This window comes from Parendozoicomonas verongulae, assembly GCF_009711465.1.
Classification (GTDB): domain Bacteria; phylum Pseudomonadota; class Gammaproteobacteria; order Pseudomonadales; family Endozoicomonadaceae; genus Sansalvadorimonas; species Sansalvadorimonas verongulae.
Map to the genome: position 1 here is coordinate 1 of NZ_SMME01000851.1, position 49,620 is coordinate 49,620.

Genomic DNA, 49,620 nt, shown 5'->3' on the forward strand with positions numbered 1-49,620 from the left:
CATCAGGGTAGTCTCAACGCCGTCTTTCAGAGTCAGATCCACACTGGCGCAGCCTTGGCAGCCACCACCAAACTGGAGAATAGCAAAGCCTTCTTCATCAATTTCCACCAGTTGGACCATGCCACCATGGGAGGCCAGGCCGGGGTTAATCTCGGTGGCCAGATAATAGTTGATCTTCTGATCCAGGGGGCTGTCTTCATTCACTTTGGGCATCTTGGCGTTAGGAGCCTTGATGGTCAGTTGACCGCCCATTTTATCGGCTGCATAGTCAACAACCGCTTCTTCCAGAAATGGCACGCTGTCGTTTTCAATAAACGCACGGAAGTGAGACAGAGACATACAGACATCTCCCTCTTTCTCCTCCCCTGGCTTGCAGTAGGCCAGACAGGTTTCCGCATGGGGAGTACCGGGACTGGAGACAAACATTCGTACACCAATACCTTCAACACCCTGTCTTTCCAACAGTTCTTTCAGATAAGTCTGGGCGCCTTCAGTAAAATCGATTGCAGGTTCCGGAGTGCTCAAGATTACTCTTCCTATGTTGGTTACAGTGGTGATTCTACGCCTAACTGTTTCCGTGTAAAAGCCCAAGTATTCCACTCAGGTATAGGGATGAACCTCTAGGGATTTTGTCAGGGAGTAAGACAAAGCCGCAGACCGAGACGGCTTTAAAATGCTGGCAGGCTTTGATCCCGCTCGATTTTTTCCTGCCATCGACCACTGAACTCTTTCAGGAACGCTTCGTAGCCATTGGTTTCATCTTTGGTCAAGCCACCGCTAAGACCAGGATATTGATTGGCAATGTTTTCCAGAAAGTGATGTTTATTGGTAATACTTGCCCCCAGATTTTCCTTCAGAAAACGGGCATTTCCACCTTCCCAAATCAGAGGAAAGTCATTACGGAGCATCTCTTCCGGATCATCGCTTGTGCAAAGACCTTCACCGACAATACTGATATTTCCCACTGGATGGAGCGTTTGGGCTACTTCATAACTGGTTTTCATCCGCCCCATAGCTATGTGCTCCATAGTGGTTGCCCCTCCACCCCGTGTAAAGTATTTGTGGGCGCGCATCCCCCCTTTGGCAATATTGGCAGGGTGCTGGAAAGGAAGAGGACAAATTTTGAGCCAAGGGGGAATGCCAGTATCGGACGCATCCTTTTCATTCTTGTGCCACTCTCCCAGAACCTCACAAGCCCTTTTAAACAAGGACGGCATTCCGTCAGAATCTCGCCCGCACAAAACACGTACATGCATCCCTGATGGCCTTACCTCTCCTCGTTTTTCAATACACTGGGCCATATAGATGTGTGCTGCGATAAAGTTCATCACATTAGGCTCTGGAGGCATGCTCCCCAGCATAAGCTGGTGTACATGATCGTCAGTGTTGATATGGCTTACAATATTGACCTTTCCTTCTCCTTCTTCTGTCGTTTCTCCAAGGCATTGGGCTATGCCGGGCACTTCACGGATGAGCTTTTCTTGATTCTTGGATAGCGAGTCGAGAGGGATATTAACGGCTTCACCGGGCAGGTAATCAGCCAACTCATCACTGAGAAACAATTCATTAACAGGCAAACCTGCATTACCGGTATATCTCACATTGTGAAATCCCTCTCCTAAAAGTTCTTTGACGGCTCCGGAAAAATCCTTCTCTTCACCAGCTATCACCAGTGTCAGTATCTTGCGCTGTTTTTCCCCAAGGGACTTGAGTGGATCAACAAAGTGAATGGCTTCAGGGGTGAGCAGATCTGTGAGTTTTTGCTCTACGATCACTGGCTCCCAGTCAGGATACCTGGCCTTCATGAAATGGTTATAGGTCGAGACCGCTTTTAATATGGCACCAAGACCTAAAGGCTGTGTGGTGATGACCTTTTTCGGAGGGGTTTTCATACTCATCAAAGTGAAGACGGTTCCCAGAAAAATCGGCAAATAAACGATGAGTTCGCCGATACGACGCTTTTTTAACATTGACTGCTGTTTTTCAACATTCCCTTCACGCACGGCTTTGTTCCAGGGGCCGACCATGGCATTGGTCATACGTTTGCCCATGTAGTTTTCCATCACATTTTTTCGGTAGATGGACTGCCGGTCACCGGAAACTCTTCCCCCATCGTCCTCCAGCTCCTTAACAACCTGTTTGGCGACTGCAATATGTCCACCTCCACCGGAGGACTCCAACACCAGAACCCCTTTCTGCACACCGTTTTGGGGCGGCTGGTTGCCCTGAGCGATTTCCCGACCCACAGCAACGTCCGGATCATCCTTATACACCCAGCCGCCAATACGATTAAGCATATCGTCAAGACGGTTAACGGTTTCAATATCTGGTATGAAGTCAGAGTTTTTCAGGTGAGCCGTACGCTTCATAAGTGCGTTATTCAGATCGACTTCGGACTCCCCTGCCGTCGAGGAGATATCCATATCCCCCAGCTCTGCCATTAAAGGATGATTATTACGAGCATCTTTTACAGGAAGGTACTTTACGGCGGCCTTCTTCAATCCTTCAACAGTCTTGAGGTCTTCCGGGCGAACCAGCAGGCTTGTTCCATGCATGGGTACTCGCCCTAAAATGCTGTCCATGGTAATCCCCTTATCCTAAATAGTGAGCTTTATAGTTTTAATTTAGAAGATATCTTCATAACGCCAATGGAGTGGGGAAAATAGATAATGAAAAGAAAACACCCCAAGACCTCTTGAAACGGATTCTGTTAAACTGCAGCCACACAATAGTGGCTGCAGTTTGATGTGCTCTTATGCCATGCAGCCTATAACGATGTATAACAGGATTTACCTCTCCATGACTCGAGCGCAGCGCCTGAACGATATTACCGACGCACTGAAACAACGGATCCTCATTCTCGATGGCGCCATGGGCACCATGATCCAGGCTCATAAACTGGAAGAGAAAGATTATCGTGGAGAGCGCTTTGCTGTCTGGCCTTCAGATCTCAAAGGCAACAACGACTTGTTGGTGTTAACCCAGCCAGAAATCATCGCAGATATCCACAAGGCTTATTTTGAAGCTGGTGCCGATATCGTGGAAACCAACACCTTTAATGCCACCCGTATATCCATGGCTGATTACGGTCTGGAAGATCTGGTGCCTGAAATTAATCGAGAAGCTGCGCGGTTAGCAGTAAAAGCAGCAGAAGAGGTGGCTGCCGCTACGGGCATTCCCCGTTATGTGGCTGGAGTCGTTGGTCCTACAAGTCGTACCGCCTCCATTTCTCCGGACGTGAACGATCCGGGCTTTCGCAATGTCTCCTTCGATGAACTGGCAGATAACTATAAGGAAGCCACACTGGGGCTGGTTGACGGTGGTGTTGACTTTATCCTGATCGAAACGATCTTCGATACCCTCAATGCCAAAGCTGCTATCTATGGTGTGCAGGAGGCCTACGAGGAACTGGGCTATGAGCTGCCCATTATGATTTCCGGCACCATTACGGATGCCTCAGGACGAACGCTTTCAGGGCAAACCACCGAAGCCTTTTATAACTCCCTCAATCACGCCAAACCTTTAAGCTTTGGTCTGAACTGTGCACTGGGAGCGAGAGAATTGCGACCTTATGTGGAAGAGCTTGCCCGAGTCTCTGAATGTTTTGTATCCGCTCACCCTAATGCTGGCCTGCCCAATGAGTTTGGTGAATATGATGAGACCCCCGAAGATATGGCGGCGATTGTGGGAGAGTTTGCCCGCTCAGGTCTGGTGAATATCATAGGTGGTTGCTGTGGCACCTCACCAGATCATATTCGCGCGATTGCTGAGGCTGTAAAAGAGTTAAAACCCCGTAAGCCTGCTCATCCTGAAGTGGCTTGCCGCCTGAGTGGACTGGAGCCATTTACTATTGGCGAAGACTCCCTGTTTGTAAACGTGGGCGAGCGCTGTAACGTCACCGGTTCAGCCCGATTTAAACGTCTGATTAAAGAGAATGATTACGATACCGCCCTTGATGTTGCACGGGAGCAGGTTCAAAACGGTGCGCAGATCATTGATATCAATATGGATGAAGGCATGCTGGACGCTATGACGGCTATGCCACGCTTCCTCAATCTCATCGCCTCAGAACCGGATATTTCCCGTGTTCCTGTCATGATCGACTCCTCTAAATGGGAGGTGATTGAAGCCGGCCTGAAGTGTATTCAGGGCAAAGGCATCGTGAACTCTATCAGTCTGAAAGAAGGTGAAGAAACATTCCGCCACCACGCCTGCCTGTGCAAACGCTATGGCGCAGCAGTTGTCGTTATGGCCTTTGATGAGACCGGACAGGCTGATACCTTTGAGCGCAAGATTGAAATCTGTAAACGCTCCTACGATATTCTTGTGAAGGACATAGGCTTCCTGCCTCAGGACATTATTTTCGACCCTAATATTTTTGCCGTGGCAACGGGCATAGAAGAACACAATAACTATGCCGTGGATTTTATTGAGGCCTGCGCATGGATTCGGAACAACCTGCCCCACACCATGATTTCCGGCGGGGTGAGTAACGTCTCTTTTTCCTTCCGGGGGAACAACCCGGTGCGGGAAGCGATCCATGCGGTATTCCTTTACCACGCCATAAAAGCCGGCCTGAGCATGGGTATTGTTAATGCAGGGCAGTTAGCGATATATGAGGACATCCCCACGGAGCTTCGGGACGCCGTAGAGGATGTTATTCTCAACCGTACGCCGGATGGTACAGAAAATCTGCTGGCTATTGCTGACAAATACCGGGGAGATGGGCAGGAAAAAGAAACGAAGGAAGATAACGCCTGGCGCGAACTGTCCGTGACCAAACGTATTGAACATGCGCTGGTGAAAGGCATTAACACCTTTATTGTTAAAGACACTGAGGAGGCCCGTCAGCAGGCCAACCGTCCAATCGAAGTGATCGAAGGCCCACTGATGGACGGTATGAATGTGGTGGGCGACCTGTTTGGCGCCGGCAAAATGTTCTTACCTCAGGTGGTCAAAAGCGCACGAGTGATGAAGCAGGCAGTGGCTCATCTGGTTCCCTTTATCGAAGCGGAAAAAGAAGGCGTGATACAGGCCAAGGGTAAAATCCTGATGGCAACGGTGAAAGGCGATGTCCACGATATCGGCAAAAACATCGTAGGCGTAGTGCTGCAGTGCAATAACTACGAAGTCGTGGATCTTGGTGTGATGGTGCCAACAGAGAAGATTCTGCAAACAGCTAAAGAGGAGAACGTGGATATTATTGGGCTTTCCGGCCTGATTACCCCGTCTCTGGATGAAATGGTCCATGTCGCCCGGGAAATGCAGCGTCAGAACTTCAACATCCCGCTTATGATTGGTGGTGCAACAACGTCCAAAGCTCATACTGCGGTCAAGATTGACCAGCAGTACCAGAACGATCAAGTGGTGTATGTGACTGATGCCTCACGAAGTGTGAGTGTAGCCACCAATCTCATCAGTGGGGAGAAGAAGGCGTCTTTTGTTGCCGATGTCAAAGCCGAGTACCAAAAAGTCCGGGATCGTCACAGCAAACGCCGCCCCCATACTCAGAGGATGAAGTTTTCTGAGCTGGATCAAAGTGTTACCCCCATTAACTGGAATGACTATCATCCCCCCAGCCCCAGCTTTATCGGTACACGGGTATTTGAAGATATAAGCCTTGCCGAGCTGCGAGACTTTATCGACTGGACACCGTTCTTTATCTCCTGGGATCTGCACGGTAAATATCCCAAGATCTTCGAGGATGATGTAATCGGCGAAGAAGCGACCCAACTGTTTAATGATGCCCAGACTATGCTGGACCGGTTTGTCGAGCGGCAAGAAGTGAAGGCAAAAGCCGTAATTGGTTTCTGGCCAGCCAATCAAGTGAATCGAGATGATATTCTTTTGCAAACCGGTGAAGAGTCAGTCGTTCTGCACCACCTTCGTCAGCAAACCAGGAAAGTGGATGGCAAGCCTAACTACTGCCTGTCCGACTTTATCGCTCCTGAAGGCTCCGGTATTGATGACTACATTGGTGGGTTTGTGGTCACGGCAGGGATTGGAGCGGAAGAGCTGGCCAAATCCTATGAGGAGGCTCATGATGACTATCAAAGCATTATGGTTAAAGCTCTGGCAGACCGCCTGGCTGAGGCGTTGGCAGAATACATGCACATGAAGGTCAGAACCGAATACTGGGGTTACGATACCAATGAACACCTCTCTAACGAAGAGTTGATTAAAGAGCGTTATACCGGTATTCGCCCAGCACCCGGATATCCGGCTTGTCCGGATCACACGGAAAAAGAGGTATTGTTCACGTTACTGAATGCCGAGAAGACTATCAGAGTCTCCCTGACGGAACACTTTGCGATGCTGCCCGCTGCTGCGGTGAGTGGCTGGTACTTCTCTCATCCGGAATCACGCTACTTTTCTGTAGGCAAAATTCAGAAAGACCAAGTGGAAAGCTATGCAGAGCGTAAAGGCTGGAGCCTTGATAAAGCAGAACGTTGGTTGATGCCTGTACTGGATTACAGTCCTGAGTAAATAGTTCCATGTTAGAATACCGGCAGAAGGCATAGCCTCTGCCGGCTTTAAGGTTTCTCTATAGTGCGTCCTTCTTATGTGCCCGCATCGCAATTGAACGATTCAGATGCCCCTGCCAATCGCATGCGTAGGATTTTACTTCTCAGCTTTCCCATAATGGGTGGCATGTTGTCCCAGAGCCTGTTGAACCTGGTGGATACCGCTATGGTGGGACACTTGGGCAGTGAGGCGCTTGCGGCTACTGGCACAGCTAACTACGCGATATTTGTCTGTTTTGCCCTGGTCAGTGGTTTATCGGTTGGTGTGCAATCCCGTGTGGCACGATTGAATGGTCAGGGTGCTTTAGCCCGTTTGCTGGAACCCTTGGATAGTGGTGTTCGCATTACACTGTTTGCCGGTATCCCACTCACCGCCCTTTTGTTCTTTTGCGTACCGTTGGGCATAAGCGCTTTTCCGTTAAAGGCTGGTATCGCTGAACAGGCTGTTAGCTACTTTCAGATACGCATTCTCAGTTTGCCTGCCGGTATGTTGATGCTCTGCTTCCGTGGTTTCTGGAATGGTTGTCATACCCCTTGGTCGTATCTAAAGATTCTGGTGGTTACACACAGTGTGAACGCAGCACTGAGTTATGTGCTGATATTTGGCAAACTTGGTTTGCCTGCCTTGCACCTTCAAGGAGCCGCTATTGGAACACTGGTGGCAATGTATTGCGGAGCACTGGTAAATGCCATCGGTGCCCTTCGTTTTGGCCGCAAGCACAAACTCCCTGCTCCGGTGTTTCGACAACAGAATCTCAAGGCCTTCTATCATCAGGCTTGGCCAGACTCGGTGCAGCAAACCTTTTTTGCCCTGGGGTCTTTAACCTTCTTCTGGCTGGTTGCGGGCTTAGGGGCGGAATCCATGGCTATCAGCCATGTACTGGTGAATATCTCGCTGTTGTTAATTCTTCCCGGTACCGGGATGGGATTGGCCTCCACTACCCTGATCAATCATGCCCTTGGATCAGGGCAGCATTACCGCGCCTGGCGCTGGGGAATGGATGTTGCTTGTACAGCACTGGCGTTGATGACATTTCTCAGCCTGCCCCTGTTATTGATTCCTGAGGCAGTATTGGGATTATTTCTCTCTCAGGATGCACTACTGGTAGAAGCGGGCAAGATTCCTCTGCAGCTCACGGCCATCAGCATTATTGCCGACTCTGCTGCCCTTGTTCTGACCCAGGCGCTTTTAGGAACGGGATGCAATCGAGCAGTGATGAAAATCCGTTTCTCAACACTGTGGCTGTTTGGCCTTCCCTTGACGGCTGTTGTTATCCATATTTTCCAGTTCGGACTGATCGAAGTCTGGGTTATTCAGACCGTTCAGAGGTTTATAGCTTCACTGCTTTGTCTCTATGTATGGCACCAATGCGAATGGTACAAAAGCGTTTAACGCATTCAGTTATGTGGTAATAAGGCCTGCAATCCCGATGATTAAGACCATTCCTGGTGCCCCATAGCGAAACAATATCATCCAGTAATGGGATTTGATGGAATCTTCTGCTGAACCCAGCTGCTCCATAACCGCCGTTTTCGGAAGAACCCATCCCACAAACACCAGAACAAGAAAGCCGGTTAATGGCAGCAGTATGTTTGTGGCAACACCCGTCCAGAGATCAAACAGACCATGACCTGCGACATGAATATCTTTCCATTCATTAAATGAGAACACTGGTATCAGACCTAATAGCCAGATAACGCAGCCCACTGCAAAAGAGGCCTTGCTTCGGGAAAGAGAAAAATAACGGGCTGTTGAAGCCACAAGAGGCTCGGCAAGATTAATGGACGATGTCCAGGTGGCAATGATAAACAGACAGAAAAAGACAGGAAGAACAATATCTCCCATTGGCATAGCATTCAGTGCCCCCGGCAGGGTGATAAACATCAGCCCTGGGCCGCTGGAGGGATCAACGCCATTACTGAACACCACCGAGAAAATGGCTATACCCGTTAATATGGAAACCAGTAAATCCAGAAGGACAACAACAGAAATGGCCTTGGGGATCGACTGTTTACCTGGCATATAGGCACCATAAGCCATTAAGCAGCAGGCGCCTACCGCAAGGGTGAAAAAGGCATGACCCATCGCTTCCACCAGAACCTGCCCACTGATTTGTTCCCATGAGGGTGAAAAGAGATAGTTTAACGCCTGCTGGAAACCGGGCAGATGGGATGCATAAAACACTAGAAGGATTAACAGGCCATAAAGCAATGGCATAAGCAGATAATTGAGTTTCTCCAATCCCTTGGCAACAGGACGACCATTTACTGTTAATGTCATGATGAGAAAGACAGTGTTAAATACGATAAGAAGCAGAGGATTCCCCAGAAAGGTATCAAAGAACTGTCCAAGCCCCTGACTGTTCAAGCCATTCAGACTTCCCTTTAAGGATTCAATAAAGTAATACCCACCCCACCCGGATACCACAGAGTAAAAGGAAAGCACCATGGCCGCAGCTAACATGCCAACTCCGGCTACCCATGACCAGCGCCGACTTCCGCCATAGGTGGAAGCCAGCTGCCGGAGGCTTGTAGCGGGTGTTGCACGCCCGGCTCGCCCAATTAGAATTTCAGCAGCCATGGCCGGCACACCGAGAAGAAAAACAAACAGCAGGTAAAACAACAGGAAAACACTTCCACCGTGCTCACCCGCCATATAGGGGAATCGCCAGATATTCCCAAGACCAACAGCAGCCCCCGCTACGGCGAGTATGAAGCCAAGGCGAGAAACCATCTGCTGAGCAGAAGACATAAATGCTCCTCAAAAATATTTCCTGTCAGATTAGACCTGTTGTAGGAATTTACCCGCTTTTTTGAACGTGCGTTTAAGAAAGCACCCATCAGGGTGCTTTCAAGGAACAATGGTCTTCAGGCTAGGCCATTCTATTGATGCCATCGAGTGCAGCGACACGATAGGCTTCTGCCATGGTAGGGTAGTTGAAGGTTGTATTCAGGAAGTAGTTCAGTGTGTTTTGTTCACCCGGCTGCTCCATAATCGCCTGTCCGATATGTACGATCTCTGAGGCTTGGTCACCAAAGCAGTGAATGCCAAGAATTTCCAGTGTTTCCCTATGGAAAAGGATTTTCAGCATGCCTGCAGTTTCGCCAGTAATCTGGGCCCGCGCCAGCCGTGAGAAAAAGGCTTTACCGACTTCATAAGGAACAGATTCAGCGGTAAGTTCTTCTTCGGTTTTTCCGAGGGAGCTGATTTCTGGAATGGTGTAAATCCCTGTTGGCACCGAACTCAGAGTGTTTACTGGGCTGTCGTTGCGAATGTTGGTCACTGCAAAACGTCCCTGGTCATAAGAGGCACTGGCCAGGCTGGGCCAGCCAATCACATCACCCGCAGCATAAATGCCTTCGACCTCAGTCTGATACATTTCATCCACTTTCAGCTGACCACGACTGTCTGCTTCCAAACCAATATTTTGAAGACCCAGTTCAGACGTATTACCGGTGCGGCCGTTGGCCCAGAGTAGAGCATTCGCCTTAATGACCTTTCCGGAACGCAGGTGCAGGGTCACGCCATCGTCTGTCCCTTCGATCTTCTGGTAAACCTCGTTGTTGCGAATAATTACGTTATTATTGCGCAGGTGATAGCTCAGAGCATCAGAGACTTCTTTATCAAGGAAAGACAACAGCCGGTCGCGGGTATCCACCAGATCCACCAGAACCCCAAGGCTGGAAAAGATGGAAGCGTACTCGCTACCGATAACACCGGCACCATAAATAATGATGCGCCGTGGTGTATGGGTGAGGCCGAGGATTGTGTCGCTGTCGTAAATGCGGGGATGGCTGAAGTCTACATCGGCAGGGCGATAAGGACGAGAACCTGTGGCAATGAGTATCTGCTTAGCAGCTATTCGCTCTACATTCCCGTTGTTTTCCACCACCTCGACGGTGTTTTCATCCAGAAAACTGCCGGTACCAAAATAGAGGGAAATACGATTGCGGGAGTAATACTGGGTACGGGAGCGAACTTGCTGATTGATAACGTCGTATGCGTTTTTCAATACATTTGGGAAGCTGAACCACCGTGGCTCGCCGATCTCCCTGAACATCGGGTTATTGTTGAAGTTGTAAATCTGTTTAACTGAGTGACGCAGTGCCTTAGAGGGGATTGTTCCAAGGTGGGTGCAATTACCACCCACAACGCGTTTCTGTTCTACCACCGCAACTCGTTTGCCGAGTTTAACGGCATTCATGGCAGCGCCTTCCCCTGCTGGGCCACTGCCAAGAATAATAAGATCGTAATTTGTTGTTATTCCCATAAAACTCCCTTTAAGCCGGGATCACCGGCTCTGCTTTTTCATCAGTTGTTTTTAGGCTTGGGGAGCAGTAGCATCGTAAAACAGATCGTTTGGCGTTTCTGCCAGTGCATCCTTATCATCCCCACCGCCACAAATCGGGCAGCTCTCTTTCAAACCAAGATTACCGAGACCACCACAAGAACCTTTAATCGGCTTATTGGCAAAGATAACGCCAACAGACATTCCGGCAATGATCAGCATCAATAGGCCGAACGTAAGAATCATAACTGTCATAATAAAAACCTGAATCTCTTATTTATCAAGGATATAGCTGGAGAAATTGCCAGTAGTTCGGGTTTCAAAACCCTCATCCGTATGGTAGATGAAGTAGGCATCAATCCCCTGCTCTTCCGCCAGTTTAATACCGGCCTTTTCACCCAGAACCATAAACATGGTGGCATAGGCATCGGCTATACCGGTGTCGTCGTTGACAACAGCCACGGAGGCCAGACGGTGCTTCTCAGGGTATCCGGTGCGGGCATCAATCAGGTGGGAGAAATGTACACCATCCACTTCGTAGTAATTCAGATAGTCACCTGACGTTGCAATGCCTTTGTTGTTCAGAGTAATAACTGTCTGGATGCGGTTTTCCAAGACCGGCTCACGAACAGCGATTCTCCATGGCTCATTACCTGGCTTCTTACCTCTGAGGCGAACTTCACCACCCACTTCCACCATATAACGGGTAATACCATGAGCTTCCAGTGCGTGGGCAACCTCATCCACCCCATAGCCTTTAGCGATGGAGGAGAGATCAATAAACACCGGCATCGTCTTGGTTATTGTACGGTCTTTAGCGTTAAGAATCAGCGTCTTATAGCCTGTTTTCTTTAAAGCTTCAGCAATGGCTGCAGGATCAGGAGCGACACTCACCTGACCACTCTCGAGCCACTTTGCAAAGGCGGGCTCTGCTTTTTCATCAATCTGGGCTGGAGCCTGACCGGAAAAGCTCTTACCACTGCCAAAGCCCCACAGATTCACAAGGCTGCCTGCAGTAATATCGTATGCACCGCCAGAGAGTTCCGACACCTTCATCGCCTGCTCTGCCAACCGGAACAGTTCGGGACTCACTGCGATAGGTTCATTGACTGGAGCTTTGTTCAGCAACATAAGCTCAGAGTCCGGAATATAGGTGGACATTTGCTGGTTCACCTTAACCAGGGCTTGCTTCATGGACGCAAGAACTTCTTCTTCATTACTCTCATCAGTCACATACTTGACCGACCAGGTGGTTCCCATGGTACGGCCGGTGGATTCCACCTCATGGGTTGTGGGAAATAAACCTGAGAAATTCAGGGCCAGAAGCAGCAAAATTACAGCCGCTACAACTAAAGAGACGCGCTTGGCCAAGGGAGGAATCCGCTTAAAACAAAAAGATGGGGAGCGATTTTACAAGGTGGATGGAGGGCTGTCACTGCGGCTTGCCCCACAAAAAAGCGCTCCTTCAGAGCGCTTTCATCAGGGAGGGAGAGTAATCTTAATCCCCATACCGGTCCCGCATCATACCATAAAGATCATTGCTTGGTTCCAGAGGGTTATCGCTCCAGCCTGCTGTTTGTGCCATAGCTTTCCGGATTTCGCCAAGGTTTCTGCCGTCAAGAAACATCCCCCTATCAGCAATGATGTCATCACAATGGTAGGCAAGCAGCTCCTGCATCGAATGGTCGTCGCCATTATAGAGGTTATACACTTTCTGCATAAAGCCCTCGGGATCACCTTTATGCTGGACATACACCTGTTCAAATAAACCCATGGCCAGCCGATTGATGGGGTTGGCATCCAAAGTATCCATAGCCTTGTCAGCAGCATCCCTGACAGATCGTAACATTTCGGCTGAAAAACGACCTGTTGTTTCCATCTGGTCCAATGCTTTAGCCACCTGCGCACGAGTCATTTGCTTGTCTATGGCATAGCTTCCAAAGGTTTGGGCAATCATATCATCACTGAGACTGTCTCTATCTTCTTTGGCTGCCATCTTGACGATGAGATCAAGGAAGGGAAGTGAGGCATCAAACTCTGCACGGTGATAATCATCACCTTCACTCTCATTCTCATTCTCATTCTCTGTAACAGGTAGATTACCCAGTTTCACCTGATCTGCACCATGGGGATTATCTGGATTGACAGTGTAGCGTACGCCCTCGGATAACCCAGCAGTTTCATTCGCGGACTCATCACCCTTGACATAGGTTGACTGAATAGAATCATCAGTGGAAACCTGACGATTTTTGAGGCCTTCAAAACCTATACGGCCTTCTGATCCCTGTCGAAAATAACTGACAGTTTGACTCTCCAGAGGTAAAACCTTATGGCCCATGAAGAAAGCTTTAAGGGTAGCGACAACAGTTTTCGACAAACTGAAGTTCTGGGCCCGGGCACTGGCCAGTGCCTGCTTGGCTGATTCTATGCTCATGATAATCCTCCCTGATTACCCCGTAAGCATAGGCCTCTTGTAATTTTATGCCTGCCGGTAAACCCGCTGCTGGATTTGTCCTCGTCAAAAAAAGGGCCGGCAATGCCGACCCTTTTTTGAATAACTGCAATTTGACACATTCGTCAGCAGGCTGATTAGCCGCCGAAGTCATCCAGCAGGATATTCTCGTCTTCAACACCGAGGTCCTGAAGCATCTTGATAACTGCAGCGTTCATCATGGGTGGTCCACACATGTAGAATTCGCAATCTTCAGGCGCTTCGTGATTCGCCAGGTAGCTGTCATGAAGAACGTTATGGATAAAGCCGGTTGGGCCTTCCCAGTTGTCTTCAGGCTGAGGATCAGACAGAGCCAGATGCCAGGTGAAGTTCGGGTTGAGTTCTGCCAACTTGTCGAATTCTTCTACGTAGAAGGCTTCGCGCAGGGAGCGGGCACCGTACCAGAAGGAGATCTTTCGGGTAGAGCTCAGACGCTTCAGCTGGTCGAAGATGTGGGAACGCATAGGTGCCATACCCGCACCACCACCAACGAATACCATCTCTGCATCGGTTTCCTTCGCGAAGAATTCACCGAATGGTCCGTATACAGTGATCTTGTCACCTGGCTTCAGGCTGAACACGTAGGAGGACATCTGGCCTGGAGGTACATCCATGCCAGGAGGTGGTGAAGCGATACGGATGTTGAACTTCAGAAGACCCTTCTCTTCCGGGTAGTTAGCCATGGAGTAAGCACGGATAACAGGCTCAGACACAGTGGACTTGTACTGCCACAGGTTGAACTTATCCCAGTCACCACGGTATTCCTCACCGATCTCGAAGTCTTTGTAGTCAACAGTGTGAACTGGAGTTTCCAGCTGAACGTAACCACCGGCACGGAAGTTAACGTCTTCGCCTTCAGGCAGCTTCAGAACCAGTTCCTTGATGAAGGTGGCTACGTTGTCGTTGGAAACAACCTCACACTCCCACTTCTTCACGCCGAACAGTTCTTCGTCAACTTCTACTTTCATGTCAGATTTAACAGCAACCTGACAGGACAGACGCCAGCCTTCACGCAGCTCACCACGGGTGAAGTGGGGCTCTTCTGTAGGCAGCGCAGTACCGCCACCTTCAGTCACCTTACACTTACACTGGGCGCAGGTACCGCCGCCGCCGCAGGCGGATGGCAGGAAAACACCGTTACCGGCCAGGGTTTGCAGCAGTTTGCCACCCGCTGGCACGGTCACGCTTTTCTCTGGATCATCGTTCATTTCGATGGTGACATCACCGGTGCTCACCAGTTTGGAGCGCGCCGCCAGGATCACCAGAACCAGAGCGAGCACGATCACGGTGAACAGGGCAACGCCCAGCATTATGATCTGTGAACCTTCCATTTGAGTTCTCTCCCCTTACAGCTGGACGCCAGAGAAGGACATGAAGCCAAGAGACATCAGTCCAACTGTGATAAAGGTAATGCCCAGACCGCGCAGTCCCGGAGGAACGTCACTGTACTTAAGCTTCTCACGAATACCTGCCAGAGCGACGATGGCCAGCATCCAGCCAACACCAGCGCCAACACCGTAAACCATGCTTTCGCCGAAGTTGTAATCACGCTCAACCATAAACAGGGAGGCACCCAGGATGGCGCAGTTTACGGTAATCAGTGGCAGGAACACGCCCAGCGCGTTGTACAGCGCAGGCATGAACTTATCCAGAATCATTTCCAGAATCTGCACACTGGCGGCGATAACACCGATGTAGGTGATGTAACCCAGGAAGGTCAGATCAACACCTTCAACCAGAGCACCTTCTTTCAAAATGTGCTGGAAAATCAGCTGGTTCAGGGGAACGGTCAGCAACAGTACGAAGACAACCGCAATACCCAGACCAAACGCTGTCTGAATCTTCTTGGACACTGCCAGGAAGGTACACATGCCCAGGAAGAACGCCAGGGCCATGTTTTCAACAAAGACAGCCTTAACGAACAGGCTTAGATAATGTTCCATATTAGTGGGCCTCCTGCGCTACAGAGTGAGGAGCCATTTTCAGTTCTTCAGATTCAACCTGATCAGTCTTCCAGGTACGCAGAGCCCAGATCAGCAGGCCGATCAGGAAAAATGCGCTTGGAGCCAGCAGCATCAGGCCGTTAGGGTTGTACCAGCCACCGTTGTTTATGGTTTCAAAAATCACAACGCCAAACAGTTTGCCCGCGCCCAGCAGTTCACGGAAGAAAGCAACAACCAGGAGGATGACACCGTAACCCAGACCGTTACCAATACCGTCGATAAAGGAAGGCAGTGGAGGGTTCTTCATAGCGAAGGCCTCTGCACGCCCCATAACGATACAGTTGGTGATGATCAGGCCAACGAACACGGACAGCTGTTTGCTGGTGCCGTAAGCGTAGGCGCGCAGCACCTGGTCTACCACGATTACCAGAGAAGCAATGATCGCCATCTGAACGATGATACGAATGCTGCCTGGAATATGGTTACGGATCAGGGATACAAACAGGTTAGAGAAAGCAGTAACCAGCGTTACTGCGATCGTCATAACCAGCGAGGTTTGCATACCTGTGGTTACCGCCAGAGCAGAACAGATACCAAGGATCTGCAGAGCAATGGGGTTGTTGTTAAAGATCGGAGAGATCAGTACTTCTTTAGTATTGATAACACTCATTTTATGCATCCCCCTTCTTCAGGTTGGCGAGGAAGGGTCCAAAGCCATTCTGGCCAAGCCAGAAGTTAACCAGATGATCAACACCACGGCTGGTCAGGGTAGCACCGGACAGACCATCAACCTGATGAGCAGCCTGTGCAGAGTTAGGATCAACAGAACCTTTGATAATGGAGATAGACGGCTCACCGTTATCATCCATTACCTGCTTGCCAATCCAGCTGGCTTTCCAGCGTGGGTTGTCAACTTCACCACCCAGACCCGGAGTTTCGGCGTGCTCGTAGAAGCCAAAGCCAACAACAGTCTGCAGATCTTCATCCAGAGCGATGTAGCCATAAAGAGTGGACCACAGGCCGTAACCGTGAATAGGCAGAACCAGCGTCTTGACCTTACCGTTCTCGATCACTTCGTAGACCTTGGCCAGATTCGCTTGACGCTTGATCTGGGCAGTGTCCTGATTCTTAGGCATCACCCGGGATTCAGCCGGATTCTTGGCCGCTACACGTTGATCGTAAGCAGCTGGATCAATGTCAGTACCGGTATAGAACTTACCAGTCTGGATTTCAACCAGCTTGGGAGTCACTTCCTTGAACTTGGCAATGATCTCATCACGGGTCAGATCGCTGGCGTTAGGCTCCAGACCGGAAATGGTCAGGATGTTCTGCTGAACGTCCAGAACCTTGTTCTCGTCCTGGCGTGGTTTCAGGGAAACCGCAGCGGTGGATACCAGAATAGAGCACACCAGAGACAAACCAATGGTGACACCCAGTGTCTTTTTAATCGTGTCGTTTTTAGCCATTGAGACGGGCCTCCCGACGCTTGATGTTGCTCTGAACAACGAAGTGGTCAATCAGTGGAGCAAACAGGTTGGCGAACAGGATGGCAAGCATCATGCCTTCCGGATAAGCAGGGTTGATCACACGTACCAGTGCTACCATGACACCAATCAGAATGCCATAGAACCAGCGGCCAGTGTGCGTCATGGAAGCGGATACAGGGTCGGTGGTCATAAACACCAGACCGAAGGCGAAACCACCCATTACGAAATGCCAGTACCAGGGCATAGCAAACAGCGGATTGGTATCAGAACCGATCGCATTGAACAGCAAGGTCATAGCAACCATGCCCAGAATGGTACCGGCCATGATACGCCAGGACGCAATGCCCATAACAGTCATGACCAGGCCGCCCAGCAGAATAGCGACTGTGGACGTTTCACCGATAGAGCCCTGAATAGTGCCGAAGAACGCGTCGAACCAGGTGATGCCGTGAGCCATTACTTCCTGGATGCCGCCCTGACCAGCCAGACTCAGTGCAGTGGCACCGGAGAAGCCGTCAACAGCAGTCCATACCGCGTCACCGGAAATCTGGCCGGGGTATGCAAAGAACAGGAATGCACGGCCAGTCAGAGCCGGGTTCAGGAAGTTCTTACCAGTACCGCCGAATACTTCCTTACCGATCACAACACCAAAGCTGATGCCCAGCGCTACCTGCCACAGAGGGATGGAAGGTGGAACAATCAGAGCGAACAGGATAGAAGTTACGAAGAAACCTTCGTTGACTTCATGGCCACGTACGCAGGCAAACAGTACTTCCCAGAATGCACCGATACCGAAAGCAATGGCATAGATAGGCAGAAAGTAAGCCGCACCATAAACCATGTTATGGAGGAAGTTGGCAGGATTGTGCCCAATAAAGAACCAGCTGTGCCAGTCAGTTGGAGCCGCGAAGCCGTTGGCAATAGCGGTGTTGGCCTGGTAGCCCACGTTCCACATACCGAACAGCAGCGCAGGGAAAGCACAGGCCCAGACAACAATCATGATACGCTTCAGATCAATACTGTCACGTACGTGGGAGCTGTTGTGGGTGATGTCCGGAGGACTGTACAGAGCTGTATCCGCCGCTTCAAACAGCGGGTAGAGCATCTCAAATTTGCCGCCCTTCTCAAAATGAGGGGCCAGGCTGTCTAACATTTTTCTCAGCACTTGGGTTATCCCTCTTGCTCGATGCGGGTCAGGTTATCCCGGAGGATAGGGCCAAACTCATACTTACCTGGGCAAACGTAGGTGCACAGTGCCAGATCTTCTTCGTCCAGTTCCAGTGCGCCCAGCTGGCCAGCCACTTCGATATCACCAACAATCAGGCTGCGCAGCAGCTGGGTTGGCAGAATATCCAGAGGCATGACTTTCTCGTAAGCACCAACCGGTACCATGGCACGCATGCTGCCGTTGGCGGAGGTGGTGAACGGGAACAGCTTGTTCATAAAAGTGGTAACGTAAGTCGGCATAACTGAGTGACGGTCGAAACCGGGACGGAAGTAATGCAGGAACTGACGATCACGGCCTTCTTCCAGCACAGTTACCTGGGTGTGGTAACGGCCCAGGAAGGTAAAGCCGCCAGCCGCAGTGCGGCCGCCAAAAACTGAGCCAGAGATGATACGATTCTCGCCGGTTTTCACATTGCCTTTGACCAGTTCATCCAGATTTGCACCCACACGAGTGCGCACAACCTTTGGCTTTTCAACCTGAGGGCCAGCTACGGCGACAACACGGTCAGTCCACAGTTTGCCGGTGGTGAACAGTTTGGCAACGGCGATAACGTCCTGATAGCCAATTGTCCATACCATACGCTCAGTACCCACTGGATCCAGGAAGTGGATGTGGGTACCAACCAGACCAGCAGGGTGCGGGCCAGCAAACTCTTCAACCTTTGCAGGACCAGCCGGAATATCTGCGCCAGGGGCCTTGCCCACGAACACAGAACCATCGGTCAGACGGCTCAGGATAGTCAGACCTTGTTCAAAAGCTTCTTTGTGCTCGGCAATCACAATCGCAGGGTCAACCGCCAGAGGATTGGTGTCCATTGCAGAAACGAAGATAGAACGTGGAGCAGAGCCAGGTGCAGGCACTTTGCTGAAAGGACGGGTGCGCAGAGCGGTCCACATACCAGATTCAACCAGCAGGTCTGCTACAGCGCTGCGCTCAAGAGAGGCCAGCTTCTGTGCAGGATAGCTGCTGAATGCCACGGCATCGTCACCGTCAACATCAATAACAACGGATTGCAGAACACGTTTCTCGCCGCGGTTAACGGCAGCTACCACACCGCAGGCAGGAGCTGTGTAACGAACACCCGCTGTTTTTTTATCGGTAAATAACAGGTCTCCAACCTGGACCCGATCTCCGACTTTTACCGCCATTGTTGGCTTCATGCCAACATAGTCAGGGCCGACAACGGCAACGGAGCGAACCGTCGTACCGTTCTCGATGACCTGCTGCGGCGATCCGGAAATCGGCAGATCCAGGCCCTGTTTAATTTTGATCATACGTAATGCCCAACCTGGTATACACAGGAGTTTCACGAAAATAGGTGATTAGTGGCGAACACTGAACTCTTGTTCTATTTTTCCGCCCGCCATTAATTAACCAGTTGTCGTGGGAGTTCTGGTAAAGATCAGGGAGGCAGCGTCCAGTGAAAGGGTGAAAGATTATACAGATAATCCTGATAATCGACACCCGATATTCACACACCCAAAAATTCCTGCGGCGATTATAATGACCGCTTCGCTAATATTCCATACAGAATTAAGGGCTGAGTGGTGCTTTCATAGGAAGTATCAGAATAAATGACACCGAAGTACCACATAGAACCCGTAGTCTCACGCGCCAAGCACTTATGGCTTAAGCGTTTTTCTGTGATTTTTGCTATCACATTGTCAGCAATAGCCAGCTATCAGGTCTGCGAGTCAAACGACACTTTACATATAGAAGACGAACCGCCCGTCGAATATGAGCCCAATATTTCTGAACTCACGCTCCAGGAGGCCATGGGGTATCAGGTAATTAGAGGGGAACACGGATCAAAATTGATCTACAACCCCGCTATGGATCAAAGCCTGCAGGGCACATTAAAACTCAGCCCAATCACAGCCACATTTGCTGAAGTGGAAATGCAGCATGTCCAGCGCGTCTTCCACGACTTTCTCTCTACACGCCTGACTCCCGCACAAAGAAAGCTTCTACAGCTTTATCTAATTGATGAGCTAACTCAGTACCCTGCGGCCGGAGCACACGATATGGCTGCAGAGCTCAATCAGGATGAGCTATCTACCGAAGGTACAGCTTTTATGGCACGCATGGTGCTGGCTCTTTATTACTACCATATATATATCTACAGGCCTTTACTGGATTACACCTCCAATCGATTGAACTACCAGGGGCAGGAAGGTCTGATGATTCCCCATATCATCACTATGACCAAACACATTCTTGATCAGTTCTCCCATAGCAAACCATTTATTAACGCCCTTCTGATTGTTCCTCTTGTTGCCACTCTGGTTAATGATGCCTATAAGGCTGGTCATCCAGCTATGGCCGTATCGGCGGGAAGCTATGCTGCCACCCTGACGCTGGCTGCACAATTTTCTGCCGGTATTCTCGGGCGTTACACATCGTTTAACAGTAATGCGGCAGGCATGCTGTCCAGTACTTATAGAAGCTGGGTGCAAAGGGACTTCTGGCAGGCATTGATTGATGGCACGTTCGCCCTTCACTATGCGGAAAACAAACGCCCAATTATTCTGACAGCGCTAGGTGCTGCTTTCCTTCAGTCTTTGAATCTGAATCCGGGAAATACATCCTTCGGGCACCTTCTGGATGCCAACTACATGATGCCTGTGATCCTGTCAGTCTGTCTGACGAAAGATTGGTCTTCTACCTTTATAACTGGAGCTACCCTGCTTTTTAACCAGTTCGCGCTTTACCGAACAAGAGATAGCTTCCTTCTGGAAGCCGATGAAAGCATGAGTAGCCAGCCCTATTGGAAAGGCCTGCTAGGGACAGGTGTCGCTCTGACATTAACCACTGGCATGTACTGGAGTGAGTTTCCCACTTATCAACAGATGGGCCAGGGTATTACTTCATTAGCAACAACGTTCTCCCAGTGGCTTGGCTATCTGACCTTTATGAAAACGGTTACAAGGCCAGATTGGGAACGCAGCGGCATTATCCACTCCCTGACCCGCACAGTGGCGCAGAACTCGCCCTTTACCCGCTTTTACCCGGGAGATGAGCGAGTCATTTCCAGCCATACATACTCCAGCAAGGCTGCTGCAATTGAGGGAAATCCAAAATCATTCTTCTCATCTCTGACGGAATGGGTGAGCAAGCTCTATAGCGCCCAGCGACCAGACCTGCCAGCCGACAGGTCGGCAAACAGCGTTGATACTACCACGTCAGACCAAACTGAAAATGAAGAACAGACTGCCTCGGAAGAGACCTTCCAGGAAGAAATTGCAAATTTGATTGAGGATATCAGGGCGGAGCAGGAGCCTGTATCAGCAGAAGTTGAGGAAATCAGTCAGGCAGATAGCGAGCTTATAGAGCCCGCTATCTAACCATTATTTCAGTACATATCCTTCAGCAAAAACGGGTTTAGCCTCTGGGGTAAACTCGTGAGCTGACACCAGCCATATCGTGGAGAATACGATTTACCTGACAGCTGTAGCCAAACTCATTGTCGTACCACACATAGAGAACAGCACGTTTACCATCCACGATAGTGGCCTCACCATCCACAATGCCGGTATAACGGGAACCAACGTAATCACTGGAAACAACTTCAGGAGATTTTATAAAGTCAATCTGCTTTTGCAGATCAGAGTGCAGGGAGCACCAGCGCAGGTAGTCGTTCAGGGATTCTACATCGGTTTCAGTCTTCAGGTTCAGATTCAGGATTGCCATGGAGACATTAGGGGTTGGTACCCGAATCGCGTTGCCGGTCAGTTTACCCTTCAGCTCTGGCAATGCCTTGGCTACAGCCTTGGCAGCACCAGTTTCGGTAATAACCATGTTCAGGGCGGCACTACGGCCACGACGGTTGCCCTTGTGGTAGTTATCAATCAGATTTTGGTCGTTGGTGTAGGCGTGAACGGTTTCCACGTGACCATTTTCAACACCGAACTTATCTATCAGGGCTTTCAGTATCGGAGTGATGGCGTTGGTGGTGCAGGATGCAGCAGACAGAATACGATCATCCGTGCTGACATCGGCACTGTTTACACCATAAACAATGTTCTTGATATCGCCTTTTCCGGGAGCTGTCAGAAGAACACGGGCTGCGCCTGGGCATTTGAGGTGTTGACTCAGACCTTCTTCGTCACGCCACATCCCAGTGTTATCAACGACGATAGCATTCTTGATACCGTAACTGGTGTAATCAACTTTCTCAGGGGAAGAGGCGTAGATCACCTGAATGCGAACACCATTGGCAATAATGCAGTTGTTCTCTTCATCAACGGTCAGGGTGCCTTTGAAGGAGCCGTGTACAGAGTCGCGGCGCAACAGACTGGCACGCTTCTGGAGATCGTTCGCTGCTCCGCCTTTGCGCACAACAATAGCACGCAGATTCAGACCTTCACCCCCACCGGCACGCTCAATCAGCAAACGTGCCATCAGGCGACCGATGCGGCCAAAGCCATACAGTACAACGTCCTGACCTTCGCCCCGCTGTGCAGATCGCCCACCAACCACATCCTTCAACTCTTCCTTCAGGTACTCACCCAAGTCAGCCATCTTGTTTTGGCGGGAAAAGTTCATCGCCAGTTTGCCTATATCCACACGGCAATTATCAAGATTCAGGGTTAACAGTTGTTCGAGAACAGCGTGGGTATCCTCCACCTCCAGCTCACTGCCTTCCATTTGACGCACAAAACGGTGAGACTTGATTATATCAATAACTGTACGATTGATCAGGGGGCGGCCATAGACGGAAGTAACAACGTGATTTTCGCGGTACAGACGGCCAACCATAGGAATCATGGCTTCAGTCAGCGCTTCGCGCTCGATCCATTCATTGCGGGTTTTTTTGGTGGTCTCGGAGGTCACTATGGATTCACCTGTTCTTTTTGGGCTGCTGCAATACTCTGAGCGCAGGGCAGGATTATTATTCCGCTGGCGATACGCAAACCTCATGCCAACGGCTTTCTGACGGCCATTATCCCGATAATCCCCCGTTTTCGCAATTATAAAAGTTTACTCTTGTTTGTTTTTGTTAGAAAAATGATCTACCCCATTCTAAATTCGTACCTTTTGCTCTGACGATGGCTCCGAGAGACTGGAGTAATCTGCCACTACCCCTTAAAATTCCAGCCTTTCCCCATGACCAGATAACAGGATGTTCATGACCCTGACAGATTTTGCGCTTCCGGAAAGACCAGCGGACCGGCGCACCTGGGGTCAGGCTATCGGTGCTGCCGGAGCCTGCGCAATTGCGGACATTGCCCGCCAGTATCAGGGGCTAACCCTGATCATCACCTCCAATACGGAAAACGCCGACCGGTTGCAAAGAGAGCTGCGCTTTTTCCTGAGTGATGAACTTAAAAACGATACCGACAAGCCGGGCATTGAACTGCTGCACTTTCCCGACTGGGAGACTCTGCCTTACGACACTTTTTCCCCCCACAAAGATATTATCTCCCGCCGGCTAAAGACCTTATTTCGCCTGCCGGGCATCCAGCATGCGGTGCTGATTGCCCCGGTCACCACTCTTCTTCATCGCCTGCCGCCAAGACAGTGGCTGCAGGGTAACAGTTTGATGATTGCCAAAGGCGATACCCTTGACCGGGATCAATACCGCCTTGATCTGGAAGCGGCGGGATACAACCATGTCGACACAGTGCTTACCCATGGTGATTACGCTTTGAGAGGCTCCATTCTGGATATTTTCCCCATGGGTAGCGAGCACCCCTATCGGATCGATCTGTTCGATGATGAAGTCGATACTCTGAGAACCTTTGATCCGGACACCCAGCGCTCACTGGATGATATGGATTCCATTCAGCTGCTCCCCGCCCATGAGTTTCCACTGAATAAAGACGCACGGGATCGTTTTCGTGCTGCGTACCGGGATGCTTTCGATGTAGATTACCGGGAGTGTCCCATGTACACCGATATTGGTAAGGGCATTCCATCGCCGGGCATGGAGTACTTTCTGGATCTGTTCTTCGAGCAGACCGAATCCCTGTTTGAACATTTGCCGCGGAAAACCCTGGTAGTGATCGATGACGGAGCCCAAAGCGCTGTTCAGCAATTTATTGCCGAAGCCAACAGCCGTTACGAGAATCATCGGGTTAACCCTCAACGTCCCCTCCTCGAACCTGGCAAGGTATTCCTGAATGAGAATGAGTTTTTCGGACACCTGCTGGAATATCCCCGTGTCACTCTGACTGAAGAGGGGCAACCCCAGAAAGCAGGTAAGGAAAACATCGCCGTTCGCCCGGTACCCGAACTTGCTGCAGAGCCCCGCAAGGATCAGCCTCTGCAAAAGCTGCTCGATTTTCTGGATAACAACACCCGCGTGCTGTTCACGGCAGAATCAGCAGGGCGCCGGGAAAATCTTCTGGACCTCCTCGGTAAGGCTGGGATCAAGCCAGAACAGGTGGATAGCTGGAAGAGCTTTGTGCAGGGCGTTGTGCCCATTGCCATCACAGTGGCACCGTTGGACAGCCCTCTCTGGTTTGAAAACCCTGATATTGCTCTAATCAGCGAAAGTCAGCTGTTAGGTGGTCAGGTTATGCAGCGGCGTCTTCGCAAAGCTTCCACCGACAATACTGACCAGTTGATACGTAACCTGAGTGAGTTACGTGAAGGTGCTCCCGTTGTTCATATCGACCATGGTATTGGCCGCTACCGGGGCTTGATGACCCTCGAGGTAGACGGTCAGGCGCAGGAGTTTCTGCAGCTGGAATACGCTGATGAAGCCAAGCTTTATGTGCCTGTTGCTTCCCTGCATCTGATTGCCCGCTACACCGGCACAGATGATGATCTGGCTCCCATGAGTCGCCTCGGCAGCGAGCAGTGGACGAAGGCTCGACGCAAAGCAGCAGAAAAAGCCCGGGACAGCGCTGCCGAATTACTGGATATTTACGCCCGCCGGGAAGCCAGAAAAGGTTTCGCCTTCAGTTCACCGGAAACGGATTACGATACCTTTTGTGCAGCGTTTCCCTTTGAAACAACACCCGATCAGCAAACCTCCATCAATGCCGTGATTGCGGATATGACCGCTCCGCAGCCCATGGATCGTCTGGTGTGTGGTGATGTGGGTTTTGGTAAAACCGAAGTGGCCATGCGTGCGGCCTTCCTGGCTGTTAACAGCGGTAAGCAGGTGGCCGTACTGGTGCCCACCACTCTGCTGGCCCAGCAGCATTTTGAAAGTTTCCGTGATCGCTTTGCCGACTGGCCGGTGAATGTGGAGGTTATCTCTCGCTTCAAGTCCGCCAGGCAAGTGGCTGACATGAAAGAAAAACTGGCGGAGGGTGCCATCGATATTATTATCGGCACCCATAAACTGATTCAGCCGGATATCACGTTCAAAAACCTCGGCTTATTGATTGTTGATGAGGAGCACCGCTTTGGTGTGCGCCACAAGGATAGGCTGAAGTCCCTGCGTTCTGAAGTGGATATTCTTACTCTGACGGCGACGCCTATTCCGAGAACCCTGAACATGTCTATGTCAGGCATCAGGGATCTGTCTATTATTGCCACGCCCCCTGCCCAACGCCTGTCGGTAAAAACCTTTGTTCGTCAGTCTAACGATCTGTTAATTAAGGAGGCGATTCTGCGGGAACTGATGCGTGGTGGCCAGGTGTATTACCTGCACAATGAAGTGAAAACCATTGATAAGGTTGCCAGTGACCTTGCTGAAATGATCCCGGAAGCCCGTATTGCCGTGGGTCATGGTCAGATGCGGGAACGGGAACTGGAATCGGTGATGCAGGATTTTTATCACAAGCGTCACAATGTACTGGTATGCACCACCATTATCGAAACCGGTATCGACATACCTAGCGCCAACACCATTATCATGGACCGTGCAGATAAGTTTGGTCTGGCCCAGCTTCATCAGCTCCGTGGCCGCGTGGGACGCTCTCACCATCAGGCCTACGCGTACCTTTTGACACCACCTCCGCGCAGTATCACCAAAGATGCCCAGAAACGCCTGGAAGCTATTGAACAAACTCATGATTTAGGTGCCGGCTTCTCCCTGGCCACTCACGACCTTGAGATTCGTGGTGCCGGTGAACTGTTAGGCGAAGGGCAGTCCGGCCAGATTCAGAGTGTGGGTTTCACTCTGTTTATGGAAATGCTGGAGCAGGCGGTGGAATCCATCAAATCCGGCAAAACCCCGGATATTGACCGCCCTCTGGCCCACGGCACAGAAATTAACCTGCGCGCCCCAGCCCTGATTCCCGATGATTATATGCCTGATGTACATACCCGTCTGGTAATGTACAAACGCATCGCTTCTGCCGTCGATGAAGAGGCGCTGCGGGACTTACAGATTGAACTCATTGACCGCTTTGGCCTGCTGCCAGACCAGCTGAAGCAACTGTTCCGTCAAACCAGCCTGCGCCATCGCGCTGAAGCTCTGGGGATTGAGCGCATTGATATTGGCGCCCGTGGCGGACGTGTAGATTTTAACGCTAGCCCTAATGTTGATCCGATGAAGATTGTTTTGCTGGTTCAACAGCAGTCTCACCTGTGGCGATTGGAAGGCTCTTCTACCCTGAAATTGCTGGAAGGCTCTGAAAAGGTTGAGGAGCGCTTCAAGATCACTCAAAATCTTCTGGACAGGCTGATTTGATGCGCTGCTTTCATAAAAGCGAGATGGAAGGTGTAACCTCGTTGAAAACAAATACATTTATGGGATCAATATCGCTCCCTGTTCGACGAACCCTTCGGTTCGCCGTGTTACCCCTTGTGGCTTCACTGGTACTGCCGGGAGGGCAGGCTCAGGCTCAGGAAGTGACAACCTCCGTTGATAATGCATCGTGGTACCAGTTCGATGTATTGGCTTTCCGTCAGAAGTCCCAGAGCAAGGAAGAGGAAAGGCTGCCACGCCCTACTCCTCATATATTGCCGTTGAATAGTGTAACGCTGTATAGCGAAAAGCAGCTGACGATTCCTGCAGGCCTGCTTCCGAACCCAAACCAGCTCGTTCCCGGTAACATGGATGGTGAGGTTGCACTTGAGGCTGAACTGACCGATAGAAAACCCGACCTGCTGCGGGATGCTTTTGTCCAGTTACCAAGGAGTCAGTTTTCTTTAGCCAAAGCGGAACGCTCCATGCGCTGGTCACGGGATTATCGTGTACTGTGGGAAGGCAGCTGGCGCATGCCGTTAGTACGAGATGCCGACCCGGTATCCATCCGTATTGCTGGTGGCCATACACAAGGCACAAGCCGTGAGCTGGAAGGGGTGTTGCAATTGTCCCTCAAGCGTTTTCTTCATGCGCAAACTGTTTTGTGGGTGAATGAGCTGAATCCGGTAAGACCTCTGAACCAATTCATTGCCGGTGCGCCACTGTTGAGTGAGCCTCTCAGCTCCTACAACCCTATTAGACAGTCAGTAGCAGGTCCGCTTCAGCCGCAATCTGTTCACTGGCAATGGCCGACGGAACTGGATTACTCCGCAAGTATGCCGCTTCATGCCAGCAAGCGTTTGTCATTAGGTAAGCTGATTTACATTGATAATCCTGAGGTGGGTGTTTTAATCAGGGTGTCCCCCTGGGAAAGGCCAGAAGCAGAAGCAGAAGAGACAGAAACCTTGCAGAAGCCTGCTGGCGCTTTTAACCCAGCTGCCTGATCATATGAAAAGCATTGCCGCTTTCATTGCTTTCGTAGTGAATAGCATCCATAAGCTGTTCCACAATAGGAAGCCCACGACCTGATGTTGTCCATGTATCGGGATTTGCGGGGTCAGGCACCTGAACAGCAGCAATATCACCAAGGGCAGGCATAGACTTGCCCTTATCTTTCACAATAATTTCAAGCCTGTTTCCGGGCTCAATCACTACCTCTACATCCACCCGACTGCCACTGCAGCCACTATAGGCGTGCTCAATCGCATTGTTCACCACTTCGACCACACACAATTCAATGCGATTAATATCCTCCAGGGTAAGCCCTATCATGCTGCACACACCACGGATAGCCATAGCCACGAGCACAGTGTCTTCTATCTGACTGTTTATACTCAACGACAGCCACTGCCCTTTATCATCCTGATTCTGATTGGTTTCTGTACTCATAGCTCACCATCAGTGTGATTTTGGCAAACTGACCAAGGCGTCATTCACCTTACTGTGTATGGTGAAGATCTTATCCATACAGGTCAGATCAAAGAGGTCATGTACCGCTTTTTGTGGATTCGCCAGCTCGATGGCTCCACTACCGCCCATCTGCTTTAATGCAGCAACCATGGCTCCCAGACCGCTGCTATCCATAAACTCTACTTTGGACAGATCCACAACCAGTTCCTTCTGCCCCTGTCCGATCAAATCAAAAATATAATCCCGAAATGGCGTAGCCAAACTGGCATCCAGCCGGGGCTCATCAATTTCAACAACAGTTTTTCCCGCTTCCTGACGACTACCAAACCCCATAGTGCTAACCTCCCTGGTACTCCAGCACAAGACACGTCACATCATCATCAAAGGCTTTACAGTCACGCCAGGCTCCCAGCTCAGACCAAACACCTTCTACCATCTGTTTCATCGGCAAATGACGGCCATCATAGAGCGCACAATGCAGGCGCTCATCGCCATACTGCTCCCCTTGTGGATTTTCACACTCAGTAATGCCATCAGAATACATAAATAGCCGATCCCCTTTCTTCAGGGTCAATTCGGAGTAGTTCCAATTCATCCCTGGCATCATACCCACAGGTACACCCGTATCTTTTACCGGATGCAATTCACCGTCAGAAGGACGAATCCACAGTGTTTCAGGATGGCCTGCATGGGTCATCCGCACTTTACCTGTTGGGGAGTGAATCACGCCATAAATCATGGTGAAATACAGCATGGTTTCTGCGGTTGTCTGGAAACGCTGGTTTAAACTGGCAACCACGTCTTCCGAGGGGCGCACTTTGTAGTAGGGAGGTTCAGTGATCTGTTTTCTTAACATGGATGTATTGGCATCAACATCCATCAGTAAGTTATTGAGAGTAAAGGAAAACAGGGCTGATGGAATGCCATGTCCGGCCACATCCAGCTGATAGAACATCACATGCTCATCATCCAGGGCGTGATAGCCGAACATATCACCACCAAGAATCTGACTGGGCTGGAACCGCCAGTCGAACCCGACACCCTGAATCACTGCTGGAGGTGCTAACAGGCTTTCCTGAGTTTTTGCTGCGGATTCCAGATCGCTTTCTACAGTGGCCAAAGTCTTGGACAGTTGTTCATTCTTCTGCTCCAGACGCTGTTCAAGGGAGATCACTCGGGCACCGGATTTGAGTCGAGCTTCAAGCTCCTGATAATCGACGGGCTTGCGGAGAAAATCATCTGCTCCCACAGACAGTCCTTTCACCGTTGCATCCCGGTCCGTTTTGCCGGTGAGGAGAATAAAGTAGATATAGCGATCGAAGCGACCATCACGAATCGCTTCGCAAAGACTGATACCATCCATATTGGGCATCATCCAGTCGCTGACCACAAGGCTGATATCGGGGTGTTCGGTAAGAACTTCGAGGGCTTGTACACCATCTTCGGCCTGATGAACGGTATGGCCAAGGCGGCGAACAACTGCGGTTAACAGCTTGCGCTGGTCACGGGCATCTTCAACGATCAGAACATCCATGTACAACTGACTTCTCTGATGAGGTAATAAGTCAGTTATAGCAGGACACGGGTGTCAGACAGGTGGCGAATGGGAACGAACTGCCTATGGCCACCTGGCTGAAGCTGTTTATGTCAATCAATCGACAGCAACAGTATCCGGATTCGTCATTTCCAATGTTCTTGTTGGGAAGGCAACATCCGCACCATGACGATGGATAATCTCAAGAATATCAATCATCACCTGCTCTTTGACTTCATGGAAACGTTTCCATTCGCAGGTTTTGGTGAAACAGTAGATAAAAAAGTCCAGTGAGGATGCTCCAAAGTTGTTGAAGTGCACCATCATAAGCTGGTTTCCATCAATATGTTCATGTTTGGCGAGATAGCCGCGCACCTCTTCCAAAACTGCCGGCAGAGTACGGGCATCCTTATAACGCAAACCGATGGTTTCTTTGATTCTGCGATTCAGCATTCGTGAAGGGTTCTCAACAGAGATGCTGCTGAACGTGGCATTGGGCACATATAGCGGACGCTTATCAAAGGTACGAATACGGGTCTGGCGCCAGCCAATATGTTCTACAGTGCCTTCAATGTTCTTGTCTGGGGAGCGAATCCAGTCACCCACTTTAAAGGGGCGATCCAGATAGATCATCATACCCCCAAAAAAGTTAGCAAGCAGGTCTTTGGCTGCAAAACCAATGGCGATGCCACCAATGCCACCAAAAGCGAGAATGCCGGAGATGCTGTACCCCATAGTCTGCAGGACCACCAGAGTGGAGGTAATAATCACTACCGCCCGCAACAGCTTGCTGATCGCGGATGCTGTGGTTTCATCAACCGTAGAGCTGTCCTGACGAATAATCTTACTCTCTACCTCATGAATAAAGCGGATAGCTGCCCAGGACACAATAATGATCACGGCAAGATCATAAAACGCATCCACCCGGCGCAACAGAGCAATACCAGACTCTTCTCGCACAATATCCGCCACCCACATCAGACCAATCACCCAGATCAGGGCAACAGCGGGGCGACGTACGGCGTGCAGTAAAGTGTCATCCCACAGGTTCTTGGTCTTGGTAAGACTCTGAGCCAGATGCCCCATAAACCGACTGGAAATAAAATGAACGAACGCCGTAATCACTAAGGCAATAAAAGCCTGAACTACCCAACTTCCCTGGGCATTAATCCATGCCTGCACGGTTTCCATGAAACTGGTCATAGGACTAACAACCATCTCCTGTGTTTGTCTGAACAATAAAAATCTGAAGTTTACGTCAATGATTTCAAGCGTGCCTGAGTTTCAACCCTGCGAGGGTCAGATTCCAGATCACCCCATAAAACGGAGGACGAGCCTTTCATAGCTTCCAGTCGCTTGCGTTGCAAGGTGTTTACAGCAGGCAGTTTTTCCTGTTCCCAGGCCTGTACAACCTGATCAACAGCATCGGGATTATTACATGCCAAAATGGCATCACAGCCAGCATCAAGAGCCTTGATAGAACGCTGAACAATATCTCCTGCTACGCTGGCTCCGGCCATGCACAGGCAGTCGCTGAATACGGCACCGTTGAAATCAACCTTTTCCCGTAACATATCGTTTAGCCAGAATCTGGAAAAGCCAGCGGGGGCATCATCCAGTTCGGGGAAACGCACATGGGCAGGCATCACGCCATCCAGCCCTTGCTGAGTTAATGCCATGTAAGGGCGCAAATCAGGTTCGATTTCACAGAGGGTACGTTTATCTGTTGGAAGAGCAATATGGGAATCTACGCCTATGCCGCCATGGCCGGGAAAATGCTTGCCCACAGATTTCATACCAGCCGCATGCAGCCCCTGAATAAAAGCACTGGCCAGATCAATAACAATGTCCGGGTTATCGGAAAAACCACGATCTCCGATCACACGGCTGATGCCTCGGTCCAGATCAAGCACTGGGGACAGCCCAAGATCAATACCCACAGAACGAAGTTCGCTGCCCAAAAGCCAGCCTGTATCCTTAATCAACTCAACAGCCTGGGCCGGTGAATTCCTCCACAAACGGCCGAAAGTTCCCATAGAAGGTACAGTGGTAAAGCCTTCCCCACGGAAACGCTGCACCCGGCCACCTTCCTGATCCGCCATAATCAACAGATCATTATTGATATCACGCACCTGTGCCACCAGATCAGTAAGCTGGGCACGGCTTTCAAAGTTGCGGGTAAACAGAATCAGCCCAGCCATAGCCGGGTGACGGAGCAGGTGTTTTTCCCTGTCAGTCAGTTGTTGCCCTACGAGATCAAAAACTAGAACCCCGCAGCGGGGCTCTGGAGCTGGGCTGGACATGGCACCCTCACAATCATCCTGAATTATCTATTCATGGATGGTGACGGTCATACCTGCACAGGTCAATGGATAAAGCTCAAGAAGATCATCACAGTTCATGCGCACACAACCGTGGGACATAGGTACGCCCATGGGTTCACTGTCTGGCGTGCCATGGATATAGATGTAGCGACGCTGGGTATCGACTTCACCTAAGCGATTGAAGCCAGGCTCTTTGCCACAGAGCCAGAGAATACGCCCCAGAACCCAGTCTCTGCCGGGTTGCTGCTGGTGGAGTTCGGGGGTCCAGACTTCACCGGTAAAACGTCGGCCTTTCAATACAGCGCGGGCAGGAAGGTCATCGCCAATTCTTGCACGAATAATATGCTGACCAAGTGGGGTCTGCAGGCTACCGCTGCGCTGCCCTACTCCGTTAAGCCCGGTGGACACTGCCCACTCACGAAGCAAACCATCTTTTTCCAGAACCAGACGCTGGCGGCCAACATCAACTGTGATCGACATTCTCTACTCTCAACACGGTGGACTGGGGGGATCGCATACCAGACACAAGGAATGGCAGCAACCTGCGCAGTGTATCTTCAACCGTGGCTGTAGTGCCATTTTCCGCTTCGCTGATGGCATTGAGAGTATCAAAGTCAGACATAGTGAACATCACTGATCCCATCATAAAGTTGATGCGCCAGTAAAGCTCCTGCTCAGGCAGATCGGGAGCAGCCTTCACCAGTAAGCGGAAGTAGCGGGAAAAGACATGACCATAGACAGTTTGCAGATGCTTGCGTAAATGTCCCTGCGTCTGGGCATAGGCCAGTGCCAGCAGGCGCATGAACACCTTCAGATCATTCTGCCCACGGGGCTTCACTTTCATAATCTCTGTAAACAACATATTGACCAGCTCTTCCAGGCCAGGCTGAGCCCCCGTATCTTCAATTTCATCCAGCCGGTTACCCAATCTGTCCGCAAAAGGATCAAGAAAACGGGTAAAAACTGCTTGAATAAGTATCTTCTTGGAACCAAAGTGGTAATTCACTGCAGCGAGGTTTACCTTTGCATGACTGGTAATAGTTCGCAGAGAGGTTTCTGAGAACCCCTTTTCTGCGAACAGATACTCCGCTGCATCAAGTATTCGTTCTACTGTATCAATTTGCGCCATTGGTTGATGATCCACCCCAAAAAAAACATGTGTTTCAAACACATGTTTTATTCAAACGACCCGACTGTCAAGTTTCACCCTTCCTGAAATTCCTTAGAAAAAATTGCAGAATCAAAAAAGCTGTATATAATCACAGGTACTGTATAAAAAAACAGATCGCAACCACCATGATCAAACTGACCAAAAGACAGTCCGAAATACTGGCCCTGATCAAGAGCCATATTGATGAAACCGGCTTTCCTCCCACCCGTGCGGAGATTGCCAAACAGCTAGGCTTTCGTTCAGCCAATGCTGCGGAAGATCACCTCAAGGCTTTAGCCAGAAAAGGTGCTATTGAAATCATTCCTGGTACATCCCGTGGCATCCGGATTCCAGCAGAGGAACAGGGGGCTGCTAACGATACTAGCTTGCCTATTATCGGTCAGGTGGCTGCAGGCTCTCCTATTCTGGCTCAGGAGCATATTGAAAGTCACTGTCAGCTGCCTCCCGATTTCTTCTCACCCAAGGCCGATTACCTGTTGCGGGTAAAAGGTATGAGCATGAAAGATATCGGCATTTTGGATGGTGATCTGCTGGCCGTACACAAAACCACCGACGTTCATAACGGACAGGTCGTTGTGGCACGTATCGGTGAAGAAGTGACTGTGAAGCGTTTTGAGCGCAAGAAAAACGTTGTCTGGCTTCACCCGGAAAACAGCGAGTTTAAATCAATCAAGATCGACCTTTCCCAAGATCATCTGGAAATTGAAGGCCTGAGTGTTGGCGTGATTCGACACTGATTGAGCGCAAATACTGTTTTAGACACCAGCACCAAAAAGACATCGCCCAAGCTACAACGGCAGGACAACGAACATGGAAACCCAATACAAACTTTTGCCTTACTGGACAGACAATGCCAGCACACAGCCTCAATCGTCCATGGATACCCAGGCAGAGCGTATTGGGGAAGTTGTTCTGCCATCGCTGGGATTCAGCATGGCTGCTCTGGTAGCTCCCATGCTGAACCAGCTGAGCCGAAGTGATGACCACCGCTGGCTAACTCTGGTGTGCACCACCGCACAGGCCAAAGATATCGCCCAGTGGTTAAAAACCACTGGGGCTGTCATCAATAAACTGCTGCTGTTAACTGCCGAAGATACCATTGGCTGCCTCCAGCTCAGTGAAAAAGTGTTGTATGCAGGAAACAGCCATACTGTTGTATGCTGGACTGACTCATTGAATCCGGCAGCCATCTCACCTTTGGAAGATGCCGCCCGAGCCGGTGATTGCGCCGGTGTAATTATCCGCCAGCGTCATAGATAAATTGTATGAGTGTTACCACTCTTGCAACTGCCCCCGGATATCCTGCACTAGCTCTGTCATAGCGTTCAGGACTTCCTCTTCCCGCCCGCGACAGCCAACCGAGGTTGAATGAGCAGAGGATGCAATAAGCCTCTCTACAGCCACACCTTCGATACTGTCCGGCTCAATATCTTCCTGAGAACGCTGGAAATCATAAAAGACAGTAGATAGCCACCCATGCTCTGCAAGGCTTTTAATCTGCTGTACACCACCGGAAAGGATATTCTGTTCACTCAGAATGATTTCCGCCTCTGGCAGGGTGACAGGTTTACCTGTGGGAATAAGACTGGCCTCCAGTATTTCACCTAACAAACCGTTCACAGTTCCGTAGAGATGGAACAAAAAAGCCTGACGCGCTGCTTCTTTGTCTGCGCCTGCCTCCTTTTCCTGCATTCTCAACATGGAGCGAGCCATAACCAGCTTACTGTTCGTGAACGTGATTAACTTCTCAGACACAATGAACCCCGCTTTTGTTTGCTGGCAGGTTAGCGAAATTACTTCTTCTTACGCTTATCGCGGATATCCCATTCACCATCCACGAAGAAGGCCTGCCAGCCACTGGCCTTGCCGCCCACTTCTGTCATTACGTATTGCTGCTTGGTTTTGCGGCTGTAACGAACCATTGCAGGATTCCCATCCGGATCAGCTACAGGGGCAGACATCAGGAAGTGATACTTCTTGTCAATTGCGTCCTTATGGGGCAGCAACTCTTTTACCAATGGTGCGCGGGTTTCCCGGTTTTTGGGGAACTTGCTGGCTGCCAGGAACAGGCCAGAGGCACCATCACGCAGGATGTAATGATCCTCCACTTTCACACACTGGAGCTCAGGCATAGGCACAGGGTCCATCTTCGGTGGTGCCGCTTCACCGCTCTTCAGCAGCTTGCGAGTATTCTTGCACTCTTCTGCTGTACATCCGAAATACTTACCGAAGCGACCAGACTTGAGCTGCATTTCCGCACCACACTTGTCGCATTCGATGACCGGGCCTTCATAGCCCTTGATCTTGAACTGCCCTTCTTCGACCTCATAGCCAGAGCAGTCCGGGTTGTTACCACAGATATGAATCTTGCGCTGTTCATCCAGCAGGTAGTTTTCCATAGCGGTTGAACAGATGGGGCATCGACGCATGGCACGCAATGCGTTCACTTCCGCGTTCTCATCATCAGCGTTAATCGCTTCATCACCATGAACAAGGTTCATGGTTTTCTTGCAGCGCTCTTTAGGAGGCAGTGCATAGCCTGAACAACCCAGGAATACACCAGTACTGGCGGTACGAATCTGCATGGGGCGTTCACAGTCTGTGCAGGTAATATCTGTCATCACCGGCTCGTTGGCGCGCATACCACCCTCTTTCTGCTCCGCCACCTCCAGGCGCTGACTGAAATCTTTGTAGAAACCGTTCAGCAGGCTCTTCCAGTCAGAATCACCGTTAGCCACGCTGTCCAGATCTTCTTCCATTCGAGCTGTAAAGCTGAAATCCAGCAGATCATGGAAGTTCTCTACCAGCCGATCAGTCACGATATCGCCCATCTTTTCTGCATAGAAGCGGCGATTTTTGAGGGCTACATAACCGCGATCCTGAATAGTTGAGATAATGGACGCATAAGTGGATGGACGGCCGATGCCCTTTTTCTCCAGCTCACGCACCAGTGCCGCTTCGGAAAAGCGTGCAGGGGGTTTGGTGAACAGCTGGCGAGGATCAAGAGTATCCAGGTCCAGTGCCTGACCTTCTTTCATCTCCGGAAGAATCACGTCTTCAGCCTTGCCGGATACCGGAGGCAGCACCTTGGTAAAACCATCAAACTTCAGGGTACGGCCACGGGTTTTCAGTTCAAAGTCACCGGCCTTAACTGTCACGCTGGTACTCAGGTAACGGGCAGCAGGCATCTGACAAGCCACAAACTGGCGCCAGATCAGTTCGTACAGACGCTCTGCATCTCTCTCCAGGCCTTTCACTTTACGAGGTTCGGCATTCACGTCGGAAGGGCGAATCGCTTCGTGAGCTTCCTGAGCGCCGTCCTTGCTGGAATAGACCAGTGGTTTTTCAGGAAGGTAATCCTTACCAATATGCTCATCAATAAAGTCACGGACGGATGCGACAGCCTCAGCACTCAGGTTGGTAGAGTCAGTACGCATGTAGGTAATATGACCAGCTTCATAGAGGCGCTGAGCCAGAGTCATAGTCTTCTTTACGGAGAAGCCGAGACGGGTACTGGCAGCCTGTTGCAAAGTGGAAGTGATAAAAGGTGCGGGTGCTTTGGTGGAAGTCGGACGATCTTCCCTCTTCAGCACATTGAAGGAGGCAGCCTGAAGCAAGCTTACGGCTGCATCGGTCTGTTCACCATTACCCGGGCGGAATTTCTCACCGCCCTGCTTTTCTACCTGAAAACGAACACTGTTTTTGTCTGTTTTCAGATTCGCATACACCTCCCAGAACTCTTCGGGAACAAACTTTCGGATTTCCCGCTCGCGTTCAACAATCAAACGTACAGCTACCGACTGTACACGCCCGGCCGAAAGCCCACGGGCAATCTTTGCCCACAGCAGCGGAGAAACCATGTAGCCTACAACACGGTCCAGAAAGCGACGGGCCTGCTGAGCATTCACACGGTCAATGTTCAGTTCACTTGGCTCTTTGAAAGCCTCGGTGATAGCAGCTTTGGTGATTTCGTTAAAAGTCACGCGCTGGTACTCGGCTACACCTTCACCTATGGTCTGCTGCAGGTGCCAGGCAATGGCTTCCCCTTCACGGTCTAAATCCGTTGCGAGATAGACTGTGTCTGCATTGGCTGCCAGACGCCGAAGTTCATCTACCACCTTTTCCTTACCGGGGAGAACTTCGTATTTGGCCTTCCAGTCATTCTCGGGGTCTACCCCCATGCGCTCAATGAGCTGTAGTCTGGCCTTTTCCTTCTTCCTGCGCTCACGCTCTTCCGGAGACAGTTTACGGGTTTCGGCAGCGGCTTTGGCTCTGGCTTTTGCATCAACGGGCTTGCGCTGACCACTGCCACTGACAGGAAGGTCGCGAATATGTCCAACACTGGACTTAACCACGAAATTCTTGCCGAGATACTTATTGATGGTTTTCGCCTTGGCAGGCGACTCCACAATAACCAGTGATTTACCCATAAACGATCAACTCACATCCTGTATTGTCACCCGTCCGGGCAAATGTCCGAGAGGGGGGAATCGAAAAAACTGCACAACTATATATTTTTTAGTGTGCCTCTGGTCAAGATTCTTTTGCAAGAATCCGCCAAAAGGTTGTAAAAGACAGCACCTGAAGGCCGTTATACACTTATTTTTGAGTATTGGGCTTCATGCTTGCTTTCAACATAGTCTGCCTATAGGGTACACAGCTCTTTTCAATTGAGACAAGAAGTCAGAGGATTTTTCCATCGTATTTCAGCTCTCTGAGTCTGAAAAGCAGAGGGTTCTGGCTGCTCAATGGTTTAATAGCTGCAGCAAGTTTGTTCGCGTTATGAGTAAGCCTTTGCCGGTATTTATCATACACACCAGAAAGGTGATCTTTTATCCCTGCCAAAATGCTCATATCCTTTGCTGCCCAGTTCATCCCTGACATTCACAGTTAAGAATGGAATTGTTTGTCTGGCAAAGAAAACCTGCAGACACAACACACTGGTGTGTCTGCAGTCATTCTGGCTGTAAACACTAAACAGCCAGTGCGCGCTCCCATTGCATTAGCTGGCCTTGTCCAACCAGAAGGTGAACGGCATTGTGTGAAGAAAGAACGGCGATACCAATCCCGTCCTGATTGAGGGCTTTTTCATCCAGCATATTTAAATCCTTTAGGGCTATGCGAAGGCGACTCAAGGCGCAGTTTTCCACCCGCTCAAGGTTCCCTTGCCCACCCAGAGCATTGAGTACACGAGTGACTCTTGCGTCATCCAACTTTGCAACAGCCTTTGTCATGTCTGCCTCACCCTGGTGCAAGAGCGGTTGCGTTGATGCATCAGTCACATCTGCTGATTTCATGGCTTCTTCCATAGCGGCCACATTAGCCGGACTCTTGAGAAAGATATTCATATCTGTCTTCAGATTGTCAGAGCGAGGCCCAAATATGGCCTGTACACTGTTTCCCACTCTTACAACCCCACTGGCCCCTAAGTGTTTGAGGCGAGCATCGTTTACTCTGGCCGGGTCGTCTACAGTAATCCGTAGACGAGTGATGCAGGCATCCAGTGTTTTAATATTGGCAGGTCCGCCAAAGGCAATAATCAACTCCCTGCTCATATCATCATCACTATCCATAACCGCTTCAACAGTATCATCACTTTCACGCCCAGGTGTCTTCAGGTCGAACGTGGTAATCAGCACCCGGAACAGCGAGTAATAAATCACAGCAAAAACCAGGCCCAAGACAATGATTCCCCACCCATTTGTGGACTGGGGATAGAGAAGTGTGAAATCAATAAAGCCGTGGGAGAATGTCATGCCATGTTTTACGCCAAGTGCAATGCAAGTGAAATAGGCAACACCTGCCAGAACAGCATGAATGACATACAGGATAGGAGCGACAAACATAAATGAAAATTCAATAGGCTCTGTGATCCCGGTAAGAAACGATGTCAGCGCAGCCGAGACCATAATGGAACCCACCCGCTTTTTATTCTCAGGCCGTGCACAGTGCCAGATGGCAATGGCCGCTGCGGGCAAACCAAACATCTTGAAAAGATAACCGCCTGCCATATTACCGGCTGTTGGGTCACCAGCCACATAGCGGGCAATCTCCCCGGTCAGCTCCTGTCCGGTATCCGGATCGATAAAGGAACCTGCCTCAAAGAAGAAAGGCACATTCCAGATATGATGCAGGCCAAAAGGCAGCAGGCACCGTTCAATCACACCGTAAATGGTAAAGGCAAGCTCCGGATTACCCTGGCTGGCCCAGTTCGAAAAGCCCTGAATACCATTACCAATAGGTGGCCAGATAATCACAAGAATGGCTGCGACAAAAATCGCCACGACCGATGTAATGATGGGGACAAAGCGCTTACCGGAGAAAAAGCCCAGATACTCCGGCAGCTGTATGCGGTAATAGCGATTAAACAGCCAGCTGGCAACAGCACCTATCACAATCCCGCCCATCACACCGGTATCGATAGACGGAACACCCATTATGGTTGTGGTGGAAATGCCCATGTGCCCGGCAATCACTCCCATAATGGCAACCATCACCGCATAGCCCACAAAGGCCGCCAGCGCGGCCACACCATCATTTTCCGTAAAGCCCAGCGCCACTCCAATAGCAAAGATCACCGGAAGATTGCCAAAAATAGCACCTCCAGCCTGAGCCATTATCATATTGACAATGTCGGGTATCACCGAGAACTCGGCGGAACCAAGCCCCAGCAAAATACCGGCGGCGGGCAGAACCGCCACAGGCAGCATTAACGCCTTACCCACCTTCTGCAGGTTGGCAAAAGCCACTTGAAATAAAGACATTTTGACTTATACCTCTTCCTGCCACGTTTTAATCAGAGAGCGCACCTGAGCACCATCTTCAGCGGTCAGTGCTTTTTGAGCCAACTCCTGACACCGTTGACTGTCCAGACGGCGTACCAGCGCTTTCACCAGAGGCAGGCTGGGAACACTGACAGACAGTTCATTCACTCCAAGGCCAATCAGCAGCGGCACAGCATCCAGATCACTGGCCAGGCCGCCGCAGACACCTGTCCACTTGTTCTCTGAGGCGGCACCTTCACAGGTCATGGCGATCATTTTCAGAACGGCCGGGTGCAGGCCATCAATACGGTTGGCCATTCGGGGGTGGCCGCGATCAATCGCCAGAGTATATTGAGTAAGATCGTTGGTGCCGATGGAGAAGAAAGCAGCTTCCTTAGCCAGCTCTCTTGCCATCAAAACTGCTGATGGAACTTCCACCATAATGCCCAGCTCCACATCAGCCCCAATAGCTCCAGCTTCCGTGTCCAGCAATTGCTTTACCACCCGGAACTCATCCAATGCCCCGATCATAGGTAACATCACCCGTAGTTTTCCTGCACGGGCACTGCGCAGTAGAGCTCGAATCTGTGTTTTCAGAATACTGGGGCGATTGATACCGACGCGTATACCGCGCTCTCCAAGGAATGGATTTTCTTCCTCTGGTAGAGGAAGGTACGACAAAGGCTTATCGCCCCCGACATCCAGAGTGCGGATAATCACTGGCTTATCAGCTCCCATCACTTTGAGGATATCGGTATAGATTTGTGCCTGTTCGTCTTCAGTAGGGGCTGTCGTCCGTTCCATATAGAGAAACTCAGTGCGTAGCAGGCCAACACCTTCCGCTCCCAGTTTCACGGCTTTTTTTGCATCCGCCAGACTACCAATATTGGCGGCCACCTCTACAGCAATACCATCGGTCATCACAGCGGGCTCAGCGGCTGTGGCAAGGGCAGCTTTGTAAGCAGCTTCTTCTTTTTGACGATGGGAGAGGCAGTGCTCAATGTCCTCAGGCGAGGGATTTAACTGAATGAAGCCTTTGTCGGCGTTCAGTATAACCTGCGTTCCTTTTTTCACTTCGCTGACAGCACTATCCACACCAGCGATGTAAGGCAAATCCAGAGAGCGGGAGATAATCGCCGCGTGGGAGCTGGCCCCCCCTTCAAGGCTGGCAATGCCCACCACCTTTTTCAGATCAAGACTAAGCAGATCGGAAGGCGACACATCCTTGTAAACAGGAATGGCATTATCGGGCCAGCTGTCTGTGGTGACCGCTGCACCGGTGAGATAGGCCAGTACCCGGTTGCCAATATCGGCAATATCTGCAGCGCGACCGGCCAGCACAGGATTATCAAGGGCGCGCAGAGCATTCACCTCAGCCTTAACCGCCATATTCCACCCCGCCGGTGCGCTGTATCCCTGTTGAATGCTCTCTTTGGCGGCATTGGCGAGGGCTGGATCATCCAGTAACTCCAGATGAGCGGAGAAGATCTCGCTCTGCTCCCGTTTATCTTCATCCTGAAGCCCTTTTACCAAACCTGTCAGGGTGTGATGGGCTGAAGCAAGGCTGCTATCCAGCCGTGAGGTTTCATAATCTGCACCAGCCCCACGCTCCTCATAGGTGAAATTGATATCCCCCATATGAACAATGATACCGACGGCCCGACCGTCTGCCGCCTTCACACCCTTCAGCTGATTGGGGTCATCGCTTTCACTGTGCAGCAAAGACACTTCGTCCGGCTGAAGCACTGCAGCGGTTGAGGCATTAGGATTAAAGTCAGAAACATCCTCTCCCAGCCCTTCTTTTACTGCCTTAGCCAACGCCTTAACTGCACCGGATGCATCATGACCCCATACATTGATAGTGAGCACATCACGCTGATGGGTGTTCAGCTTCATAATGCCAGTGACACTGTTAGCCGGCCCTTCCACCCCATTGCACGCCAACCGCACTTCAATACCTGAGAACGACCTGCAATGTTTCACCAGCAGTGCTGCCGGTCGGGCATGGAGACCGGTCGGGTTAGGAATGACCACATCAGCAGTCGCATCGGGTTGTCCGGACGTATCAATGGCAGGAGCGGTATCACCATCGGAATCCCCCCCAACCGTCATCAGCGTGTTCTTGCCACCAGAGACAAACCCAGATGCCAGCCCGGAGAGTCGGACACCCTCCGGTTGGGTAATAATGACCGGAGATATCAGGCTGCGAGCATGGCGGGACAAATAATCCATATCAAACTCAAGCACCGGTTGCCCGACTTCTACCGTATCGCCTTCCTTAACCAGAGGCGTAAACCCCTGCCCCTGAAGGCTGACAGTGTCCAGCCCCACATGAATCAGAATATCGGTCTGATCAGAGGTGCGCAGAGTCAGGGCATGCCCGGTTTTGAAGAATTGAGCCACAGTGCCATCCACCGGAGATAAAACAACACCGTCAGTCGGATCGATAGCTAATCCATCCCCCATCATCTTCTCTGCAAAAACAGGATCGGGAATATCAGGAACGGGAACTATCTGACCGGACATGGGAGAAGCAAGCACCAGCTTGTGGCCTGCAGATGAAATCACGTCACTCAAGGGGAACACTCCACAGCTTATAACAAACATGCAAAAGCGCTGCTAAGACAGTGTAGTGTATGAAAAAAAACAGGCAGGAAAGAACACGCCCCGGCTATTTTACCGGAGACGTGTTTATTCAATCAATCACACGCGTTCAATGACAGTTGCGATCCCCTGACCCAGACCGATACACATGGTCGCCAGGCCAATCTGTGCATCTTTACCTTCCATCACGTTCAGCAAGGTGCCGGTGATACGGGCGCCTGAACAGCCCAGTGGATGCCCCAATGCAATCGCACCACCGTTCAGGTTGACCTTGTCTTCCATACGGTCGAGGATCTTCAGTTCCTTCATGACTGCCAGCCCCTGAGCTGCGAACGCTTCATTCAGTTCAAAGATATCAATATCATTGATATCCAGACCCGCACGCTTCAGTGCCTTCTGGGTGGCAGGAACAGGACCGCGTCCCATGACCGCTGCTTCACAGCCAGCCACAGCCATACTGCGAACTTTCGCACGGATATTCAGCCCCAGCGCCTGAGCACGCTCAGCCGACATCACCAGCAGTGCAGAAGCACCATCGGACAATGCAGAAGACGTACCTGCCGTTACGGTACCGTTCCTGGGATCAAACACAGGACGCAAACTCTGCAGACCTTCCAGACTGGTTTCAGGGCGAATCACTTCATCAACGGAACACTTCACCTTGAAACCATTGGCATCGTGACCTTCGATAGCAATGATCTCGTTGTCCCAGCGACCTTCCTGAGTGGCTTCCCAGGCTTTCAGATGGGAACGCACGCCGAATTCATCCTGCATCTGACGGCTGATGCCGTTCATCTGCCCCAGCATTTCCGCTGTCAGACCCATCATGTTGGAAGCTTTGGCATAGTGCTTGGAGCCTTCGGGGTTCAGGTCTATGCCGTGGTCCATTTTTACGTGGCCCATGTGTTCAACACCGCCCACTACGAACACATCGCCGTTGCCGGTCATAATGCCTTGAGCAGCTGTGTGCAGAGCCTGCATGGAGGAACCACACAGACGGTTCACAGTTTGCGCAGCCACCGTGCGAGGAATACCCGCCAGCATGGCTGCGTTACGGGCAACGTTCATGCCTTGCTCTTTGGTCTGGTTTACGCAGCCCCAGATCACATCTTCGATATCAGCTGGATTCAGGGCTTCGTTACGTTGCATCAGCGCAACCATCAGCTCGGCAGAGAGCTTCTCGGCGCGCACATTGCGGAACATACCGTTCTTGGAGCGCCCCATAGGGGTACGCACTGCATCAACTATGACCGCGTCTCTTGGATTCAGACTCATTTCTATTGCTCCTAAATTCTTCAAGACTGTGAGTAGAAAGTCTTGCCTTCAGCGGCCATTTTGCGCAGGTTCTCGGTGGGCGCGTACAGCGGGCCGAGATCAGCGTATTTGTCGCACAGGTCAACGAAGTTCTGCAGACCCATTTCCTCGATGTAACGGATCGCACCACCACGGAAGGGAGGGAAGCCAACACCGAAGATCAGGCCCATATCTGCATCTGCCGGGGTTTCAACAATGTTGTCTTCCAGGCAGCGCACCACTTCCAGGCACATAGGAATCATCATACGGGCGATAATGTCGTCCGCTTCAAAATCCTTGCGCTCTACACACACGGGAGCAATCAGCTCGTAAGTGGACTCGTCCACAACCTTCTTGGGCTTGCCGCGCTTGTCAGTTTCGTACTTGTAGAAGCCAATATTGTTCTTCTGGCCGTAACGGTCGTTCTCGAACATCACGTCAACGGCACTCTTGAAGTTACGACCCATACGCTCCGGGAAGCCTTCTGCCATCACACCTTCTGCGTGAACGCCGGTGTCGATGCCGACAACGTCCATCAGGTAGGCAGGGCCCATAGGCCAGCCGAACTTCTCCATCACTTTATCAACCTTCTGGAAGTCAGCACCGTCACGGAGCAGGCCAGCAAAACCGCCGAAGTAAGGGAACAGAACACGGTTAACGAGGAAGCCTGGACAGTCGTTCACAACAACGGGGGTCTTACCCATCTGCTTGGCGTACTTCACAGTCGTAGCGATGGTTTCTTCACTGGACTTCTCACCACGGATCACTTCCACCAGAGGCATCATGTGCACGGGGTTAAAGAAGTGCATGCCGCAGAAATCTTCAGGACGATCAAGGGCTTCCGCCAGCTTGGTGATGGAGATTGTGGAGGTGTTGGAAGTCAGCACAGTACCGGGCTTTACCTGTTTCTCAACGTCTGCGAGAACAGCGTGCTTAACCTTCACGTTTTCAACAACCGCTTCAACCACCACGTCTACGGATTCAAAGTCACCGTAGGACAGGGTTGGCTTGATAGCGTTGAGAACATCACCCATCTTGCCCGCGTCCATCTTCTTGCGATCAACACGCTTAGCCAGCAGCTTTTTAGCTTCGTTCAGACCCAGGTCGATACCGGCCTGATTAATGTCTTTCATGATGATGGGAGTGCCCTTCAGCGCAGACTGGTAGGCGATGCCGCCGCCCATAATGCCCGCACCCAGTACAGCGCCCTGCTCCACCTTACCTGCTTTCTTCTCGAACTCTTTGGCGGTTTTCTTCAGCGCCTGATCGTTCAGGAACAGGCCCACCAGGTTTTGTGCAACGCTGGTCTTCGCCATTTTGGCAAAACCCTTGGCTTCAATGCGAATCGCATCATCGCGCTTCTTGCCTGCGTGCTTCTGGATGGTTTTGATAGCGGTAACAGGAGCCGGGTAGTTAGGGCCAGCCTTGCCAGCGACAAAACCGATAGCGGAGTTGAACGCCATCATCTGCTCCATCATGGGCAGTTTGATGGGGTCGAGTTTTTCCTGTCGCTTAGCTTTGTAGTCCAGCTCGCCGGAACCGGCACGCTTTACTACGTCAATAGCCGCTTCCAGCAGTTTCTCAGGCTCAACAACCGCATCCACAGCACCTGCTTTCAGGGCAGCTTCGGGCTTATTCTCGGAACCCATGCAGATCCACTCGATGGCATTATCACAACCAACCAGACGGCTCAGTCGCACAGTACCGCCGAAACCGGGGAAGATACCCAGCTTCACTTCTGGCAGGCCAACTTTTGCCTTGGTGGACATCACACGGTAGTCCGCCGCCAGACACATCTCAAAACCGCCGCCCAGTGCAATACCATTAATGGCAACAGCGGTAGGAACAGGCAGATCTTCAAAGGCGCTGAAGATAGTGTTGGTGGCAACAGTGCCTTCCACCAGTTCTTCTTCAGGCAGTGCGAACATCTGGGTAAATTCGGTAATGTCAGCACCAACAATGAACACATCCTTGGAACTGGTAACAACAACACCTTTAACCTGCTCATTGCCTTGCAGCGCTTCAGTGGCTTGCTTGAGCTCCTGAAGTGTGGCCTGGTTAAATTTGTTGACTGACTCCCCCTGCAGGTTGAAGTCGAGCTGAGCAATACCATCGTCCAGTAGTTTGACTGTGATGGCGCTACCGTCATAGATCATCAACTTTTCTCCACGCGTTTTGGATACTGGGCCTTTTATAAAAGCTGCCACACAAGGATGCCTCAGCGACAACATACATTCTTATTCATTCGATCTTGTTCTTGGGGTTTAAATCCCCGGCCCATTGAAGTGTAATTCATACGGGCGTTTGAATCAGGCGACACCTTCGGGCAATTCTACCCCAAAGTCAAGATTTATACGTACATGAAGATGCCAGGCGAACGCATTTATACCTATCTGAGGGGCTAAACTATTCCCTCACACACTACCAAGGCACGGCAATAGCTGTTTTTTATTAATAGGAAAAGGTTATTTCTGGAAGGTATGAGGGAAACGCGCAAAATTATGAGGCAAGTCACACATTCCCTGTCATTTTGTTTTAGACTGGAGTCAGATTTCAAGAACGTGACAATAACGAGCCTGAAGGAATCTAAACATGAGTCTGTATCAACACATTCTGGTTGCCATCGACCTGACCGAAGAAGCCGATGCGGTCCTGAAAAAAGCTCGCAGTATTGCCGAAGGCAATAATGCCAAGCTGACCCTTGTTCATGTTGTCGAGCCACTCAGTGTTGCCTATGGCAGCGATATTCCTCTGGATCTCACCACTCTTCAGGATGAGATCACCCAACAGGCCCGGGAGCGGATCTCCCGCCTGGCAGAAAAAATTCATGTTGAGAAAGGCGAGCAGCACGTTGTCTACGGCCGCCCCGAACGGGAAGTTCATCGTATTGCAGAAGAGTCTGATATTGACCTGATTGTTGTTGGCAGTCATGGCCGACATGGTCTGGCACTGGTTCTTGGCTCAACGTCCACCAGTATTCTGCACGGCGCATCCTGTGATGTACTGGCAGTACGCGTAGGTAAACACTAACCTCTAACACCACTTCTACAATGAAAAGAGAGCTGAAGGATCAGCCCACTTTTCACAATACAGCCAAATTTATTGCTATCTCATAGGGTTAAGCCGTTTTTCTGCATTCCCACTTGAAGAGTAAACGACTAGAATCGTCTATTTGTTCTTCACCGGCCCTACGGAATGGCTCAATTTAAAACTCATCTGATTGTTGCTGCAGCCGTGACCGGCAGCCTGTCTGTCACTACTCTTTATGCAGGTCTTGTCAGCCCTGCCACGGCGTTGTCTCTATGGATTCTTGGCACTCTGGGCGGTCTGCTTCCAGATATTGATTCCAAATCCTCCCTGACCCTGCGGTTGTTCAATCTGCTGTTTATGGGGGGCTCCGCAGCGTTTGTTGTTGCCCGCCTTGGTCGGCAGTACCCGCTGTTATGGACGCTAGGTGCCGTTGTCGGAACACTGGCCGCTCTTGCTCTTGTTGTGATTCCTTTGTTTAAAAAGAACATGGTGCACCGGGGAAACTGCCACTCACTACTTGCTGCTCTGTTTACAGCGGTTATTGCATCGATCACATCGCTGGAATTTCTGGAAACGTCTATCCAGACAGCTTATCTGGCAGGTTTATTTGCTGGCGGAGGATTTATCACTCATCTGCTGCTGGATGAGATTTACGCGTTGAAGTTCAAAGATGAGGTGGGGCTGAAGAAGTCGTTTGGCACCGCTATGAAGCTGTTCTCAAAACGCGCGCCTATCTCTTCAGCGGTAATGGCAGTTCTATGCGGATTAGGATTCTGGTGGATGCCTGAGCCAGACTCTCTGACTATTGTACTTCAGAAGCTGGCCCACGCATCCATGCATGCTATGGGGTAACGCTATTCGGAGCGTTACTGCATATCCTCCAGTTCGCTCCAACGCTCCATCTTCTGCTCTAACAATTCATTCAGTTCGGTCAGGCGTGCCAGTGCCGTTTGCACGGTCTCCTGATCCTGCTGATAGAAGCTGTTGGAACCGGTCTCGTCTTCCAGCGCAGCCAGCTCTTCTTCCAGCTTTTCGATCTCACCGGGCAGGGCTTCCAGCTCGCGCTGCAGCTTGTAGCTGAGCTTTTTCTTTTTAACGGGTGCCGGGGCGGGTTCCACTGCTGGAGCGGGCCTGGTTTCCTCTTTGGCTTTCGCTTTATCGGCATCACCAGTTGCTGCTAAGCGGTCGATACTGCCACCCTGGCGCAGCCAGTCCTCAAAGCCGCCTACGTATTCACGAACAACACCTCCACCTTCAAACACCAGTGAGCTGCTTACTACATTATCGAGGAAGTCCCGGTCGTGGCTCACCAGCAGAACCGTACCGGGAAATTCCACCAGAATGCTTTCCAGCAGTTCCAGAGTTTCTACATCAAGGTCGTTGGTGGGTTCGTCAAGCACCAGTACGTTGGCAGGCTTGCTGAACAGGCGGGCCAACAGCAGGCGGTTGCGCTCGCCACCAGACAGTGCCTTCACCGGCACACGGGTACGCTGGGGAGGAAACAGGAAGTCTTCCAGATAACTGATGATATGGCGTTCACGTCCGTTGATGGAGATTTTCTCCCGGCCTTCCGCTACGTTATCAATCACGGTCTTTTCCAGATCGAGCTGGCCGCGCATCTGATCAAAATAGGCCACTTCCATTTTGGTGCCGCGCTTCACATCACCGTTCTGTGGTTGCAGATCACCCAGCAGGATTTTCAACAGCGTGGACTTGCCTACACCGTTAGCACCGATCAGGCCAACCTTATCGCCCCGCATCAGAGTAAAGTCCAGATCCTTCATCAGCAGACCATCACTATAGCCGTGAGTCAGGCCAGTGGCTTCCACCACCAATTTGCCAGAACGCTCTGCTGATTCTACTTTGAAGTCTGCTTTGCCCTGGAGGTTGCGGCGCTCCAGGCGCTCTTCCCGGAGTTTTTTCAGGGCACGCACCCGGCCTTCGTTACGGGTGCGGCGAGCCTTGATGCCCTGACGAATCCACACCTCTTCCTGAGCCAGCTTCTTATCAAACAGCGCGTTCTGGGTCTGTTCCACTTCCAGAGAGTGGGCCTTGCGGGTCAGGTATTCCTCGTAGTTGCACTCCCAGTTGGAGAGCTGGCCACGGTCCAGTTCAATAATGCGGGTAGCGAGGGATTTCAGGAAAGCACGGTCGTGGGTAATAAACAGCAACGCCCCACGGAAATCCTTCATCTGTTTTTCCAGCCAGGCGATAGTAATGATATCCAGATGGTTGGTGGGCTCGTCCAGAAGCAGAACATCAGGGTTGCTCACCAGTGCCCGAGCCAGTTCAACACGACGGCGCCAGCCACCGGACAGCTCGCCCATCGTCTTTTCCGCAGGCAGCTGCAAACGTTCCAGAGTCTGCTCAACCCGCTGTTGAAGCTGCCAGCCATCCATGGCTTCCAGCTTGCTCTGCACCTGCTCGAAGCGACGCATATCAGCATCTGTTTCAATATGGTTGGCGAGGGTGTGCCACTGTGTCAGCAGTTTGCCCACTTTATCCAGGCCACCGGCCACAACGTCGTATACGCTCTGATCATCAGCAACGGGAAGGTCCTGATTCAGCATACCCACTTTGATGCCGTCGTCCCTGCGTATAACGCCATCATCTGGAAGAGTCTGGCCAGAGGCCAGGCGCATCAAGGTGGACTTGCCTGCACCGTTGCGGCCAATTAAACATACCCGTTCACCGGGAGCGATCTGGAAGCTGGCGTGGTCAAGCAGAGGTTTGTCTCCGTAGGCCACGGAGACGTTATCAAAACGTAACAGAGACATGGTTTATATAGGTCAGATAAAAAACTGGAGGAAGAATACCTTTTTAGCGCTAAAAGGTCTTTGTTTTCCCAACTCTTTTACATACAATCTCGTATGTATATTTA

At 50.9% G+C, this 49,620-nt stretch carries 37 protein-coding genes; 9 read left to right on the forward strand and 28 right to left on the reverse strand.

The window, feature by feature from the left end; genetic code table 11:
- The coding region (locus tag E1189_RS15060) for a NifU family protein (protein WP_230460428.1) at nucleotides 1-525 on the reverse strand (525 nt) is incomplete at its 3' end.
- Nucleotides 526-668: 143 nt separating this feature from the next.
- On the reverse strand, nucleotides 669-2,582 hold the full coding sequence (locus E1189_RS15065) for a hypothetical protein (protein ID WP_155161155.1): 1,914 nt from the start codon (nucleotides 2,580-2,582) through the stop codon (nucleotides 669-671).
- A 217-nt stretch (nucleotides 2,583-2,799) separates the two neighbouring features.
- Between E1189_RS15065 and metH the strand changes: the two genes are divergently transcribed.
- Together metH and E1189_RS15075 are read left to right on the forward strand one after the other, a co-directional pair.
- Complete coding sequence (gene metH, locus E1189_RS15070) at nucleotides 2,800-6,486, forward strand: methionine synthase (RefSeq protein ID WP_155161156.1); 3,687 nt, start codon at nucleotides 2,800-2,802, stop codon at nucleotides 6,484-6,486.
- 93 nt (nucleotides 6,487-6,579) lie between these two features.
- On the forward strand, nucleotides 6,580-7,917 hold the full coding sequence (locus E1189_RS15075) for an MATE family efflux transporter (protein WP_155161157.1): 1,338 nt from the start codon (nucleotides 6,580-6,582) through the stop codon (nucleotides 7,915-7,917).
- Between the two features lie 9 nt (nucleotides 7,918-7,926).
- Here E1189_RS15075 and E1189_RS15080 read toward each other — a convergent pair whose 3' ends face one another.
- The 11 genes from E1189_RS15080 to E1189_RS15130 form a co-directional block, all read right to left on the reverse strand.
- On the reverse strand, nucleotides 7,927-9,276 hold the full coding sequence (locus tag E1189_RS15080) for a sodium-dependent transporter (protein WP_155161158.1): 1,350 nt from the start codon (nucleotides 9,274-9,276) through the stop codon (nucleotides 7,927-7,929).
- Between the two features lie 121 nt (nucleotides 9,277-9,397).
- Entirely contained in the window at nucleotides 9,398-10,795 is a 1,398-nt protein-coding gene (sthA, locus tag E1189_RS15085; protein WP_155161159.1) for a Si-specific NAD(P)(+) transhydrogenase, read from the reverse strand.
- A 51-nt stretch (nucleotides 10,796-10,846) separates the two neighbouring features.
- The gene (gene nqrM / locus E1189_RS15090) at nucleotides 10,847-11,068 is read right to left on the reverse strand and encodes a (Na+)-NQR maturation NqrM (protein ID WP_155161160.1); all 222 of its coding nucleotides are present in this window, start codon (nucleotides 11,066-11,068) and stop codon (nucleotides 10,847-10,849) included.
- 18 nt (nucleotides 11,069-11,086) lie between these two features.
- Nucleotides 11,087-12,184, reverse strand: a complete 1,098-nt coding sequence (locus E1189_RS15095; RefSeq protein WP_155161161.1) for an FAD:protein FMN transferase — start codon at nucleotides 12,182-12,184, stop codon at nucleotides 11,087-11,089.
- A gap of 127 nt (nucleotides 12,185-12,311) precedes the next feature.
- A complete protein-coding gene (locus E1189_RS15100) occupies nucleotides 12,312-13,247 on the reverse strand; it encodes a hypothetical protein (protein ID WP_155161162.1) in 936 nt (311 codons plus the stop codon).
- A gap of 155 nt (nucleotides 13,248-13,402) precedes the next feature.
- Entirely contained in the window at nucleotides 13,403-14,635 is a 1,233-nt protein-coding gene (gene nqrF, locus E1189_RS15105) for an NADH:ubiquinone reductase (Na(+)-transporting) subunit F (protein ID WP_155161163.1), read from the reverse strand.
- 15 nt (nucleotides 14,636-14,650) lie between these two features.
- Nucleotides 14,651-15,247, reverse strand: coding sequence for an NADH:ubiquinone reductase (Na(+)-transporting) subunit E (gene nqrE / locus E1189_RS15110; RefSeq protein ID WP_155161164.1), 597 nt, complete (start codon nucleotides 15,245-15,247; stop codon nucleotides 14,651-14,653).
- A 1-nt stretch (nucleotide 15,248) separates the two neighbouring features.
- Entirely contained in the window at nucleotides 15,249-15,917 is a 669-nt protein-coding gene (locus tag E1189_RS15115; RefSeq protein WP_155161165.1) for an NADH:ubiquinone reductase (Na(+)-transporting) subunit D, read from the reverse strand.
- 1 nt (nucleotide 15,918) lies between these two features.
- Nucleotides 15,919-16,713, reverse strand: coding sequence for a Na(+)-translocating NADH-quinone reductase subunit C (locus E1189_RS15120; RefSeq protein ID WP_155161166.1), 795 nt, complete (start codon nucleotides 16,711-16,713; stop codon nucleotides 15,919-15,921).
- Nucleotides 16,706-17,887 (reverse strand): NADH:ubiquinone reductase (Na(+)-transporting) subunit B, encoded by a 1,182-nt coding sequence (locus E1189_RS15125; RefSeq protein ID WP_155161167.1) that lies wholly within the window; start codon nucleotides 17,885-17,887, stop codon nucleotides 16,706-16,708. Before E1189_RS15125 ends, E1189_RS15120 begins: the two co-directional genes overlap by 8 nt.
- A 17-nt stretch (nucleotides 17,888-17,904) precedes the next feature.
- Complete coding sequence (locus E1189_RS15130; RefSeq protein ID WP_155161168.1) at nucleotides 17,905-19,236, reverse strand: Na(+)-translocating NADH-quinone reductase subunit A; 1,332 nt, start codon at nucleotides 19,234-19,236, stop codon at nucleotides 17,905-17,907.
- Nucleotides 19,237-19,536: 300 nt separating this feature from the next.
- On the opposite strand from E1189_RS15130, the gene E1189_RS15135 reads away from it, so the two are divergent.
- Nucleotides 19,537-21,306, forward strand: a complete 1,770-nt coding sequence (locus E1189_RS15135) for a hypothetical protein (protein WP_155161169.1) — start codon at nucleotides 19,537-19,539, stop codon at nucleotides 21,304-21,306.
- A gap of 37 nt (nucleotides 21,307-21,343) precedes the next feature.
- On the opposite strand, the gene E1189_RS15140 is transcribed toward E1189_RS15135, so the two are convergent.
- A complete protein-coding gene (locus E1189_RS15140) occupies nucleotides 21,344-22,795 on the reverse strand; it encodes a glyceraldehyde-3-phosphate dehydrogenase (RefSeq protein ID WP_329602059.1) in 1,452 nt (483 codons plus the stop codon).
- Nucleotides 22,796-23,090: 295 nt separating this feature from the next.
- On the opposite strand from E1189_RS15140, the gene mfd reads away from it, so the two are divergent.
- Nucleotides 23,091-26,552 carry a transcription-repair coupling factor gene (gene mfd, locus E1189_RS15145; protein WP_155161171.1) on the forward strand — a complete coding sequence of 1,154 codons (3,462 nt, stop codon included), beginning with the start codon at nucleotides 23,091-23,093 and terminating at the stop codon, nucleotides 26,550-26,552.
- Nucleotides 26,553-26,593: 41 nt separating this feature from the next.
- Nucleotides 26,594-27,553, forward strand: coding sequence for a CsiV family protein (locus E1189_RS15150; RefSeq protein WP_230460429.1), 960 nt, complete (start codon nucleotides 26,594-26,596; stop codon nucleotides 27,551-27,553).
- Here the strand turns inward: E1189_RS15150 and E1189_RS15155 are convergent.
- From E1189_RS15155 to E1189_RS15185, 7 genes are all read right to left on the reverse strand, one after another.
- On the reverse strand, nucleotides 27,537-27,998 hold the full coding sequence (locus E1189_RS15155; RefSeq protein ID WP_155161173.1) for an ATP-binding protein: 462 nt from the start codon (nucleotides 27,996-27,998) through the stop codon (nucleotides 27,537-27,539). The two genes, E1189_RS15150 and E1189_RS15155, sit on opposite strands and share 17 nt — an antisense overlap.
- Before the next feature lie 9 nt (nucleotides 27,999-28,007).
- Nucleotides 28,008-28,352, reverse strand: coding sequence for an STAS domain-containing protein (locus tag E1189_RS15160; protein ID WP_155161174.1), 345 nt, complete (start codon nucleotides 28,350-28,352; stop codon nucleotides 28,008-28,010).
- 4 nt (nucleotides 28,353-28,356) lie between these two features.
- Entirely contained in the window at nucleotides 28,357-29,553 is a 1,197-nt protein-coding gene (locus E1189_RS15165) for a PP2C family protein-serine/threonine phosphatase (protein WP_155161175.1), read from the reverse strand.
- A gap of 117 nt (nucleotides 29,554-29,670) precedes the next feature.
- A complete protein-coding gene (locus tag E1189_RS15170; RefSeq protein ID WP_155161176.1) occupies nucleotides 29,671-30,756 on the reverse strand; it encodes a mechanosensitive ion channel family protein in 1,086 nt (361 codons plus the stop codon).
- A gap of 50 nt (nucleotides 30,757-30,806) precedes the next feature.
- The gene (gene nagZ, locus E1189_RS15175; protein ID WP_155161177.1) at nucleotides 30,807-31,856 is read right to left on the reverse strand and encodes a beta-N-acetylhexosaminidase; all 1,050 of its coding nucleotides are present in this window, start codon (nucleotides 31,854-31,856) and stop codon (nucleotides 30,807-30,809) included.
- A 27-nt stretch (nucleotides 31,857-31,883) separates the two neighbouring features.
- A complete protein-coding gene (locus tag E1189_RS15180) occupies nucleotides 31,884-32,357 on the reverse strand; it encodes a L,D-transpeptidase (protein ID WP_155161178.1) in 474 nt (157 codons plus the stop codon).
- The gene (locus tag E1189_RS15185; RefSeq protein ID WP_155161179.1) at nucleotides 32,341-33,006 is read right to left on the reverse strand and encodes a TetR/AcrR family transcriptional regulator; all 666 of its coding nucleotides are present in this window, start codon (nucleotides 33,004-33,006) and stop codon (nucleotides 32,341-32,343) included. The genes E1189_RS15180 and E1189_RS15185 overlap by 17 nt, the downstream gene beginning before the upstream one ends.
- Nucleotides 33,007-33,173: 167 nt before the next feature.
- Here E1189_RS15185 and lexA point away from each other — a divergent pair, with 167 nt between their 5' ends.
- Both lexA and E1189_RS15195 read left to right on the forward strand, forming a co-directional pair.
- On the forward strand, nucleotides 33,174-33,785 hold the full coding sequence (gene lexA / locus E1189_RS15190) for a transcriptional repressor LexA (RefSeq protein ID WP_155161180.1): 612 nt from the start codon (nucleotides 33,174-33,176) through the stop codon (nucleotides 33,783-33,785).
- A 73-nt stretch (nucleotides 33,786-33,858) separates the two neighbouring features.
- The gene (locus E1189_RS15195; protein WP_155161181.1) at nucleotides 33,859-34,308 is read left to right on the forward strand and encodes a SulA-like leucine-rich domain-containing protein; all 450 of its coding nucleotides are present in this window, start codon (nucleotides 33,859-33,861) and stop codon (nucleotides 34,306-34,308) included.
- Nucleotides 34,309-34,320: 12 nt separating this feature from the next.
- Here E1189_RS15195 and E1189_RS15200 read toward each other — a convergent pair whose 3' ends face one another.
- From E1189_RS15200 to fadB, 6 genes are all read right to left on the reverse strand, one after another.
- Complete coding sequence (locus E1189_RS15200; RefSeq protein WP_155161182.1) at nucleotides 34,321-34,803, reverse strand: DUF6586 family protein; 483 nt, start codon at nucleotides 34,801-34,803, stop codon at nucleotides 34,321-34,323.
- Between the two features lie 38 nt (nucleotides 34,804-34,841).
- On the reverse strand, nucleotides 34,842-37,478 hold the full coding sequence (topA, locus tag E1189_RS15205) for a type I DNA topoisomerase (protein ID WP_155161183.1): 2,637 nt from the start codon (nucleotides 37,476-37,478) through the stop codon (nucleotides 34,842-34,844).
- A gap of 543 nt (nucleotides 37,479-38,021) precedes the next feature.
- Nucleotides 38,022-39,812 carry a PTS glucose transporter subunit IIBC gene (gene ptsG / locus E1189_RS15210; protein WP_155161184.1) on the reverse strand — a complete coding sequence of 597 codons (1,791 nt, stop codon included), beginning with the start codon at nucleotides 39,810-39,812 and terminating at the stop codon, nucleotides 38,022-38,024.
- A gap of 6 nt (nucleotides 39,813-39,818) precedes the next feature.
- Nucleotides 39,819-42,380: a phosphoenolpyruvate--protein phosphotransferase gene (ptsP, locus tag E1189_RS15215; protein WP_329602060.1), complete on the reverse strand. Its 2,562-nt coding sequence runs from the start codon at nucleotides 42,378-42,380 to the stop codon at nucleotides 39,819-39,821.
- A gap of 135 nt (nucleotides 42,381-42,515) precedes the next feature.
- Nucleotides 42,516-43,691 (reverse strand): acetyl-CoA C-acyltransferase FadA, encoded by a 1,176-nt coding sequence (fadA, locus tag E1189_RS15220; protein WP_155161186.1) that lies wholly within the window; start codon nucleotides 43,689-43,691, stop codon nucleotides 42,516-42,518.
- Nucleotides 43,692-43,711: 20 nt separating this feature from the next.
- Nucleotides 43,712-45,865 (reverse strand): fatty acid oxidation complex subunit alpha FadB, encoded by a 2,154-nt coding sequence (gene fadB / locus E1189_RS15225; protein WP_155161187.1) that lies wholly within the window; start codon nucleotides 45,863-45,865, stop codon nucleotides 43,712-43,714.
- Nucleotides 45,866-46,301: 436 nt separating this feature from the next.
- On the opposite strand from fadB, the gene E1189_RS15230 reads away from it, so the two are divergent.
- On the forward strand, nucleotides 46,302-46,739 hold the full coding sequence (locus E1189_RS15230) for a universal stress protein (protein WP_155161188.1): 438 nt from the start codon (nucleotides 46,302-46,304) through the stop codon (nucleotides 46,737-46,739).
- Between the two features lie 165 nt (nucleotides 46,740-46,904).
- Nucleotides 46,905-47,591 carry a metal-dependent hydrolase gene (locus E1189_RS15235; protein ID WP_155161189.1) on the forward strand — a complete coding sequence of 229 codons (687 nt, stop codon included), beginning with the start codon at nucleotides 46,905-46,907 and terminating at the stop codon, nucleotides 47,589-47,591.
- A gap of 14 nt (nucleotides 47,592-47,605) precedes the next feature.
- On the opposite strand, the gene uup is transcribed toward E1189_RS15235, so the two are convergent.
- Nucleotides 47,606-49,516: an ATP-binding cassette ATPase Uup gene (uup, locus tag E1189_RS15240; protein WP_155161190.1), complete on the reverse strand. Its 1,911-nt coding sequence runs from the start codon at nucleotides 49,514-49,516 to the stop codon at nucleotides 47,606-47,608.
- Nucleotides 49,517-49,620 lie beyond the last annotated feature (104 nt).

Excerpts from the sequence above, each read along its gene's own strand:
- nqrM (WP_155161160.1), bottom strand. The coding sequence starts at position 11,068 with ATGACAGTTATGATTCTTACGTTCGGCCTATTGATGCTGATCATTGCC.
- nqrF (WP_155161163.1), bottom strand. The coding sequence starts at position 14,635 with ATGGAAGGTTCACAGATCATAATGCTGGGCGTTGCCCTGTTCACCGTG.
- E1189_RS15195 (WP_155161181.1), top strand. The coding sequence starts at position 33,859 with ATGGAAACCCAATACAAACTTTTGCCTTACTGGACAGACAATGCCAGC.
- E1189_RS15065 (WP_155161155.1), bottom strand. The coding sequence starts at position 2,582 with ATGGACAGCATTTTAGGGCGAGTACCCATGCATGGAACAAGCCTGCTG.
- E1189_RS15135 (WP_155161169.1), top strand. The coding sequence starts at position 19,537 with ATGACACCGAAGTACCACATAGAACCCGTAGTCTCACGCGCCAAGCAC.
- E1189_RS15230 (WP_155161188.1), top strand. The coding sequence starts at position 46,302 with ATGAGTCTGTATCAACACATTCTGGTTGCCATCGACCTGACCGAAGAA.
- E1189_RS15125 (WP_155161167.1), bottom strand. The coding sequence starts at position 17,887 with ATGTTAGACAGCCTGGCCCCTCATTTTGAGAAGGGCGGCAAATTTGAG.
- E1189_RS15180 (WP_155161178.1), bottom strand. The coding sequence starts at position 32,357 with ATGTCGATCACAGTTGATGTTGGCCGCCAGCGTCTGGTTCTGGAAAAA.
- mfd (WP_155161171.1), top strand. The coding sequence starts at position 23,091 with ATGACCCTGACAGATTTTGCGCTTCCGGAAAGACCAGCGGACCGGCGC.
- lexA (WP_155161180.1), top strand. The coding sequence starts at position 33,174 with ATGATCAAACTGACCAAAAGACAGTCCGAAATACTGGCCCTGATCAAG.
- E1189_RS15165 (WP_155161175.1), bottom strand. The coding sequence starts at position 29,553 with ATGGATGTTCTGATCGTTGAAGATGCCCGTGACCAGCGCAAGCTGTTA.
- ptsG (WP_155161184.1), bottom strand. The coding sequence starts at position 39,812 with ATGTCTTTATTTCAAGTGGCTTTTGCCAACCTGCAGAAGGTGGGTAAG.
- E1189_RS15115 (WP_155161165.1), bottom strand. The coding sequence starts at position 15,917 with ATGAGTGTTATCAATACTAAAGAAGTACTGATCTCTCCGATCTTTAAC.
- E1189_RS15080 (WP_155161158.1), bottom strand. The coding sequence starts at position 9,276 with ATGTCTTCTGCTCAGCAGATGGTTTCTCGCCTTGGCTTCATACTCGCC.
- sthA (WP_155161159.1), bottom strand. The coding sequence starts at position 10,795 with ATGGGAATAACAACAAATTACGATCTTATTATTCTTGGCAGTGGCCCA.
- E1189_RS15235 (WP_155161189.1), top strand. The coding sequence starts at position 46,905 with ATGGCTCAATTTAAAACTCATCTGATTGTTGCTGCAGCCGTGACCGGC.
- E1189_RS15170 (WP_155161176.1), bottom strand. The coding sequence starts at position 30,756 with ATGACCAGTTTCATGGAAACCGTGCAGGCATGGATTAATGCCCAGGGA.
- nqrE (WP_155161164.1), bottom strand. The coding sequence starts at position 15,247 with ATGGAACATTATCTAAGCCTGTTCGTTAAGGCTGTCTTTGTTGAAAAC.
- E1189_RS15155 (WP_155161173.1), bottom strand. The coding sequence starts at position 27,998 with ATGAGTACAGAAACCAATCAGAATCAGGATGATAAAGGGCAGTGGCTG.
- nagZ (WP_155161177.1), bottom strand. The coding sequence starts at position 31,856 with ATGTCCAGCCCAGCTCCAGAGCCCCGCTGCGGGGTTCTAGTTTTTGAT.
- E1189_RS15120 (WP_155161166.1), bottom strand. The coding sequence starts at position 16,713 with ATGGCTAAAAACGACACGATTAAAAAGACACTGGGTGTCACCATTGGT.
- metH (WP_155161156.1), top strand. The coding sequence starts at position 2,800 with ATGACTCGAGCGCAGCGCCTGAACGATATTACCGACGCACTGAAACAA.
- fadA (WP_155161186.1), bottom strand. The coding sequence starts at position 43,691 with ATGAGTCTGAATCCAAGAGACGCGGTCATAGTTGATGCAGTGCGTACC.
- fadB (WP_155161187.1), bottom strand. The coding sequence starts at position 45,865 with ATGATCTATGACGGTAGCGCCATCACAGTCAAACTACTGGACGATGGT.
- E1189_RS15160 (WP_155161174.1), bottom strand. The coding sequence starts at position 28,352 with ATGGGGTTTGGTAGTCGTCAGGAAGCGGGAAAAACTGTTGTTGAAATT.
- E1189_RS15130 (WP_155161168.1), bottom strand. The coding sequence starts at position 19,236 with ATGATCAAAATTAAACAGGGCCTGGATCTGCCGATTTCCGGATCGCCG.
- E1189_RS15100 (WP_155161162.1), bottom strand. The coding sequence starts at position 13,247 with ATGAGCATAGAATCAGCCAAGCAGGCACTGGCCAGTGCCCGGGCCCAG.
- E1189_RS15185 (WP_155161179.1), bottom strand. The coding sequence starts at position 33,006 with ATGGCGCAAATTGATACAGTAGAACGAATACTTGATGCAGCGGAGTAT.
- uup (WP_155161190.1), bottom strand. The coding sequence starts at position 49,516 with ATGTCTCTGTTACGTTTTGATAACGTCTCCGTGGCCTACGGAGACAAA.
- topA (WP_155161183.1), bottom strand. The coding sequence starts at position 37,478 with ATGGGTAAATCACTGGTTATTGTGGAGTCGCCTGCCAAGGCGAAAACC.